Consider the following 55,805-nt stretch of genomic DNA (forward strand, 5'->3'; position numbering starts at 1 on the left):
CGCCGTTCTCACTTTCGCTTCAGCCTGCGCCGCATCGATTCCCGAACTGCCCATTTCCGTATGCATCTCGTCCTGACCTACCCATACATAAATCGGTTGGCCGATTTTATCTTCCCCGGTGATGACCGTATAAGATTTCTCTGCAACGAACCGTTCGACCTTCATCGCTTTGGTCAATATCGTCTTCTCGTAAGCGGCAAGGATGGCAGCGCGCTGCTCTGTCCATTCCTTATCCATAATCGAATTAAAAGCCATGATCATCCCGGTCACAATCACAACTGCCGCGGTCCCGGCAATGATCGTGATCTTCCATGCTTTACGCACCGGCGGCCTCCTTTCTGCCTGGTTGTGCTGGGACGGTTAGAGTGCCGTCAAACGCTCGAAGCTTTGCTGCGCCTCGAATTTGACCTTCTCTTCGTCTATGGTCAGGCATTCGCCTTTTCGGACAACCCAACGTCCGTCGATGCAGACGTCCGTCACATCCTTGGATACGGCGGAATACACGACATGCGAGATGAAATTCGTTCGCGGGTAAAAATGCGGCTGATCGATATCAAGCGCGATAAAGTCGGCCTTCATTCCTTGCTGAAGCGCTCCGACGTCGTTTAGCCAGATCGAACGGGCGCCGTCCAGCGTACCAAGCTTTAAAGCCTCCGAAGCGGATACCGCAACCGGATCGCCGGATACGCCTTTATGAATCAGAGCGGCCAGCCGTACCTCTTCGAGCATGTCCAGATTATTATTGCTGGCGGCTCCGTCCGTTCCCAAGGACACAAGTACGCCCGCTTTGAGCAGCTCCGGCACGCGTGCTACGCCGCTGGCCAGCTTCAGGTTGCTGCCGGGGTTGTGCGAAATACGCACGTCGTACCGCTTCAGCACTTCAATCTCTTCATCCGTCAGATGTACGCCATGCGCTACGAGAGTCGGACAGGTAAACACGCCGAGCTTCTCCAAATGCGCTACCGGACGCAATCCGTATTGATCGACATTTTCCTGCACTTCCCTGGCCGTCTCCGACATGTGGGTGTGGATCGGCAAATTCAAATCGTGAGCCGCCTGCACGATACGTTCAATATAATCCGGAGGGCAGGTGTAAGGAGAATGCGGCGACATCATGGTCGTGATGCGGCCTTCCGCTTGGCCGTGCCAATCTTTTGCAAAAGCAATCGCCTCGACCAGCTTCGCGTCCTGTACCTCCCGCGAGCACAGCCCGATCACGCCGCGCGTCAGGCAGGCGCGGATACCGCTCTCGACCGCTGCATTCGCGACTTCGTTCATATGATCGTACATATCGACGAAGGTCGTCGTTCCGCCTTTCAGCATTTCCAGCACGGACAAACGGGTGCCTGCACGTACATCCTGCGCCGTGAACTTGCCTTCCATCGGCCACATTTTCTCCTGCAGCCAGACTTGAAGCGCCATATCGTCGCCGTAACCGCGAAGCAGCGACATCGCGGCATGCCCGTGCGTATTGACGAGCCCCGGCATGAACAGCTTGCCCGAGCCGTCGATACGCTCGTCGTATGAGCTGGCAGGAAGCGGCGCCTGTTCTCCGATATATGTAATGCGATTTCCTTCAATGACCATGCACCCTTGGATAATTGGCGCCTCTTCATTCATCGTTAGAAACGTTCCGTTTTCGATTATTGTTTTCTTCACCGGACACAATCCCTCCCAAATACAAATACAATCTCGTTTTCAATGTACACCCTGCGGAGGACAAAAATCAAGCTGTCCATACCCACCGGGGTAATTCGCTCACATAGTAAAAGATTCATGAACATATTGTTAAATGGATAAACTAAGAATTGCATTCCGTTGTTTGATTATGTTATTTTTAATTTTGTGTGAATTGGCGCATTTTTTCTACATATTTCTCGCTATTTATTTTAATTTCTTGTAAATCTTCAATTACTTGGGAGGCCAAAACTGTATGTTGTTTACAAAAAAGAATGACACCGATTTTCTGCTGCTGCTCATTAAAGCGTCGGAAAATACACTTGACGCCGCGCAGATGTTTCGGAACGCCGTCATGGGTAACGAGCCGCCGGCTACGTTTTATCCGCAGCTGAAAGAGCTCGAAAACAAAGGAGACCAAATCACACACCAGATCTTCAAAGGATTGAACAAAGTGTTCATCACGCCGCTGGACCGGGAAGATATTCTGGAGCTGGCCTCCAAAGTGGATGACGTGCTCGACGGGATCGAAGCCACGATTGCCCGTTTCGATTACTTGAACATAACCGAATCGGATAAATATATGAAAGAATTTTCCGCCGTGCTCGTTGCAGGCTGTCAGCATATTTTGGACGCTTTCAAGCTGCTGTCCAAGAAAAAGTATATGCAAATCACCGAGCATACCGTGCAGATTAACAGCTTGGAAAATGAAGCGGACCGCCTGATGAGAGAAGGCATTCGCGAAATTTTCACCCACCCTAAAGATCCTTATCACGATTTTAAATTGAAAGAGCTTTACGAGCGCCTGGAGCAAACGACCGACGCATGCGAAGACGTAGCCAACATCTTGGATAGCGTAGTCCTGCGGTATTCTTAACAGGACCGTCTTACAATTCGGAACATGGGTAAGACTCAGCATGCTTAGGAGGAAACTATGTTAACCACTATCATTATCATCGTAGCACTGGCGCTCCTCTTCGATTTTATTAACGGTTTCCATGATACGGCCAACGCTATCGCTACGTCGATTTCAACTCGGGCGTTATCGCCCCGTTTTGCCGTATTTTACGCCGCGATACTGAATTTTATCGGTGCGGTTTTTTCCTCGGAGGTTGCCAAAACGGTCGGAGGCAAGGTCGCCAATCCCGCTACGATCGATAACGGCGTCTACATCGTTATTGCAGCGCTGTTGTCCGCCATTATCTGGAACCTGCTGACTTGGTACTATGGTATTCCTTCGTCTTCCTCCCATACGTTGATCGGTTCTCTCGCCGGAGCGGTCATTGCAGGTGCGGGAGTCGGAGCGCTTAATTGGTCCGGACTTAAAGAAATCGTGCTGATTCTTGTTCTTTCGCCGATTATCGCCTTCGCAACGGGGTTTGTCATTATGTGGATCATTCGCAAGCTTATCCTGGTTAGCGGCAACCAATCCCGCTCGAAGATGAATCGTACCTTCAAGGGCTTCCAAGTACTCTCTGCAGGCCTGTTGTCTTTCTCCCACGGAGGTAACGACGCGCAAAAAGCTATGGGGATCATCGTCTTCGGTCTCGTCACGTTAGGGTATCAAAATAATTTGGATGTGCCGATGTGGGTTAAGATATCGGCCGCGACGGCTATGGGACTTGGAACCTCGATCGGCGGCTGGAGAATTATCAAGACAATGAGCAAAAAGCTGCTAAAAATCGAACCGATTAACGGCTTTGCCTCGGACTTGAACTCGTCTATCGTGATTCAGACATCTACACATCTCGGCATGCCGTTATCGACAACGCATGTCATTTCGTCTTCCATCATCGGAACGGGCTCCGTGATGCGGTTTCACGATGTGAAATGGGGAACGGTCACCCGCATGGTCATGACGTGGGTCATTACCATTCCGATTAGTATGGTTCTTGCTTTTGTTATTTATAAAATTATGTTCGCGCTTGTTGCGTAATTGCGTAAGAATGGACAGGCCCAGGCAATACGGCAAATAAAAAAAGGATAGAGCTTCAGAACAACGTTCTGTCAAGCTCTATCCTTTTTCGTTAATCCAAGTAGTAAGCCAAGCTTTGCAGCTCCGTCGTAAAATCGGCATGATGCACACGCACTTCGGCCGGCACTTTAATAATCATCGGAGCAAAATTCAAAATCGCCTCGACACCGGCCTCCACAAACTGATTGGCCACATGCTGCGCCTCTGCCGCCGGAACGGTAATAATCCCGATGCGTACCTTTTGCTCTTGGATGATCGCCTTCATTTCGCCCGTTGGCTTAACTTTCAAATTGTTAATCGTATCCCCGATCTTCGAGCCGTGCGAATCGAATACGGCGACAATTTTCATATTATCCTTCAAATAGGCATTATAATTGCATAAGGCGCGGCCCAAATTTCCCGCCCCTACAAGTGCCACAGGAATAATTTTATCGAGCTTTAAAATTTGACGGATTTTCTCGATCAAATAGTCGACGTCGTAGCCGATCCCCTTTTTGCCGAATTCCCCAAAATAAGCGAGGTCTTTTCGGATTTGCGCTGGATTCAAGTCCAGCTTTTGCCCCAGATCCTGAGAGGATACCGTTTGTACGTTCTTTTTGCTGAGTTCGTTCAAAAACCGAAGGTACACCGGAAGCCGGCGCACGACGGCCTCGGAAATTTTCATCGTCTTCATGCTTGGTTCTCACCCATCCACTGCTTTATTCTTGGTACGAGCTGGTTCGAATTCATGTGCTCGATTTTTGGGCCGGGCAGCGAATACAAGAAATATTTGCCGTAATTCGTATCGATCACCCGGGTATCGTATATGATGACGATGCCTTTATCCGTAGCCGTGCGCACCAGCCTGCCGAAGCCCTGCTTGAACCGGATAACCGCCTGCGGTACCGACAGCTTCATGAACGGATTCTGGTTTCGCTGCTTGATCATCTCCGTCTTTGCTTCGATCAACGGATGGTTTGGCGGTTGAAACGGCAGTCTGACAATGGCCAGACAGCTAAGCGCATTCCCCGGAATGTCGACACCTTCCCAGAAACTGCTTGTACCCAGCAGAACGCAATTCGGACTGCTCTGAAACAGTCTGGTCAGCTTGCTCCGGTTGCTGCTGTCCACACCCTGGCCAAGCACGCCGATCCCAAAGGGGCTCAGCGTCTCCTTCAACGCGCTATGAACCAGCTTCAGCATCCGATTGGACGTAAACAAGACCAGCATCCGCCCTCGCGTTTCCAGCGCCACCTCGGCCAGCGACGGCACGAGCCGATCGACGAACTCCTTCTCGCCGCTGGCTCCGCGCAGCGTAGGAAAATCCCGGGGAATAGCGACAAGCGCCTGCTCACGGTAATTAAACGGCGAAGGAAGCTGAACGGTTTTCAGTTTGCCATCCGCCCCGTTTTCTCGCAAACCCAGCTGGTTGCACGTATAATCGAACGATTTGCCGACGGATAACGTAGCCGAAGTAAGGATGACACTATCCTTCGGCCCGAAGAAATGCTGCTTTAGCATCTCGCTAACGTCAATCGGCACGCAGAACAGCTGGAGCGATCGGTTTCTGCTGTAGGTCCCGGCTTCAAGCCAATAGACGTAGTTCGCATCCGGCATCGTCATAAAAAAATGAAGCGAATCTCTGTGCCTGTACAGCTCCTTGACGGTACCGGTGAGGTCCGTAATCAAGCTTTGGACATCGTATTCATCCTGCACTTCTTTGATCTCCGAGATCAGCTTGTCGAGCGGCTTCAGAGCTTCCCCGAAGTTAAGCTGCATGTTCTCATTGAGAACCTCCAGTTTATCCCATCCTGCAGGCAGCGAATCTTTTTTGACTCGGTACACAAGGCTGTTCCCTTCCGATTGGGACGGGTCGCTTCGCGAAGCAAGAAGCTGGTATAGCAGCTCCGTCAGCTGGTCCCATTCTTCCTTTAACTGCAGAAGCTTTTCGACAACGCGATCAATCGATATGCACCAACCTTGAGCCCGCTCGTCCTCGAACCGCTGCAGCCGAATCCGCAGATTGGACAATTGTCCTGAACGCGCATCTTTATAAAGCCAGAGAAGCGTATTGGACAAACCGTGATAGTGCAGCTCGATCCCGAGATGCTTACCTGCCACTTCCTCAAAGTGATGAGCTTCGTCGATAACCAAATGCTTGTATCCGGGCAGCAGCCGGTTTTCCGCTTTCATATCGGTGAACAGCAGCGAGTGGTTAGTAATGATAACATCTGCGGTGTTCGCCTCGTGACGGGCGCGGTGATAGAAGCATTTTTTAAACCACGGGCAAGCGCGGTTCAAACAAGAATCCGTATCGCTTTCCACCGATTGCCAAAACTGTTTTCCTTTATTGGCAAAATGAAGCTCCTCTTCATCCCCATGCTTCGTTTCTCCCAGCCAGACCAGCATCTGCCCGGCCGTGATCCGGTCTTCCTTGCCGTGCTCGAAGTCAAGCGTATTCATTTTGTGCTCGAATTTGCGCAGGCACAAGTAGTGGCTCCGCCCCTTCAGGACGGCCGCCCGGAAGCCTACCGGGAACAGCTCGTGCAGCAGCGGCACATCCCGTTCTCTGAGCTGCTCTTGCAGATTGATCGTATGCGTGCTGACCAGCACTTTCTTGTCCTGCTTGAGCCCGTAATACAGCGAAGGAATCAGATAACCTAGCGACTTCCCCGTCCCTGTGCCGGCTTCGATCATCAGGTGCTTGCCGTCTTCGAAGGCCGTCTCTACCTCACTGAGCATTTGCACCTGCGACTCTCTATCCTCGTAAGCGGCAAAACGCCGCTGAAGCTCCTGCTTAAGCTGATCGTAGAATAAAGGAAATTCGTCCGGCAGCCGCAGGATATCTTCCTCCCCTCGCACCGACTCTTCTTCTCCCCATTCTCCTACGTTCAAGGCAAATTGCCGGAAATAACGATCCATATTCGGATCAAGCGGTTGGTGCAGCTCTTTGTATTGCCGCATTTCACTCACAAACCAGCCGAAATCTCCCGCCGAATCGGCAAATACCAGCTCCAGCCTTTGCAGAGTAAGCAGCGGAAGCGATCGAAACCGTTCCATACAGCGGAGCCAGATCAACGCAGTGACTTCGGCATCGCTATCCGCCTGATGCGGCCGTTCGTGCTCGATACCGAAAGCGTGGCATACCATCGAAAGCTGAAGGCTTGACAAGCCGGGGAATAAGACGCGCAGCGCGTCCATCGTATCTAGTACACGTCCATCGAACGGGAAGTAACCGTTATCGTCCAGCGCCCGCTGCAGAAAAGCAAGGTCAAAAGCAATATTATGACCAATCAGGACTGCGTCTTGGAGGAGAGGAACCATCTCGGCAATAACCTCTTCCATCGCAGGAGCATCCTTTACCATCTCGTCGTCGATTCCGGTAAGCGTTGTAATTGAAGAAGGTATACTTATGCCCGGATTGACGAGAGAAGTATACCTGTCGGTCATTTCTTGGTCGTTTATAATAAAGAGCCCGACTTGGATAATGCGATCCGTCGCCGTGCTCCCCGTCGTTTCAAAATCCAATACTGCAAATTTCATCGGAGTCGTGTCAATCCCTTCATTCCCACTCTTCTCATAAGCATACCAATACTGAGGGAAAAAGGGAATAGCAAACTTACCCTTTTTACAAAAAAACAAGAACGAACATTCGCTTAATCCGAAGGCCGGGACATATCGAACACAAACTGGAGCCCGCCCTTTTTCTCGCAGCAAACACCCAAATCGAGCAAAGGCTGAACGCTGGACGGATCGGTCCGGTAAGCCATGTTGAACAATTCGCAAGCCTTGTCCATATTGCGCAGCTGCGCTTGGATACACCCCATGGCGTTAAAGGAAATCGCTTTGAGCTGCATGTTTTCGGTCAGTCTGGATAAAAATTGAAAATGAAGATAACTTTCTCCGGCTTCCCCTTTGCGCAAGTAAGACATGGCCAAATAAATCCGGGCCAAATTGAAATCGGGCTGGAGCCGGATCAGCTCGTCGAATTCGGCGATCGCCCGGTCGAACATATGGAGCTTGTAATACCCTTGTCCCCGGATAAACAAATCGGTTCGTTTGCCTGAAAATTCGGGATCGAGCGGATCGGCTCCCGTACCGTTCAATGAAATGCCGGCAAGGCTTAGCAGTTTGCTCCATTTCTCTTCGAACAACAGCCATTCTTCAATGCAGGAGTCGCTCATCGCCTTTAGAGCTCGCAGCTTTTCCTGCAGCTCCCTGCGTGCGGCGCCTTGGGAGGACGGGTATTGTGATATGACTTCATCCAGCATTTCGTTCATGGAAGCAAAAAGATGATTAAACATCAGCCATATCCCACCTTTGCTTCTTTTCCCACAGCAGCTTTAAACGTCTTCGCCGCGGCTGTGGCGCCCGCTGTGATCGTATCTACATTGTGCGTCTACCCGTCCCGTTTCATTCTCGTTTAAAGGACCGTGGAATGAATTTCTTCCTTCAACACGCCGACGACTTGGTTGTTCTCGCCCATAATGGCAATGCTCGGGGTATGCTTGCGGGCTTCTTCGTCCAATAACATGACATACGATAAAATAATGACAATATCTCCAGGGTGAACCATTCTGGCCGCAGCGCCATTCAAGCAAACGACACCCGAGCCCCGCGGCCCGGGAATAATATAGGTTTCGAATCTGGCGCCATTGTTGTTATTGACGATTTGGACTTTTTCGTTAGGCAGCATATCAACCAAATCCAACAAATCCTGATCGATCGTAATGCTCCCGACATAGTTTAAATTCGCTTCCGTTACGGTTGCACGGTGAATTTTCGATTTTAACATGGTACGAAACATGACTGACGCCTCCTACGTTTTTGCGCTCTCGGGACCTGCCCCTCAGCTGTCGGATTACGAATGGCTCAATGAAGCTACGGGAGCGTGAAGTATCCGATTATCGATCAAGCGCGTCGCCCCGAAACGAACGGCCACGGCGATAATAACCCGCCCGATATTGCTCCAGTCATCCATTGGAGCCAGTTCCGGATAAGACAGCAGCTCCACATATTCGATATCGGCCAACGGCACGGACTGAATATGCCGAACGACCGTTTGCCGCAGCTCCTCCGGGGAGATCGCTTCCTTACGAGCTTCGAGCAGCGATTCCGCCTCTTCCAGAGCTGCGGAGAGGACAAGCGCCTGCTTTCTCTCTACCTCGCTCAAATAGACGTTGCGTGAGCTCATCGCAAGTCCGTCTTCTTCCCGGACGATCGGACATGGGACGATGGTGACAGGGATGTTCAAATCGTACACCATCTGCTCGATAACCGCTACCTGCTGGGCGTCCTTCATCCCGAAATATGCTTTGTCCGGCTGAACGATATTCAGCAGCTTGGTAACGACCGTGGCAACGCCGTCAAAATGCCCTGGCCGGGAAGTGCCGCACAGACGATCGGTTACTCCGGAGACAGACACGATCGTTCGGGTCGGCTTCGGGTACATCTCACTCACTTGCGGGAAAAATACGATATCCGTCCCGGCTTCGCGCGCGATGGCCATATCCCGCTCCTCATCTCGCGGATACCGCTCCAAATCTTCGTTCGGCCCGAACTGCAGCGGATTGACGAAAATACTCAGGATAACTACGTCGCACTCTTTGCGCGCGGCTTCGAGCAGCGAGGCATGGCCTCGGTGCAGGAAGCCCATCGTCGGCACGAAGCCGATGCGTACGGCCGGATTGGCAGCCCGTTTTGCTTTAATCAACTGTCGTAATGATGCAATCTGATGAACAATTTCCATCGGTTATCGAAACTCCGTTTCTTATTCTCTATGTGCTGCTGCTACCGGTTTCCCGCCGCCATACAAGGACCCCGCCACTTCGTCATCCATACGGAACGAATGCTCCGGCCCCGGGAAGCTGCGCTGCTTCACGTCGTCCACATACTGACGAAGTCCACTGCGGATTAGATCGCCGACGTTCCCGTAAGTCTTCACAAAACGCTTCGGATGAATGCCCGATCCGTAGCCCAGCGCATCGTGAAATACGAGCACCTGACCATCGCAATCTTTGCCGGCGCCAATCCCGATGGTCGGAATGGATAGCTTGCTCGTCAGATGTGCGGCGACCTGATCGGTTACAAGCTCCAGCACGATGGAGAAAACTCCGGCCTGTTCCAAAGCTTTGGCATCGTCGAGCAATTTTTGCGCTTGAGCGGCCGTCTTGCCTTGGATTTTATAGCCGCCGATTTGGTGAATCGACTGAGGGGTCAGGCCGAGGTGGGCCATTACAGGAATGCCCGCTTGCACAAGCGCTTCGACCGTCGGCGCAATCTCCACTCCGCCCTCCATCTTCACCGCTTTGGCCAGCCCTTCCTGCATAATCCGTCCGGCATTCCGCAGCGACGCATCGATGCTGCCGTGATACGTATTGAACGGCAGATCCGTCACCACAAAACTGGTCCGGACCGCACGCGTCACCGCACGTGAATGGTAAATCATATCGTCCAGCGTGACGGGGACCGTTGAATCGTAGCCGAGCACAACATTCCCCAGCGAATCCCCTACAAGAATTACATCGATGCCGGCTTCCTCCGCCAGCATAGCCGTCGGGTAATCGTATGCCGTCATGACGCTGATCGGAATCCCGTCTTCTTTCATTTTTCTCAGTTTGGCCGTCGTGACCGGTTTACGCATGTCCATGATTAACACCTTGCCTTCCGGGTTGGAATGGTTCAGGGTTCCGTACGCTCGGGGAGTATCTCCCTCTGCCGTCCTTCCTCCTGATAGTATTGCGATAATCGGCCGGATTGTTGCAAAGAGCAAAAAAACCTTTCAGCCCATACAGAGGCTAAAAGGTTCACATGTCCTTCTCATATGATCCTTCTGTCTCGGTCCGGTTAGGCTCAGAGCAGAATCCGACATATTGCTTGGGTCAAGCTATTCGGTTGTTCAAGCAAGAAACATACGGCTGAAGTACAGCTCCCTACGGATACCGTCTTCGTACCGTACATTATACCAAAGTTTTCAACTTGTGTCACCCGAAACTGATATCGGCGGAATACAGCTTTTTTACCGATCCGTCTGCTGTGCGAAGCTGCAAAGCGCCATGCTCATCGATCCCCTCGGCAAATCCTTCGAAGTCCCCTTGAGGGGTCCGGCAGCGGATATTCCGGTGAAGCGATACGTTCAGCGCTTCCCACAGCAGCTTGATGGGGGCAAAGCCCTCCCGCCGGTACAACTCGTACAACTGCTCCCACTCCAGCAAAAACCGGCTGAGCACCTCGATCCGGTCCACCTGACGACCTGCTTCGATGGCAAGCGAGGTTGCTGTATCCCGCAGCTCCGGAGGAAAATCGTCCGATTGCAGATTCACGCTGATGCCGATTCCGGCGATAACGTGCTGCAGCCGCTCATCCTCGGCGCTTGATTCAAGCAAAATACCCGAGACCTTCTTACCGCCAACAAGCAGATCGTTAGGCCATTTGATCCCTGCCTCCACACCTGCCGCGCTGCGGATGGCCCGGCATAAAGCGACGGCAACGAGCAAAGTCAATTGAGGGGTGAATAACAAAGGAATCCAAACCGGCTTCAAAATCAGGCTCATCCAGATGCCTTTTCCGACCGGAGAATGCCATTTGCGCCCCATCCGGCCTTTCCCGGCAGTTTGTTCTTCCGTAAGAATAATCGTGCCTTCCTCGGCACCTTCCGCAACACAGCGAGCCGCGACGATTTGCGTCGACTCCACCTGGTTGTAATATTTCACGAACCGGCCGAATCGTTCCGTCTCCAGCTTCAATTGCAGGAGGCTTATATCCAGCCTGTCCGGCTTGGACAACAGCCGGTAGCCTTTGCGCGATACCGCTTCGAAGCGGTATCCTTGCTGCCGCAAACGCTCGATCTGCTTCCAAACGGCCGTCCGGCTGACGCCAAGCTCCTCGCTCAGCTGTTCGCCGGACAAAAATTTGCCGTCCGATTGCTCGAACAGTCCGATCAGTCGATCCGTCATCATTCATCGTTCTCCTGCATGTTTTCGTAATGCTCCCGGGCTGCCGCAAGCAGCGTTTCTTTGTCGTTGGGAAGTTCGCCGAACGCAGCGCTTTCAAGCAAGCGGTGCAGCAGCCGGCCGGTCCACGGACCGCCTTTGACGCCCAGACGGTCCATAAGCTCTTTCCCTCCGACGGCAAGCTCTGCAAGAGCTGAAACAGGCATCTGCTCCAGCCACACGGAGCCCATTCTTCTCCATACATCCACGGCCCCGCCAACCTTGACGTTGTCAGTCCGAATCGGGGCGTCCTCCAGCAAGTAAATCTCTCTTAATGTACGGAGCGCAGAAACGCCATACTTGAGTGCGGCCGCAATCCATACTTTTCTTAAGTAGGGTTCTCCGCCCCGTTCCGTCGATTCACTCCATCCGGATACAAGAGAAGTATGCGCGGCAACGATTCGTTTGACGGTCTCCATCTGCTGTCTGGAGAGGGTTAGCTTGATCATATCCTCTTCAACATCCGCGGGGTCGGCTCCCAGTCGAATGTAGATAAAAGCTAGCCGATGCTCCATTTCCGTTAACCGTGAGAGGGGCGGCCACTCCGTTTCCTTGTCCAGCCCGGACAGCAGCAGCTCCTGCTTCACGTGACGCAGCGCCCGGCTTCCCGCGAGCAAGTGCAAGGCCTGGTTCGGATCGCTGCCCCCAAGCATGCGCTCCAGCTCCGCCCGGGTCCGTTCCATGGCGATATGCCGCAGCAGCGAAATGCCGGAGTTCAGAGCGTCCCAGGTCGCCTGCTCCACTGTCAGGCCGTATTCCGACGCAAAACGAAGGCACCGCATCATTCGCAGCGCATCTTCCCCGAACCGTTCTTCCGCTTGACCGACGCAGCGAAGGATGCCGCGTTCCAAATCCTTCATGCCATCGAACGGATCGATCAGATGACCGTTTTGATCGATAGCCATCGCATTCATCGTGAAATCGCGCCGCTGCAAATCCTCCGTCAAGCTGTCGATATATTCCACCTCAGTTGGGCGACGGAACGCTTCGTATCCGCCTTCCCGGCGAAACGTCGTTACTTCGTAAGGCTTCTTATCCGCGATGACCGTAACCGTCCCATGCTGCAATCCGGTGGGCACGGTACGCTCGAAGAACTGCTGCACCTGGTCGGGATGAGCCGAAGTGGCAATATCGTAATCCTTCACGGGGCGTCCGAGCTGTTCGTCCCGAACGCATCCGCCGACCAAATAAGCCTCGAAGCCCGCCTCGCACAAGCGCTGGACAATATGCATGGCCCCCTGCTTTAAAGCATCGCTCATGTTATGTAATCCCGCTTCCCTTGTCAGCGGTTAAGCGGCGACTTTCCCGAATCGATTCCTGGATCGGCCGCCCAAGCACCCGGTAATACAACGCTTCATACTGCTGCGTAATTAAATCGTTGCAGAACGTATAATGCGCCCGGTACAAACAGGCGTCTACCGTCTTTTTGTACAAGCTTTCGTCCTTTAGCAGCGCTATCGCATATGCCGCCATTTGCTCTACATCGCCGATATCCGCCAAATAACCGGTTTCGCCATGAGTGATCAACTCGGGAATGCCGCCGGCGTTAGAGGCGATCGTCGGCACGCCGCAGGCCATCGCTTCCAGCGCAACCAAGCCGAAGCTTTCCTTCTCGGACGGAAGCAGCATGAGATCGGCTAACGACAGCAGCTGGGCGACGTCGTCCTGCTTGCCGCAGAACGTCACCCGATCCAACAGCCCGAGCTCCTTAACCTTGCAGAGCACCTTGGACAGCTCCGGGCCTTCGCCTACAAACAGCAGGCGGGAAGGCACTTCTTTGCGGACGCGGTCGAAAATATCCACAACATCCGTTACCCGTTTAACCGGACGGAAGTTGGAAATGTGAATCAAAATCTTCTCGTCGGGATGCGCAAACTCTTTGCGGAGCGTCGCCACTTCGCGCGGATAGTATACCCGTTTGTCCACGAAATTGTAAGCCAAATCGATCGTCTTCTCGATGCCAAGCAGTTGCCTCGTCTCCTGGATCAAATCCTGCGATACGGCGGTCACCGCATCGCTTTGGTTAATCGCATACCGGATCAGATCGCTTAGCGATTCGTCCTGTGCCAAAACCGTAATATCTGTGCCATGCAAAGTCGTTACCACTTTCAGCTCCGGTCCAACCATCTGCTTGGCAAGCAGGGCGCAGACGGCGTGCGGAATGGCGTAATGGACATGCAGCAGATCCAACTGTTCCAGCTTCACCACCTGTGCAAGCTTGCTGGCCAGAGACAAATCGTATGGCGGATATTTAAACACGTAATAGTCGTTGACTTCGACTTCGTGATAGAAGATGTTGCGGTCGAACTTTCCAAGTCGAAACGGCATGCTGTGCGTAATAAAATGAACCTCGTGCCCTTTTTCCGCAAGCAGCTTGCCGAGCTCGGTGGCGACGACGCCCGACCCCCCTAATGTGGGATAGCATGTAATTCCGATTTTTAGCCGGTTCATTGTTTTCGAGCCGCCTCCTATTGCTCCTGAATTTGATCACGCGTTTAGAACAGCTCTGTCAAGCAAGGCAGCTTGCTGATAAAGCCTTCCGCATAACGGACCGACCGTTTTTGCCCAAGGAGAGCGTCCCGGGCTTCCACCCGCTCCAGATAGCCTTGGTTCAACGGTGTACGTACGATGTCGTTCCCGGCAGCCGAGCCCGAAGTTTCGAATTGGCTCCGGTATGCCAGCAGCGATGAGCGCTTGCTCTCATACTGGCCGGTCACGTCAACCATCACGTCCGGTTCTATCACATCATTAATGAAATAAAAATAGCTTTCTTCTACCGTATGCGCCGGGTGATCGGGCAAGTACCGTCTCAGCTTGGCATTGAACAGCGCTTCCTGCACCAGCTTGCTGCAGGCGATATGGTCCGGATGCCGGTCCTCCCAATACGGAGCGAACACGATGCGCGGCTTCCATGTGCGGATTTCCAAGGCAATGCGCTCCACATACTCCGGCTGCAGATAAAGTCCGCGGTCCGGCAGCTGCAGATTGGTGCGAACAGCCAGACCGAGCGCCTCCGATGCCGCCTTTGCCTCCTGCTGACGTGTCTCGACCGTGCCGTTAGAAGACATTTCTGCCAAAGTCAAGTCGCAAATGCCGACCTTAAGCCCGGCTGCCGTATGCTTCGCAATCGTCCCGCCCATACCGATTTCCGCATCGTCCGGGTGAGCGCCGAAAACGAGCAAATCAAGCGACTCGTTCATTGGTCGATTCCCGGCTTGTATTTATGCACCAGCTCTCGCCAGGCGAAGTCTCCCCGGTCAAGCGCTTTGACCAAAATTTCCGCGGTCGCGATATTGGTAGCGCAAGGAATTCCTTGAACGTCGCACAGACGAAGCAAAGCAATGATATCCGGCTCGTGCGGCTGCGCCATTAGCGGGTCGCGCAAAAAGATAATCAAATCGATTTCATTGGTCGCCACCAAGGCTCCAATCTGTTGATCCCCTCCGAGCGGACCGGACATAAAGCGGTTCACCTGCAGGCTCGTATTTTCCATAATTCGCGTGCCTGTCGTTCCTGTCGCATACAATGTATGATCTTGAAATACATTCTCGTAGGCCATAACGAAATTGACCATTTCTTCCTTCTTGCGGTCGTGTGCGATAAGCGCGATTTTCATTGCCATAGGACGGCAGCTCCTCTCTAAACTCCTATAAAACGAGGACACTCGAGCGGTCCTCTTCGGTCCGGCCCCATGTCCTCATTCGTTTTTAATCGATAAAATGTTCGAAGCCGTAAACCATACCGGTATATTTCATGACTTTTTGAACGGCTACCTTAACGCCAGGCATATACCCGGCGCGATCATACGAGTCGTGACGGATTTTCAAGGATTGTCCGAAAGCGCCGAAGATGACCTCCTGCTGGGCGAAGACACCCGGCAACCGAACACTATGAATCCGGAATCCGTTATAATACCCTCCGCGCGAGCCTTCGATCGTCTCCACTTCGTTCGGATTGCCTTGACGCAGTTCCTGACGAGCTTCGGAGATCAGCTCCGCCGTCTTCACGGAAGTGCCCGAAGGCGCGTCCAGCTTTTGGTCGCCATGATACTCGATAATTTCCAGATGAGGAAAATGTTTAGCGGCCTGTGCAGCGAATTTCATCATCAGAATGGCGCCGATCGAGAAGTTCGGAGCGATCAATCCGCCGATCCCCGCTTCCTTGCACTGCTTGTCCAATTCGGCAATATCTTCCGGCGTAAAGCCGGTAGTCCCCATCACGGGGCGAACCTTATGTTTTATAGCCAACCGGGTGTGCGCTACCGCCGAATGCGGAGCCGTAAAATCAACCAGCACATCGGGTTTCGTTTCCGCGAGAGCAAGCTCCAAATCGTTCGTAACCGCAACTCCGCAAGCATCCAGGCCGACCAGTCTACCTGCATCCGTTCCTACAGCGGAACGGTTGACCGCAGCAGCCAGCTCCAGTTCCGGATCGCCTAATACCAGCTTGACGACCTCGCGCCCCATACGGCCTCCCGCTCCGGCAACCGCTACTTTGATGATTGGTTTCATATTGGATTCATTGTCCTTTCCGCCTAGGTGTCGATCAATGGCACTTATAGGGTAACACTCATGTATTCCTTCCACTTTCGCCGGTAGTCCGCGAGCAGCCGCAAGCCGATGGAATGCTGCGGATCAAGCTTGAGCAGCTCCTGTATGGCCTGCACAGCCGGAGCGAACTCCCGAAGCCGGGAATAAGCGATACCCAATAGTAAAAAAGCTTTCTGCGAAAGCGGATCAAGCTTCACCGCTTGCTGCAGCAGCGACACCGCCAGCCACAGCCGTTCGTCCGACTCCTCGAACAGTTTCTCTGCTTGGAGCGTCAATTGCCGTGCCTGAAGGTGCTGCAGATGGAATGTATAATGCTCATCCTCCGGTTCAAGCCGTACCGCTTGGCTTGCATGTGCCGCCGCTTTATCCAGCTTACCGCTGCGGGCGTACGTAATGGACAGCTTATAATGGTACGCCGCGCATTCGGGATTCGTCGCAATCGCACGCTCGAACCAGGCAATGGCCTGTTCGAAATCGTGATTAAGGATCGATTCGTACGCTTTCTTGATTGCCTCTTCGCCTTTCAACTGCATCATCTCCTTCCTCAGCCAAACCGGAAGCAAGCCCTCCAAGCCGACATGAGAAGTGCAAGGTGATGATACAGTATATGAAAAGGCTCAAGCGTCGGTGTTTACTTTCGTCCAACGGTCCGCGTCCCGCGTCCGGAATTTGTGCATGACCTTATCATGCGCTTCCGTCAAATCGATGCCTAGCGAATTCGCGAAGCAGATCGTAATGAACAAAATGTCGCCAAGCTCAAGCTCGATGGAGTTTTCCTCCTCGGTCGCCTTTTTCGGCTTCTCGCCGTAACGATGGTTTACTTCCCGCGCCAGTTCCCCTACCTCTTCCGACATCCGGGCCAGCATCGTCAGCGGTTTGAAGTATCCTTCCTTAAACTGCGATATGTATTCGTGCACCTCGCCTTGGAGGTCCTTTAACGTTTTCTCGGACATACCGGGAGATGTTCACCCACCTTATATTCATATGACGAACGGTCGTGAGGGACAACCGTATCAGTACCATGTTAACGCAAAGTGAGGGGGAATGACAAATTTTTTTTGCTTCTTAAAACTTTTTTATTTTACTTTATCATGAAAAAAAGGGCAACGAGATAACCTAAGAGAATCTTACTATAAGCATCTTTTCGAATCGAGGTGGATTTATGCCGGAACCCCTGAAAGCACATCTGAAAAATATCGTTCCAATCTTGATTGGAACGGCGATTTATGCGTTCGGCATTCATTATTTTGTGATCTCCAACGAATTGATGGAAGGCGGAGTGACCGGGGTTGCCCTGCTGCTCTCTTATATTTTCGGGCTGCCGCCGTCCTTGACGACTTTAGGACTGAACATCCCGCTATTTTACTTGGGATGGCGTATTTTGGGCAAAGCATCGATGGGGTATACGGTGCTCGGCACCTTGTCCGTATCGTTCTTTCTATGGGTCATGGAGCGGCTCATTCAGGCGGGATGGTTAGTTCCGTTCCGGACGGAGCACGATTTCTTCCTGGCCACAGCTTATGCCGGGTTTACGCTCGGTCTCGGTCTCGGTATCGTTTTCCGGTACGGCGGAACGACCGGCGGTTCGGACATCCTGGCAAGGGTCGCCCACAAACTGAAGGGCTGGAGCATTGGGCAAGTGATCTTGATCATGGACGTCGTCGTCATCGGGGCCTCACTCTTCTTTCTCCCGAAGGAGAAAATCTTATATACCTTTGTCGCCGTGTTCATCGCTTCGAAGTTGATTGATATTCTTATCGAAGGGGCATACGCCGCCAAATCGTTCATGATCATCACCGATCACGCGGATGAGGTTTCTGCGGCGATTGCGAAGGAATTGGACCGGGGAGCCACCCTGTTCCCCGCGGTCGGAGCCTACTCCAAGCAACCCAAAAACGTCGTCTACTGCGTCGTAGCCCGGAGCGAAATGAAAAGGCTTAAAGACCTCGTCCGCTCTATCGATCCCCTCGCATTTCTCATTATTACGGAGGTTCACGACGTTGTCGGAGAAGGCTTTAAGCCCAATTAAACCATATTTAGCTTCCCGGCTTTTCCGGGTCAGGACGGCGGACCGGAACAAGGCCGCCGTTTTTCTTGGATAACCGCCACGCGGCAAAGCCGAGCGATGCCAAGATGACGGAACCGAGCGTTATAATCCAAAGAATCGGGTTCTGCTGTTCGGGGTAAGGCAAATAGGCAGTCGTTTCCCGCTTCAGAAACAGTTTATCCAGCAGGCCGCGAAGCGGAGGAACCGCATTGAGCACGTTGCGGTACAGCTCGCCTTCCCCTTGTGCCTGAAGCTTAATGAAAGTTGCAAGCGAATCAAGCTTCTCGACGTCGGTAGGACTGCGGCTGATAAGCAAGCTCGGGCGGATCATGCCGATATGCTGCTCCAGCAAGGCCGCTCCCTTTCGAACCTCGGCTCGATTTTTATCGGTAGCGGCCTTTTCTAGCAGGTTCACGTCGTCGGAGAGCAGCTTGTCATACTGCAGCCATAATGGCCTATGAGGATGCGTCAGCGCATCCGCTGCGAGGCGAATTTTTGCGGCTGCTAACAGTCCTTCCTCCGGTTTGAAGGTTGTCGCGTTGAACAACCGTTTCGCATCCGTAACGGCCCTCGTCAGTGCGTTCATTCCTTCAATTGACGTGAGACCTTCAAAGCGTATCTTCGGTATTTGATCGCTTAGCTGCTGAAGCGTCATTAGACTTCCCGGAACGTCTCCTTGCTTTGCTTTTTGGTACAACTCTTCCGCCGTCCGGCCCAGCAGCTCTGTCTTCTGCACCTGCTCCGCCGTGGGCTTGGCCGCCGACGTTACTTTTGCGCTCTTCTCCTCCCCGCACCCTGTTGCAATCAGCAATAAGCTGACGGACAGGGCCAGCCAAATCCCGAACCTATGCCCTCTTCGATCCTTTCCGGCCATTGGGACATCCCCTCCTAAGTACATCCTATGGAGAGAAAGTGCCGATTAGACCGACTATTTGGACGAGGTTCTTGCCGGCCGAAGCTCTCTTACGAGCCACAATACAAGAGCTAAAGCGACGCTAAATACGCTCAAAGCCATAGTAAACTTAGCAATTTCAGATAAGTTGTCCTCCAGCACTTTTGGCAGCCACGGATAAACTCCTTGACTGTAATCCATCGTATCGTTCAACAATACCCAGCATGCGACAAGAACGACGGATAGCCAGCGGTATCGGTACAAGCGAAAGTACAGCACCGCTTCGGCCGCCATGCCAAGATGGGAGAACACCAGCATCCAATCCTGCCACACAAGAATATCTCCCTTATAAGCTCCTGCAAAAATGATCGCAACGGCCCAAATCCCATATTTAAACGAAGTCACGACAGCGAACGCTTCAACAAAGCATCTCCAGCCGCTTTTCTTCGCTGGATTCAAAGTGCTAGCCGGGGAACGATAATGGTCGAGAAGCCAATAGGCTACCGCCCAAGTAAAAAACAAACTGGCGGTCGGACTATCCGGCACAAATGGCAAATAAAGCGGCGACATTTCAACTGCCGTATAGACCAACTGATTGCCATACCATATATAGCCATATATCGTCCCGAGCAGGTTAATCCAGAACAAACTCCACAGCATGAACCGGCTGCTCAAAAATTCGCGCGAAAACCAGTACGACAAGCTCCTTCCCAACAAAATGGCTCCCTCCAGCTCTTTATGTGTTTAACCGCCAGCCGTTAGCTTCCACGATCTTAAAAAAACCTGACCGCGCTTAACGGTCAGGTTCGGTTGGATTATTTGCTTGCTTTTTGCTTGGCGAGCCAATCGGCCAGTTTGTCGATGTCAGCTTCCGTCAAGCCTTTTGAGATGTTCGCATCATATTGGGCTGGCATGCTGCCTTGGCCTTTCTTGATGATGCCGAGAATCTCATCCTTCGAATGCTTGTCGCCAACTCCGCGAAGCGCCGGAATTTTGGCGGAAGGCATTCCTTTCAGCTCGCCACCGTGACAAGAAAGACACGTGGATTTTTGGTAAATCGCTGCCGCAGGATCGTCCGGAGCGACGATTGCCGCAGCTTGTGCAGCCGGTTTCTTGGCTCCGCCACTGCCTTCTCCGCCGGCTTTCCCCTTGTTGGCGTGCATTTCCTCTTCCCGTTTGATATGCTCGGGAATCACGTTTTTCTCTTTCAGTTCCAGCTGATAGTGATGCCAGGACGTATATGTCAGATATGTAACCGCAGTCAAGCTCAAGAACATCAGAGCGGAAGCGATTGGACGTTTATAAAAACGTCTTTCTTTTCCCGTATCCAGGAACGGCGCCAGCATCAACGCGCCGAATAGGATTCCCGGAACGCCGACCGTACCGAGCACCACAAATTGGTTCGAAGTGTACGGGTATTTCAGCAGCTGATACATAAACAGGAAGTACCAGTCCGGCATCGGGATGATTTGCGTGTTCGTCGGATCAGCCGGATAACCGAGCGGTGCTGCTTCGGACATAACCAAAGCCAAAAACCCGACCAGAACAACAACGCCGACCATCCATTCTTTTAATAGAAAGTTCGGAATAAAAACTTCCGATTTTCCGGGATAAGCGGAAAAATCTTGGGGAATCATCCGTGACGACTTGGAACGTACGCGCGAATCCCCGACGTAAACGATTTTTTCATCAGTTTTATGACCGTGAGCCACGATTCACCCTCCTTCTCATTTTCTCATGAATACCGGCTCAGCAGGCCTCACCGGTTCTTACAGCGGACCGGAAATCCCTTGCTTGCGGATCATGATGAAGTGTCCGGCGAGCAGGGCAAGCAAAGCTCCCGGCAGGAAGAATACGTGCAGAGCAAAGAATCTGGTCAGCGTCTGTGCGCCTACGATCTCGCCGCCCTGCAGGAACGTCTTGGCATACGGACCGATCAACGGTGCCGACTCGACGATCTTCAGTGTAACGCTTGTTGCGAAATAGGCTTTGTTATCCCAAGGCAGCAGGTAACCCGTCAAACCGAGTCCCAACATGACGAAAAAGATGAGCATACCTACAACCCAGTTCATCTCGCGGGGCGCCTTGTAAGAACCCGTAAAGAAAACGCGGAGCGTATGTAAGAACATCATCACGATAACTAAGCTGGCTCCCCAGTGATGCATGCCGCGGACAATAACGCCGAAAGCAACTTTATGCTGCAGGTAATCGACGCTCGCATAGGCATTGATAATATCCGGCACGTAATACATGGTAAGGAACATACCAGACAAGATTTGTATAACTGTGATAAAGAATGTTAACCCGCCAAAGCAATAGACGAATGCGGAGAAGTGGTGCGCCGGGTTTACGTGCTCCGGTACCTCATGGTCCGCTACGTCTCTCCACATCGGCGTGATATCCAGACGTTCATCAATCCAGTTATAAACACTTTTAAACATCTGATGTTACGCCTCCTTATTACACCCGTTTGTTCGGACCGAGCTGACCCAGGTACACAAAGCCCTGTTCGATCTTCACTTCGTATTCGTCGAGCGGCAGCGGTGCGACGGCCAAGTTTTTGCCGTCCGCCGTATAGTGGGCGCCGTGGCAAGGACAGTAATATTCATCCTTAAATTCCGGACTGCCGTTCCAGTTGACCGTACAACCAAGGTGTTTACAGGTCGGATTGAGCGCGAAGACTTTACCGTCCTTCCCTTTGGAAATCCACGCCTCAAGCTCTGGTTCGCTTTCGTACCAGCCGTCCACTTGATGTACTTTAAATTTAAAGGATTTCGGCTCGTTCGCTACCTTCGATTCTTCTACAACCTTAACCCATTGCGCCTGAGCTTTAGGCTGAAGAACCGGATCCACTGCAAACCGAATCATCGGAACCAACATCCCGGCACCCATGAAAGCTCCAGCTCCGCCAAGGGTGTAGTTAAGAAACTGGCGTCTGGACATTTCACGACGCGCCACCGGCTTCTCACCGCGATGCTGCGACTCTTGATTCGAGTGATCGTTCATTCTCGTTCTACCCCCTTTTGCAACATATATCAGTCGTTCGACGTAACTTTACACCATATACTAGGACATAACTAATAATAGCTTACGTCTCTGGGTGCGTCAAGAATGCAGTCAGGCCATTCCGGCGTGTAATTCTGGCGGCTGATAACACTGTTAACGAAATTGTCACAACTGCCGGAACACCCTGAAAACGAGGGCTCTTGCTTAGAATTTGCATAGTTGCCACAGATCATACATGCTTCACAATGTTTGCCTTCCGCTCCATAAAGCCATTACCACTTCGGCAGCCCGTCTCTTCGCGTCCGAAGCGGATTGGCGCAGCTCGTCCGGTGTAAATCGAAGCAAAAGATCCGCTTTTCCTCCCAGTTCATCCGGGTTTAAAACAAGCTCTTCCTCCGATTTGGCCGTCACAATCACCACATACCGGAACCCGGCTTCCTTTAGCTTGACACAGGTTTCTCCAAGGAACGTTTCTCCCGAGCCCGACGGAACGAAGTGAATGGCCGGGTAAGTAACGGTCCGGCCTTTAAACGGGATCTCCAATAAATCGAGAGCGTCGCGAAGCCGCTCAAGCTCGCTTGCCGCCTGCCACGGCGTTTCCGTTCCCCGCAGTCCGGTTACCGGCAGCAGGCACGTGTCCAAGTAAGGACGAAGCTCCTCCCACTGCGTTTCTTGAATGTCGCTGAATTTCATATGTATCACCTTCTTTCCCGCTCTTTACTTTAACATAGAAAAAAGACATATGAACGGGCTTCATATGTCTTTTCGCAAAAATGACAAGTTTGTGTTCCGGACTGCCTTGAAATCCTCATTTCCCGAGAGAGCGCAGCGCATTGAGTTCGGTCGTTAGGGCAATGAAGGATTGTTCGTCTCCCTTGGCCAGAGCTTGATCGATCTCTTTATATAGAACCTGCTCTTTGTAGTTACGCAGTGCTTCATCAAGCAACATTTCAGCAAACAAACTCAGCATTATTTCGTTCGTCACATTCATTTTGCCCATGAGAACCTACCTCCAAACCGGGTCATGATTATTTCGGTTCATTCCAGCATTCCTTTACGTACGTTCCTTCCGATATTCCTCGCCCTTTAAGCAGTAGCTTTCCATTGTCCGTTTCATTCGTGCAAGGTCCGATTCCTTCAGCTCGCGCACCACTTTAGCCGGAGATCCGAGCGACAGGGTAAACGGGGGAATCGTTTTGTTTTCGGTTACGAGAGAACCCGCTCCTATTAAAGCATATTCACCGATCACGGCGCCGTTAAGTACAATCGCCCCCATGCCGATTAATGTGCCTTTGCCTACATGGCACCCGTGAATAATCGCGCCATGTCCGACAGAAACCTCGTCCTCGATGATCAGCGGCTGGTCCGTATTGACGTGACCGATGCACCCGTCTTGGATATTGCTTCTTTTTCCGATTCGGATCGGGGCCAGGTCGCCGCGCAGCACCGTATTGTACCAGATCGTTGCGCCCTCGCCGATTTCCACGTCGCCAATGATCCGCACGCCCGGTGCGAGAAAAGCGGTAGGATGAACCGTAGGGGTAATCCCGTTATAGCTGTGAAGCATTATTATCGCCACTCCTTTGGAGGCCCGAGCATCGCTCTTGAATAGATGCATCAGGCGGATTAAATGGAGTGATTGTAGCAAGGGGATTACCGGTTGTCAAATGGCAGCACAATCTTCTCTTCATCCGGCACATAGGTGCCTTCAATAATACTGCTGCCGAGTTTCGTCACCTGAATGACACGGCCGCATCGATCCTCTTCCCCGATCCGCAGCAGGCCCAGATGCATCATCATTTGGACGATGCGCTGCTCCAGGATAGAATCAGGCGTATCGTAATAAAAGGGACGGATCAGCGGTACGAGCGCCCGCTTCGCGGAATCGAACGTCACCCAGCCTTTGCATAGACGGTTCAACCATTGAACGATCGATTGCAGATGAGGGACGGGGCCTTTATAAAGCCTTAACCAGAAACGGTACACCTGAACCGGGTCTTCCTTCCCCCCTTCGTTGACCCGGGCCAGCCCTTGCTCCGTCAGAGCTAGCACCTGATGATGCTCGGTGACGAGGTCGTTATAGTAGCAATAGTCGTAGATGAAGGAGAAGCGGTTCGGATAGTCGCGGAACATCCGACCGTAGCCGAATCGCCACGCCGTCTTCCCTACCGGCTCCTCCCGCACGGCCAGCCGATCCAGCACCTGCTGAAGACTCCTTTTGTACATCGCGTTCTCGCTCGTCAGCATCACTTCCTGATCGCGGAGAAAGAGCAGAAAGTTCGCGATATCGTCCAGGATCAGCTTTTGCTCGTCCCGGTAGACGGGAGGCTCATCGGCAGCATCCAACTGCTGCTCGAAACGTTTGGTCAGGGCGGTGACAAAACGTCGCTTCAGATCCGCAGGCACTTGAAACAAATATTTCGTCTGCTGCGAATGGCCGTTAAACAGCCAGCCTAGCTGTTTGAAGCGGGTAATCGTATCGCGCGGATTCCAAGCCGCATCCGTTTCGTCTTTCTCAAACCGGCTTTGCTGCACCCGGGCGACCAGCTCCTCCAGACTGAACGTTCCCCGCTGATCGAAAAGCAGCGAGTTAAGAAACCGGATATCCTGGGTGGACAACGCGCCGATCTGATGGTCGAAAATGTCCCTTCGTCCTACGGTTGACAAAATCGATTGAATCAGCTCGTTCTTCGAATGCCCGTTGCACTCGCAGTTGTATGTACCTGCGATGCGGCTCAACTGGTGAATGTCGGCATAGCTTAACATGTCGGCTAAATTCATCCATTCGTCCCTCCAGAACTTCCCTCCAAGGCTTTCTTAGTACCCAGTATGGGAAAATGTTCTAGATTTAAACGCGGTCGGTTAAAAGTTTATTTCAGTTCCATACAAAAAAGCGGCTTTGCACACACTTCTAAATAGAAATGCGTGCAAAGCCGCTTCATTTCGGCTAAGTATGATATTCTCTCTCAAGCCCTCTGCTCAAGCTCCGCAAGATGGACGGTACAGTTCAGCAGTTGGCACTGCCAGCCGTCCGGCGTCCGCTCCATAATCGTAAGCGACGTATTGCTCAGATGCTCTTCAAGCTTTCTTCCGATAAACTGTGCCAGCACCGGTGCGATGTATCCGCCATGGCTGACGAGCAAGATCCGTTTGCCCTGATGCTCGCGGTCCACGTCGAAGAGAAAGGACGCCCAGCGCGCCAGCAGCTTCTCATCGCTCTCCACGCCGAGATCCAAGTCTCTCCACCCCTCGCCCCAGCGGTCAATGCGCTCTTGCAGCGTGGTCCCTTCTAACTCGCCGAACGCCCGCTCCCTCAGCCTGACATCCAATCCAAGAAGCGGAGCCCCGGTAAGGCGGGATATCGTAAGAGCCGTTTCTTTAGCCCGAAGCAGGTCGCTGGCGATGATGCCGTCCCATGCCTCTCCCGCAAGCCGCTTTGCCAGCAATTCGGCCTGAACCCGTCCTACTTCAGCCAAGGGCGTGTCCATCTGCCCCTGCATGCGTCCCGCCAAATTCCATTCTGTCGTCCCGTGACGTATAAACCCAAGCGCTACCATTCGTTTGCCGACTCCCCTTTTCTGCCTGATGCAAAAGACAAAAGCCCCGGAAACGGGGCCTTCTCGTTACTGGCGTGTGCGCGAAAACCAATTCATGATCAGGAGCGTGCCGGTCAATCCGAATAACGACACGAAAAGCATATAATCGTTGATCGTACGAATCGGTCCGACCTGATACATGAACGGATCACTGAACCCGCGCAGACTTGCTACGGCCGTAGGCATCGCATGCACGTTCATCGAATCCGATTTCCCGGCGACGGCAACGACGGGATCGTTCATTCGCCCGAACACCGCGGATTCATGCGGAGAGCCGGCTTCGTACCGACCGTCGTTCGTAAACGAAAAGTAAAAGGTGACCATAAACAAAGCGACAAAGCAAACGATCACCGCAGTCAGGTTCCGCCGCAGCTTATTAGAAAACTGATACAGACGGTCGCCGACGGGAATGCGCCACGACTCATCCGCATAGATTCGATCCATGACGCTGGAAGATACGGAAACCTCGCCGCTATCGAACGTCTTTTCCACCCCAGTCGTTCGGATTAATTCCGTGCTCTCTTGCCATATTTGAAATTCTTCAGCGCATGAAGGGCAATTTTTAATATGCTCATCCACTGCCAGCCGGTTTGGATCGTCTTCCGGCAGGTCCCAGTATACGCCGAAAAAATCGTAAACGTCATTGCATTTCATCGTCGATTCATCTCCTCATACTCCTCAAAGATCGGTTCAAGAAAGTATGGTTCCAGTTGAAGCTTTACACTGGCCCTTGCTCTGAACAACAAAGACTTGACCGAACTCACCGTTTGTCCGAGGATATTTGCTATCTCTTGATAATCAAGTTGGTCATACTCTCGCAATATAAGCGCGGAACGCTGCTTCTCGGGCAAATTGTTGATCGCATCGCGAACCATATTCACCTTTTCGTTGCGAAGCACCGTTTGTTCCGGTAATGTTTCCACTGCGGTTTGAGGCGTGTATCCGCTTTGCTCCAGTGAAACCTGAGTGTTCTTATGTTTACGCAGCTCGCTAAGAACCGTATTGCGCGCAATGGTGTAGAGCCAAGTGGAAAAGGTTGCCTCTACCTCGCGGAATGAATGCAGACTGCGGTAAGCCTTGTAGAATGTCTCGTTGCACAAGTCCTCCGCCATCGATTCCATTTGTGCGCTTTTCAGCATATGAAAGATAAATGCCAATATTTTACGTTCGTAGCGGCGCATTAATTCGTCGTAAAGTTGGACGTTGCCGTCCTTGATTTCTCTGATCAACTGGGAATCGGTCATGCGAGTGCGACCCTCCTTGTGATTCCTGCTTACTCCCAGCGATACTACTTTGTTGTACTGTTGGGGGAGTAAAAAGTTGCGGTCGATTTTAAAATTTTTTTAGAATTGGGGGCGATCATACTAAGATTCGAGGTAACTAGCCAAAAATCCTGCTTTTCCGACAAGATACATAACTTTTTCCAAAAACAGGCGTGCGCTTTTACTTTTTTGTGAACCCATTTTCTGTATATGCATTCCGACAAAAAAAAGACCGCCTGAAATTCAGGCGGTTGCACAGTGTGCAATTATTCGGATAGGAGTGGAGAGAAACCATACTGTACTTTTATTATATGTATACGTTTACAAAATGTCAATGGTTTTTTTGAAAACGTTTCCGATTTTTTTTAAAAAAAGACTACACGTGAACCGCGTAGTCTTTTTTAAGCAATTCCAGCGCTTTGTCCATTTGTCCTTCCTCCCGGAACGACAAGCGCAAAACACCGGGGACATCTTCCCGGCTTTCGATGATCTGAATGTTGCTAAGGTTGATCCGGTGGCTGCCGAGCAGCGTCGTAATCTGCGCGATGATCCCCGGATGGTCGGGCACGTCCACATAAATATCATAGAACGAATGGATGATGCCCTTGCGCCGCTCCGGCAATCCGGAGCGGAATTGGTTGGCTTTCTGAAACTCACGTTCGATGCCAACACCGTCCTCCGCTTCCAACCGGCCGATAAACCCGGCAATTTCGTCATTCCAGTCCCGAAGCAGCTTCAGGATCACTTCCCGGTTGTTGATCAGAATATCCCGCCAGATGACCGGATCGCTGGAAGCAATGCGCGTGATGTCGCGGAAGCCGCCCGCCGCCAAATTCTGATACAGCTCGTTCGATTCGTTATAACGAGCAATTTGGTTCACGAGCGCCACAGCAATAATATGCGGAAGGTGACTGATTGCGCCCACGATCTCGTCATGCAGCACCGGGTCTACCTTCACCAGATGCGCCCGGGTGTGCTGTAGCAGCTCCGTAAGCCGGTCGTAAGCGTCCTTCGGCGTTCCGGCGTCCGGCGTCAGCACATAAAAGGCGTTCTCGAACAATCTGTAGCTCGCCGCCTCTACGCCCGACTTTTCCTTGCCCGCCATCGGATGGCCTCCGATAAAATGGACGCCCGGTAGTTTCAGGCGCGAAGCGCAGGCCGTTACGCTCGCTTTCGTGCTGCCTACATCGGTGATGATGCAGCCTGGCTTGAGCGGCAGAGCGGACAGTCTATGCAAATACTCCTCAAGGTTGCCGACTGGGACGCACAAAAAAATAAAATCCGCTTCCGCTGCCGCTTCCTCAATCGAAGTAGTCGCATGATCCACGACTTCGCGCTTCAAATATTTCTCTACGGACTTCGGGTTATTGGAATGGCCGACAACCGTCAGTCCCGGCTTCCCCTTGAAGCAGAGGGCCAACGAGCCGCCGATCAATCCGACTCCGAATATGGCAACCTTTGTCATGAGGCGGCCACTTCACTCAGCACTTGCTCCAGCGCTCCAAGGAATTTGTTGTTTTGTTCTTCGCTGCCTACCGTTACCCGGATCATGGTCGGGTAACCCCAGCTCGGATCGTGACGGACGATGATTCCTTTGCGCAGCAGCCCTTGGAACACCGCGCCTCCGTCCCGCTTCACATCAACCATAATGAAGTTGCCGTGAGCATCGAAATACGGAAGTCCCAGCTCGGCGAATTTCGCTGTCAGCTTACGGATTCCATTCGCGTTCGCCTCGCGGCAGGACTCGATAAATGCATCGTCGTTTACCGCCGCCAGTGCCGCTTTTTGGGCAAAGCTCGTCGTATTGAACGGCTCGCGCACTTGATTGATCGAGCGAACGACATCGGGATGGCCAACGCCGTAGCCGATGCGCAAAGAAGCCAAGCCGTAGATTTTGGAAAACGTGCGCAGCACAACGACATTATTATACTTCTCCAGCAGCTTGATGCTGTCGGGATATTGTCCGCTGACGTTGTACTCCGCGTAAGCTTCATCCAGCACGACCATGACGTTCTTCGGCACGGCCTCCAGGAACGACGTAATTTCCGCTTCGCTCAGCATCGTCCCGGTCGGGTTGTTCGGGTTGCAGATCCAGACAATTTTCGTCCGGGAATTTACTTTGCCCAGCATCGCTTGCAGATCGTGTTTTCCGTTCGCGTCCACAGGCACCTCGATTACCTTGGCCCCTTCGACCTCGGCGTTGTGCCTGTACTGTGGAAACGTCGGATAAGCGGTAATCGTCTCGTCTTCCGGAGTCAGAAACGCACGGGCGATCATCAAGATCACTTCATCCGATCCTAATCCGAATATAATTTGATTCGGCTGTACTCCCAGCTTACCGGCAACGGCGTTCGTCAGTTCAACAGCGCCGCCGTCGGGATAGATGCTGACTTGGTCGAGCATCGCGGCAATCGCTTCTTTCGCTTTAGGCGAGCACCCGAAAGGATTTTCGTTGGAAGCAAGCTTGATCACTTCCGTCAGACCAAGCTCACGCTTGACTTCGTCAATCGGTTTTCCCGGCTGGTAGACCGGGAGATGAACGATATTTTGTTTAGGCTGCACGACAAAGGTCACCTCATCACATGAATTAGTAGCTCCAAGACCGGAATCATTTCCCCATTAATTTTCGCACAAATTCATGAATTTGCAAGAGCCCTTGCGATTTTGTCGACTCATTCGTGAGGAGCGGCAGCGTTTCTTCCACCGTGCGCACCAAAGCGCTGCCTACAACGATCCCGTCGCACGTCCCCGCGAATCGCGCAAACTGCTCCGGCGTAGAGATGCCGAAGCCGATAGCGATCGGAAGATCGGTCGACGATTTAACGGTGGTCAAAAATTCGTCGATGCCGCTGTGGAACTCAGTCCGCGTCCCCGTAACGCCGAGCGACGATACGCAGTATACGAAACCGCTGGCGCGCGAAGCGATTCGCTGCACGCGTTCTTTGGATGTCGGGGCGACAAGCGGAATGAGATGAAGGCCGTGCTGCTGCGCCAACACCCGTACCTCTTCATCCTCTTCCATCGGCAGATCGGGAATAATAAGTCCGTCGATTCCATTTTCTTGAAGAAGCTTAAAAATACGGTCAAGCCCCGTTTGCAGCACCAGATTATAATAAGTAAATAAAATAAACGGGATTTCGCAGCCTTCGCTGCGCGCCTCGCGGGCTGCCTGGATGCAATCGAGAATCGAGATGCGGTTCGCTTTGAGCGCACGCATGGACGAGCGCTGAATAACCGGGCCGTCCGCCAGCGGGTCCGAATAAGGAACGCCCAGCTCGATCATCGCCGCTCCGGCTTTCTCAAGCTCTTTCATGATGTCGACCGAGGTCCGCACGTCCGGGTCTCCGATCGTCAAAAAAGGAATGAAAGCCGGCTGTTTTTGTTCACGAAGCTCGGCAAATTTCCGGTCAATGCGATTCATCGGCAGTTCCTCCCAAATAATTCATGATCGCTTCCACGTCCTTATCGCCGCGTCCGGAGAGGCTCACAACAATGATTTCGTCTTTGCTCATTGCAGGCGCCCGCTTGATCGTCTCGGCGATGGCGTGCGCGCTTTCGAGCGCCGGGATAATCCCTTCCTTGCGGCTTAGCAGCTGCAGCGCGTCCAGCGCTTCTTTATCCGTAATCGGGACGTATTCCGCCCGGCCGGTATCTTTCAAATGAGCATGCTCCGGCCCAACGCCCGGATAGTCAAGACCTGCGGATATGGAGTGCGCTTCCTGCACTTGGCCGAATTCGTCTTGCAGCAAGTAGCTGTACGAGCCCTGGAACACCCCTTGGCTGCCTTTCGTCATCGTTGCGGCATGCTTATCCGTATCGACGCCTCGTCCGGCGGCCTCTACACCGATCAAACGCACGTTCTCGTCCTGCACGAACGGATAAAACATCCCGATCGCATTGCTGCCCCCGCCTACGGCCGCAATAACCGCATTCGGCAGCCGCCCTTCCAGCTCGAGAATTTGCTTGCGGGATTCGTCGCCGATAATGCGCTGGAAGTCCCGCACCATCATCGGGTACGGATGCGGTCCTGTAGCCGAACCGAGGATGTAGAACGTATCGTCCACGTGGCTTACCCAATAACGCAGCGTCTCGTTGCAGGCGTCCTTCAGCGTCCGTGTGCCGGAAAGCACCGGAACCACTTCCGCGCCGAGCAGGTTCATCCGGAACACGTTGAGCTGCTGCCGCTTCATATCTTCTTCGCCCATGAACACTTTGCACTCAAAGCCGAGCAGCGCGGCGACCGTGGCTGTAGCAACGCCATGCTGGCCCGCGCCGGTTTCGGCGATAATTTTCGTTTTGCCCATCCACTTGGCGAGCAGCCCTTGGCCGAGCGCGTTGTTGATTTTGTGGGCGCCCGTATGGTTTAAATCCTCGCGTTTCAAGTAGATTTTGGCGCCGCCCAAATGCTCGGTCAATCTTCCTGCGTAGTACAAGGAAGTCGGACGTCCTGAATAACGGTGCAGCCAGTAGTTCAGCTCCTCCTGAAACCGAGCGTCTTTGGCGTATTTTTTAAACGATTCTTCCAGCTCGATCAAAGCGTTCATCAGCGTTTCCGGCACGTAACGCCCGCCGAACTTGCCGAATCGGCCATGAATATCCGGTCCGTTATACAATGGTCTGCACCCTCTCGACAAATTTTTTAATTTTCACGATATCTTTGACGCCTTCCGTTTCAACGCCGCTGGACACATCTACGCCATCGGGCATATACGTATCGAGCAGGTCCCGCACATTATCCGGCTGCAGCCCTCCGGCCACGAGCAGCGGAATGCCGGCTTCCCGGCACCAGGCGAGATAAGGCGGAATCGTATCCCAAGCAAACGTTTTGCCCGAGCCCCCGCCGTAAACCGGATCGTACGTATCCAGCAGCATGCCGTCTACGGCATGGCGATACGGCTCCAACCTGCGTATTCCCTGGGACTCATTCCCGGCTTTCGTTTCACCTGCATTGACGGTAAACACCTTAAATACGCGCGTCTCCGGAAAAGCATTCTTCACTGTGCGACAAAACTCGGCGCTCTCTTCCCCATGAAGCTGTACGACGTCCAACGCTGCCTCCTGCAGAACCGCCTTCAGCTCTTCCATCGTCGGATTAACGAAGACGCCGACGGCTGCGGGCGTCTTCGCCCCGGCAGCCAGCTTCATGCTGCGGATCATCTCGCCGGCCTGCTGCGGCGTCACCTGCCGCTTGCTCGGCGCAAAGACGAAGCCGACGTAGTCCACCGAAAGACCAGCAACCTGCTCCGCCATTTCAGCCGTCCGCAGACCGCATATTTTTACGCTCACCCTTGCTGTCATCCTCTGCTCACTCCTTACCAGCACCCGCTTCAGAATAAGAACCCATCAAGGTATGGACGGCTTCGGAAACGTCCGGCTGGCGCATGAAATGCTCGCCGACGAGCACCGCACGAGCACCGACCGAATGAAGCCATTCGATCTCCTCCGGCTTCGAGATGCCGCTTTCGCTGACGACGGTCGTCCCTTTCGGAATGGAGCCAACAAGCTGTTCCGTCGTGCGAAGATCGGTCACAAACGTTTGGAGATTGCGGTTATTGATGCCGATCATCGTTGGGCTAAGCTCCAGCACACGGGCGAGCTCCTCCTGGTCATGCACTTCAATCAGCACATCCAAACCAATACTATGGGCGATCGTTTGGAACTGACGCATCTGCTCGGTCGTCAGGATAGCGGCGATCAGTAGAATCGCGTCGGCTCCGATGCAGCGCGCCTCATAGATTTGATGTGGATCGATCGTAAAATCTTTGCGCAGAAGCGGCACGCCGACAACCTGCCTCACCCGGCTCAAATAATCGTTCGAGCCTTGAAAATACGGAGCGTCGGTCAGCACCGAAAGACAATCCGCTCCCGCCTCTTCATAAGCCTTAGCCAACCGGACAGGCTCGAAATCTTCCCGAATCAAGCCCTTGGAAGGCGAGGCCTTCTTCACCTCCGCGATCAGTCCCATCGGACGCTTCCGTCCCGCGCTGAGCGCGCGCTCGAACCCAAGGCACGGCGCCAGTCCGGCGATCGTTTTTTCCATTTCGGCGATGGTAATCTGCTCTTTAAGCGACGCTACTTCCTGCCGTTTGGTGGCAACAATGCGATCAAGAAACATAGCTCTCTTCTCCCGTAAATTGGACTAATTGCTCCAGCTTCGCTTGGGCCCGCCCCGAATCGATAACCGATGCGGCCAGCTTCACGCCTTCCTGCAGCGTTCCGGCCATGCCGGTGACGTAGAAGCACGCTCCGGCATTGGCCAGCACGATATCGCGGCAAGCGCCGGTCTCGCCCGCGAAGATACGATGAATAATGCCCGCGTTCACATGGGCGTCTCCTCCGATGACATCCTTAATGCTGTAAGCGCGAAGCCCCAGCTCATCCGGCGTGATTTCAAACGTACGAATGTTCCCATCCTTCAGCTCGGTCACCTGCGTGCCCGCAGAGATGCTGATTTCGTCCAGCCCGTCGAGACTGGCGACAACAAGCGCACGCTTTACACCGAGCGCCTGCATCACATGGGCGATCGTTTCCGTTTTGCCGCGGTCGAAGATGCCGAGCACCTGACGATCGGCTCCGGCCGGGTTCGTGAGCGGGCCCAGCAGGTTAAATACGGTGCGGACGCCGAGCTCTCTGCGTGGGGCGGCAACATGCCGCATCGACTGATGATACAGCTGCGCAAACATGAAGCAGATGCCGACCTGCTCCAGACAGCGCGCCGCCTGCTGCTGATTCAATTGAATATTGACGCCAAGCGCTTCGAGCACATCGGCGCTACCGCTTTTGCTGGACATGGCCCGATTCCCATGCTTCGCCACGCGAATACCGCCCGCCGCCGCGACGATGGCCGCCGTCGTCGAAATGTTGAACGTATCTGCGCCATCGCCGCCGGTGCCGCACGTATCGAGCAGATTCGCCTGTCTGGTGCTGACCCGGCTTGCTTTCAATCGCATCGTCTCGGCAAAGCCGGCGATTTCCTCGATCGTTTCCCCTTTTATGCGGAGTCCCGTAAGCAAAGCTCCGATCTGCGAAGGCGTCGCCCCGCCTTCCATAATGTTGGACATCACATCGCGCGCCTCGGACCGCGTCAAATGCTGCAGCCCGATAATTTTCCCAATCGCCTGTTGAACCGTCAACGTCGTTTGCTCCATTGTCCGTGCCTCCCCTTTATCCCGATTGTTTTACTGATAATAATCGTGATTGATCAATGCAACCTCCGGCGTTTTCGTTGCAAAAACGGCTTCCGCCATGCGGATCGATTTCAGCATGCCCTTGGCTTTGTTGATCGTCTCCTGGTACTCGTTCTCCGGAACGGAATCCCAGACAATCCCGGCGCCTGCCTGGACATAAGCTTTGCCATTCTTGAATACGATGGTGCGGATCGTAATGCACGTATCGAGGTTGCCCGAGAAGCCGAAGTAACCGATGGCTCCGGCGTAAGGACCGCGCGCTTCGTTCTCCAGCTCGGCAATGATTTCCATCGCTCTGAGCTTCGGAGCGCCCGAAACGGTACCGGCGGGCAGGCACGAAATAAAAGCGTCGAAGAAATCTTTGTCCTTCGCCAGCTTGCCGGAAACGTTGGACACGATATGCATGACATGGGAATAGCGCTCGATTTGCATGAACGTGTCGCATTGGACCGTACCGAATTCGGAGACGCGCCCGAGGTCGTTGCGGCCTAGATCAACGAGCATCAAGTGCTCGGCACGCTCTTTCTCGTCCGCCAGCAGCTCTTGTTCGAGCGCGAGGTCTTCTTCGGTCGTCCGCCCGCGGGGACGGGTACCGGCAATCGGCCGGGTCTCCACCTTCTCGTCTTCAACGCGGACGAGCAGCTCGGGGGATGTGCCGACGATGACTTCCTCGTCCATTTTGAGGCAGTACATATAAGGCGACGGATTCATCGTTCTTAAGATGCGGTACACGTGAAGCGGCGAAATGTCCGTTTCGATCTCGAAGCGTTGGGACAGGACCACTTGAAAAATATCGCCCGCCCGGATATATTCCTTAGCTTGATCGACGTTCGCCAAAAACTGCTCCTTCGTCACGTTCGAGCGGATTTCCCCCAAATCGACGTCGTCGGGGATGGACTGGTGATTCATCTTCAGCGCCGGAAGCGGGCGCTTCAGTCGTTCGATGGTCGCATCGATTTTGGCGCATGTTTTTTCGTAGCCGGCGATGATGTCCGCTTCCGTTCCTTGGGGAGGCACATGCACATTGGCGATGACTTTCAACTGCTGTTTAAAATGGTCGAACACGATCACTTGATCGCAAAACATAAAGTCCAAATCGTTCATCTGCAGATCGTCCTGCCGATGCGCCGGCAGCTTCTCGTAATATTGCAGCAGATCATAACCGAAAAATCCGACGGCTCCGCCCGTAAAGCGCGGCAAATCCGGCAGCGAAGGGCTCGTAAACGCGCTTAAATGCGCTTTAAGCACATCCACCGGCTTTTCCTTCGAAGTCGTCGTTCCTTCCGGCCCTTCGATGCGAGTCACACCGTTTTTGGCCTGAATAAACATAAACGGGTCGGTTCCGATAAAAGAATAACGCGCCCATTTGATCCCGCCTTCGACGCTTTCCAGCAAGAAGGCACGCTTCTCTTCGTAAAAATGTTGAAATACGCGGATCGGCGTCTCCGTATCGGCTATCAAATGGCGGACGACGGGGATCAGGTTATACTGGCTGGCAAGCCGAACAACTTCCTTTGCTTCTGGTGTGTGCATCGTCTTCTCTCCTCTTCTCAACTCAAAAATAACTGGGCTCTGCAAACGTAAAAAAGCCTCTACGCATCGTAGAGGCGGTATTCAGCGGATGAAGGATTCGTCCAGACGGAAAGTATGCTCAAAGTACGCCAAAGAGCCCTTGGATAGGTTAAAATAAACCTGCCGATAGTGCCCCGCACGCATCTTGGCGGTTCTTTCCACGAACGGGTAATCTTCTCATCTCATCTCAAACTGAACTAGGCTAACTCTCTACTCTGCTCTGTTACTGCAACTCACTCTTATCTGCTTAACTCGTTGTAATCAACTATACTACCTCAATTATGCTTTTGTCAATTTGGACAAATCGGGACGAAGCCGCATCGCTTCTCTTTGATAAACATGGAAGATTTCATTTTGCTGTTTGTCCGTATTGACCATCACCATTAAACGAACACAGCGGGGCAATCCGCCCTCCACCGGAATTTCGAGCGAGCACATCAGCGGGACCAAGTCCCAGCCTGCCATCTGACGGATAGCCCGCGCAGGGAACGTAGCCGTCAAATCCGGCGTCACCGTAACGAATACGCTGGCGATCTCCTCCGGAATAATTCCGTTTTCCGTGATAATTTGATTGAGCAGCGCTGTTGTTGCCGATAAAATATCATTCTCTTCGTTGCGTTCCACGGTCGTTGCTCCGCGGATTCCTCTTACGAACATCCGTCAGTCCTCCCGTTTTAACCGCTCCACGATCTCTCTGACCCATTCTGCGGATACGTTTTTGTTAATTTCGACCTTGCCGATGGCCGTCGGAATGATGTAAACCATGCGGCCTTCGCTGAATTTTTTGTCATGCATCATTGCACGCATGATCGCCTCGGTATCAAAGTGCGCCGGTATGCGCGTAGGAAGACCGAACTTCTTGAAAATGCGTTCGGTTACCGTTAGGATCTCTTCCGGATTGCCCATACGCACCGACAGCATCGCTGTGCCGACCATGCCGATGGAAATCGCTTCGCCGTGTTGCAGCTCGTTGTAGCCGGCCACCGCCTCCAGCGCGTGACCGATCGTATGCCCAAGGTTCAGGATGGCGCGTAGATCGTTCTCCCGTTCGTCCTGCGACACGACCGCCGCTTTGACGGCGCAGCCATTGTACAGCCCGTACTGGAGCGCTTCCGGGTCCAGCCCGATAAGCTTCTCCGCATTCGCTTCGCACCACGCGGTAAATTCCGCATCCCAGATTAGCCCGTGCTTGATCATTTCCGACAATCCCGCGCGCACGTCCCGGTCCGGCAAAGTGAGCAGCGTAGACGTGTCATACAAAACCATCTCCGGCTGATGGAAGGCGCCGATAATGTTTTTCGCCAGCGGATGGTTGACGGCGACCTTGCCGCCCACGCTGCTGTCGTGAGCCAGAATCGTCGTCGGAATCTGCACAAACCGGATGCCGCGCATGTAACTGGCCGCCACAAACCCGGCCAAATCGCCGACAACACCTCCGCCAAGCGCGACGACCGTCGATTTGCGGTCCAGACCTGCCTGTAAGCAGGCGCCGACCACGTCTTCCAGCACCGCGAGCGATTTGGACTTCTCGCCTGCCGCAACGGTGTAGGACACCGCCGTATAGCCGCCTTCCGTCAATCGGTCTATGACCGGCTTCAGGTGATGCTTCGCCACATGATCGTCGGTTACGACAAGCAGCGGCGACGCTTTGCTAATCCCGTGTTTCTCGAAGTACGCGGCGATATCTGCGAGCAGGCCCTCCCCGATATAAATCGGGTAGGACCTCGTACCAAGGTCTACCGTTAGCTCTCTGACCATAAATCCGGCTCTCCCGCTTAGTAAGTTTTGATTTGCTCCAAGTAGCTCTCGTAATTTCTGCGGATTTCCTCCAGCGAGTCGCCGCCGAATTTTTCCACAAACGCTCTCGCCACTTCCCAAGCAATGGCGTTTTCCATAATGACGCCAGCCGCGGGCACCGCGCACGTATCGGAGCGCTCCACCTGTGCCGTGAACGCTTCCTTCGTATCGATATCTACGCTTTGCAGCGCTTTATAGAGGGTCGAGATCGGCTTCATGACGCCACGTACGACGATCGGCTCGCCGGTCGTCATGCCGCCCTCGAATCCGCCTGCACGGTTGGTTGCGCGATAAAAGCCGCGCTCCTCGTCGTGCATGATTTCGTCGTGCACGGACGAGCCTCTGCGCTTGGCCGCTTCGAACCCGATCCCGAATTCTACGCCCTTGAACGCTTGAATCGACAGCACCGCCTGCGCAATGCGTCCGTCAAGCTTGCGGTCCCACTGCACATGGCTGCCAAGACCCGTAGGCACGCCTTCGATAATGCACTCGACGACACCGCCAAGCGTATCGCCGTCGTCCTTGGCCGCGTCGATCGCCGCGATCATTTTCGCTTCCGCGTCTTTATCCGTCACCCGCACAGGCGATTCCTCCGTGATGCGGATCAGCTCGTCGATCGGCAGCTCCTGCCGCTGCACTTCCACTTCCCCGATGCGAATCACCTGACCGGCGACTTTGATGCCGAATTCCTTCAGCAGCTCGCGAGCCATGCCGCCGACAGCTACGCGCATCGTCGTTTCCCGCGCGCTGGAGCGCTCAAGAATGTTGCGCAAATCGCGCTGATTGTATTTCAAACCGCCGTTCAAATCGGCATGGCCCGGACGCGGGCGGTTCACCCGGCGCTTCGACTCGTCATTACCTTCGATCGGCTCGATGTTCATGATGGAAGTCCAATGTTTCCAATCGTTGTTCTCCACCACAAGCGCAATCGGGGCGCCGGTCGTTTTGCCATGGCGCACGCCACCGACAATGTTGACGGTATCCTTTTCAATCTGCATGCGGCGTCCCCGTCCGTAGCCTTTCTGCCGTCTGGCGAGCTGTTCGTTCACCGCTTCGAAATCGATCGTTACGTTGCTTGGAAATCCCTCGATAATCGTTGTCAATTGTGGTCCGTGCGTTTCCCCTGCGGTTAAATATCTCACCTGATTTTTCTCCTTTCATCCTATCCCATGAAAAGCGTAAGCTTTCTTTCTTTCAAAACGCTTTAGCGCTTTTATGTGCTGAGTCATGTGCTAATTATAGTATAGGCCTGCGGCTTTGACAAGAATATGCAAGAACAAAAAGAAGCGCCGGCCAAAGGCATGTAGCCGATGGCTGCGCTTCTTCCCGTTTCGGACGAAGGGATGTCAGCCTCCGGCCGGTTGTTTTTTTAACACTTGAGGGCGTTCCTGAGTCTGCGGATCATGAACCAGCCCCATAATTTGCAGCGAATCGATCCCGATAATTTGAGCGCATTCCTGTATCGAGATGAAGCCCCGACGGTAAGCGTTAATGACTTTACGTTTGTCCATGCGATTCCTCCTGCTGCTTTTCGGGCATAAAGAATCTGTCTATATTTTATTCATAGTATGGGATCGTGTGGAAACGTTTATTCATTACACTTCCGTTTTGCGGTAAAAAAACGTCTCGGCGGATTCCAGTCCATACTGGGCCGGACTGAAAATCTGCTCGGTGCTGCCGACGAACAAGATCCCCCCCGGCTTCAACGCACTGGCAAATTTTTGATACAATAAGTGCTTGGCTTCCTCGGTAAAATAGATCATAACATTGCGGCAAACGATTAAATCGAATCCCGTATCGAACGTATCGACCAGCAGGTTTTGCTTTTGAAAGCGGATCGATTTTTTAAGTGAATCCGCAATAAGATAAGTCAAATTTTCCTGACGGTAATATTTTTGCAAATATTTGACCGGCACATCCCGCACCGAACGATCCGAATAAACCGCCTTCTTCGCTTTTTCCAAAGCGCCTTCATCAATATCGGTCGCCAGCACCACGCTATCCTGCGCGTTCAGTTCCGCCAGGATCATTGCCAGCGTATAAGGCTCTTCCCCCGTGGAACATGCGGCGCTCCAGCACTTAACCTTGCGCGATTTGCGGAGCATGTCCGGCAAAAACTTCTGTTCCAGCACTTCCCAACGGTTCGGATTGCGCCAAAACTCAGAGACGTTGATCGTCATCCGATCCAAAAACTCGTAAAACAGCTCTTTGTCCTTCGTCATCGCCTCGAAAAACGAAGCGAACGTCGTATACCCCTTCTTCATCCGCAGCGTAGTCAGACGGCGTTTCATCTGCGCTTCCTTATACTGGGACAAGTCGATGGACGTGTAGTCCTTGACTTTCTTGATGAATAACAGGAAATCTTTATCCTCCATGCCGCCATCCCTGCCTTATCAGATCCAAGTTTGTACCGCTTTGCTGTAATCGAGCAATTCTTCCGGACGGAAAAAGTTTGCAATTTCCCGCTCGGCGCTTTCCGGAGAATCGGCCCCGTGAATCAAGTTCAAATTCGTATGGACTGCATAGTCGCCGCGGATCGTACCGGGCAGCGCTTCCAAAGAATTCGTCTTGCCGATCATCGCCCGGGACAACGCAACGACCTGATCCCCCTGCCAAACCATCGCAAACACGGGCCCAGAAGTAATAAACTTGATCAGGTTATCGAAAAACGGCTTGCCCACATGCTCTGCATAATGCCTTTCCGCTTGCTCACGGCTGACCTGCACCAGCTTGGCCGCAACCAATTGCAGCCCTTTTTGCTCGAAGCGGCGCACGATCTCCCCGATGAGCCCTCTCTGCACTCCGTCAGGCTTGACCATCAAAAACGTTTTTTCCATGCTTTTCTCCTCCTACCACTATAATAAAGTTTATTAGGAGTTTGGTTTTTGGAGTTAGTTTTAGGCATTCATCATCTGCATAGGGTAAAGATTGTCACGGAAAGTTTACGGCCGCCTTTGAAATCAAGTTGTTACCGCAAGGTAAATTGATGACAACTTGAATTTCAAGAGCGGTGAAGTGACAATGTTTACCCGACTAGCTTACAGATGAATGCAGTTGTTCACGGTGTCAAACCAAGCTCCTAATAAGAACGGTTCCCCACAAAATGAGCAATACTGATCAAATCTTTTTTCGCCTGGATATTGGGCAAGCCCTCCAGGGAACGAATCGCTTTATCTATGTATGCCGACGCCATCGCTTCGGCGCGGGAGATTCCCTCACTGCGCCGGATCATATTCAAAAACGCGGTGATGTCGGTTTGCCCGTCGCAGGCCTCGATACGTGAGATTTCCTCCAGAAGAGCCGGACGATGCTGCGGATTCTGAAGCGCAAAGATGATGGGAATCGTAATATTTCCTTGCTTGATGTCGCTGCCCGGCGGCTTGCCGATCTCTTTCTCCGTCCCGCACAAGTCGAGAAGATCGTCCCGGATTTGGAACGCCATGCCGGTATAATATCCGAAATCGTACAACCGCTTGGCTATCTGCTCAGAAGCGCCTGCCGCAATCGCTCCCAATTGGCAGCTGACCGCCAGCAGCAGCGCCGTCTTGCGCTTGATGCGCAGCATGTAGTCGCGAACGGTCTGCCCCGTATGGAAAAAGAAGCGGATTTGCTCCATTTCTCCGATCGACATCTCGACCAACGCATTGGACATGATCCGATGAATGGACGGGTCAGGCAACTGGGTAACAATGCTGAGCGCTTTGGCGAAAATATAATCCCCGGCGTACATGGCAACCCGGTTGTCCCATTTGGAGCGGACCGTCAATTGGCCGCGCCGCGTGTTTGCATCGTCGATGACGTCGTCGTGCACAAGCGAAGCCATGTGAATCAGCTCCAAAGGAACAGCTACGAACTTGACCCGCTCCAGATTGTACTGCCCGAACTTAGCGCCAAGCAGCACGAATACCGGACGAATCCGCTTGCCGCCTGCTTTCAGCAAGTGCAGGGAAGCTTCGCGAAGCACCGGATGATCGACATTGATGCTTCGCTCCAGCTCTTTTTCAATCAAATTGATATCTTTTTTTAATTTAGCATATAAATCCAAAAGTTTCATTCCGTCACCCGTACTACAGAATTGTCTTTCCATATTTGTAGAGGAACGTTCCGCTCCAGAAATCCGAGCTCTGCGGCATACTGATAATATAACGAGAGCCCGGCCCATTGCTTCGGACCGAATTCATAGCACAGTTCGGAGAAATATTGCTGCCAATAGGCCTCCGTCCCGCCAATCAGCTTTTGCGCGTCACGGACCAACGCCGCCGGATCGGCAAGCGACTTTCGCTTGCTCTCGAGAAAGGCCTCATAGATACGACTGACAAGCCCCGGGTACTGCTCCACGGTTTGCTTCCGGATGGTGCAGACGGCAAACGTCATCCACTGGCCGGTTAAACGTGTCCATTCCGTCGCGAGATCGGTAACGAGATACCCGTTCTTTTCCCAGCTTGCCCGAATCGCATGATCGCCAATCAACAGCGCGGCGTCTGCGCTCTTCATCATCGGTTCAAGCTCCGGTGCCGCGTACTCGTACTCGGGCTGAAGCCCGTAAAACTTGGTTAAAATAATTTTTAGCAAATTGATGGAAGTCGCGGAAGTCGTCGGCAGCGCAATCTTGGCGTCCCCCAGCTCCTCCAGCGGTTTTCGGTGAAACAGAAGAATGGAATTGACCTGTCCGAAAGCGCTGACCGACATGTCGGGAAATACTAAATACTCGTCAAAATTTTCTCCATACGCAAATGACGAAATGGCTCCGATATCGATTCGTCCTTCGGCCATGGCGCGGTTCAACCCCGACGGCACCTGTTGAGTAACCTCCAGATCGCTGCCGAAGGAAGAGAAAGGAAAGTAATAGAAGAGCGGCCACACGTTGGTGAAATCGATACGGCCGATGCGCACGGACGCCTGGCTGTTATTCATTTGGCATACCCCATCTTTTATACAAATGATGTTCGATCTCCATGCAGTCCAATATTTTCCCGACTACAAAATCGATCATATCGTCTAATGTCTGCGGCCCTTGATAAAATGCCGGCATCGCCGGCAGGATACGTACGCCAAGCCTTGCCAGCTTCAGCATGTTTTCCAGATGAATCGCATGCAGCGGCGTTTCCCGCGGCACGACAATCAGCTTGCGCCCTTCCTTCAGCATCACGTCCGCGGTTCGCTCAAGCAGGTTGTCCGATGCGCCGTTCGCGATGCCCGATAGGGTGCCCATCGAGCACGGTACGACCACCATGCCCTGCGTCCGGAACGAGCCGCTGGCCGTCTTCGCTCCGATATCCTGCACAGGCACGTATTCGAGCTTCCCCGGCCCGTTGCCCGATTCGAAGTGCAGACGAATGCTTTCCTGTCGCTTCGAGGCGTCCCAGCCGAGCTCTTCCTTTAGCACGCGCCAGCCTGCATCCGTTACGATCAGATGAACGTCTTCCCCCGCCGACAGCAAAAAACGGCAAAGCCGCACGCCGTACGCCGCGCCGCTCGCCCCGGTAATGCCGACTACCCACGGTCTTTTCATCCGGTAAACACCACCAAATCGATCAGGGTGAACACAAACAGCGAGATGCTAAGCGTACTGTTCATCGTAAAGAAGGCCGTATTTAATTTGGTAAGGTCTGTCGGCTTTACAATCAGATGTTCATACATCAGCAGAGCGTAAGAGACCAGCACCCCGATCAAGTAGACCCAGCTCAAATCCGTTAAAAAAAACAGGCTGATCAAACCTGCCGCAGTGACGATATGAAACCAGCGAGCGATGAGCAGCGCCTTAGGAATGCCGAACCGGGCCGGAATCGAATGCAGCCCTTCTTTCTTATCAAATTCGACGTCCTGCGTCGCATAGATGGTATCGAAGCCGGCCAGCCAGAAGACGATGGCTACGTAAAACACAAGCGCCGCCAGCGAAAACTCCCCTGTCACGGCGATCCAGCCCCCCAGCGGCGCGAGCGCGACCGTCATCCCCAGAATCAAGTGGCATGTCCACGTGAAACGTTTCGTGTAAGAGTAAAACACCAGAAAAAATACGGCAACCGGCAGCAGCTTCATCGCCAGCGGGCTTAAATGATAGGCCGCCCAGAACAGGCATACGAATGAAATGATAATAAACATGATAGCTTCTTTCGAAGAGATCAAGCCGGCCGGTATTGCCCGCATCGCCGTCCGAGGATTTTTAGCATCGAACACTTTGTCGATGACCCGATTCAACCCCATGGCTGCGCTCCGCGCCCCGATCATCGCCAGCAAAATCCAGCCGATCTGCCCCCATGACGGAAGATGGTTAAAGCTTACCACCGAACCGAGGAGCGCTCCCATGAAAGCAAACGGAAGCGCGAAGAGCGTATGCTCGATTTTGATCATTTCCAAAAAGATTTTAGTCTTTCTCCATGCCATGTTGTCAGACATCTCCCTTAGATCCATTTGCCGCTTGCGGCTTAATGCCGATGTGAAGCGCCGCGATCCCGCCGGTCAGTGGGTAAGCCTCGACGCGGGTCAAACCGGTCTTTCGGAAAATGTCGGCGAGCTCCTTATGGTCCGGGAAGCTCTTAAGCGATTCCGGCAGCCATTTGTATTGCTCGTACCGTTTGACGATCAGTTTGCCGAGCAGCGGCAGAACCTTTTGAAAATAAAAATAATAAATCGATTTGAACGGCTGCCAGGTCGGCTTGGACAGCTCAAGCGAGATAACCATTCCCCCGGGCTTTACCACTCGCTGCATTTCCTCGATGACCTTGACCACATCGGGCACATTGCGGAGCGCAAAGCCGATCGTCGCATAATCGAACGAATGATCCTCGAACGGAAGCGCCATGGCATTGCCTTGCACGAGCTTGATTTGCTTGTCCATACCGAGCCGCTTGACCTTTTCGTCGCCTACATCCAGCATGTTCTGGCTAAAATCAAGGCCTACGATATTGCCGGTGCCGCTCGCTTTAGCGAGGCTGATCGTCCAATCGGCGGTGCCGCAGCACAGATCAATCGCCGTTGCTCCCGGCTTGACGTTTATTTTCTTCATCGTAAAGCTTCTCCAGGCTTTATGCCGGCGGAAGCTCAAAATGTCGTTCATCAAGTCGTACTTCGGCGCGATGCTTTCAAAGACGGAATGAACGAACTGTTCCTTGGTCGATTTCATTTCCATAAGTATCACCTCAAACTTCTTGAGTCGCCCGCGGGGCCGATAAGTACCGGCGGAACGGTTCGCCGATCGACTGCAGCTCTTTGCCTAATTTCTCCGGCTCAAGCGCTTGCAGCTTTTCCTGAAGCTCCTTCATGCAGGCATCGAGCATTTGGTGCAGCTGCGGCGTTACCTTGTACTTCAGCCATAGCGAGCGCCATTTTGCCGGGTCCGGTTCCTCACTTTGCAGCAGCTTCTTTTCTTCCCGTGTCGCCTGCTGCAGAACATGCCAAAAGCCCCAGCTATCCCGATACGGCTGAGACGATTCGGACCGGACGATTTCCTGAAGCAGCACCTCGCAGCGGGTAAACATGCAAAGCACCTCGGGCCAAACGGTGTAAAACCGCTCCTCAAGCAGATTGGCGAAGGAAAGAAACAATTGCGCCTTCACTTCTACCGACTGCCGAATGTATTCATCGGCCGTAAGCTTCAGCTGCTTCATCTTGAGGTACAGGTTCATTTTGAGGCGGTTGGCTTCGCATATCGCTGCGGATAATATCCCGACTAAATCGATCTGTCCGGAATGAGACAGCAGGTAATAAAAACGGCTGCTGAAGTAGTCTCCCGCAAGCACCTTGAGCTGCCGGGAGCGGGCGGATTTCTGCTCCTTGGCGTCATTGGTTACGCTGACCATATCATGCGTATCCAGACCAAGCTGTACAAGGGACGTCACAAGCGTGTAGAGCTCGCTGTGTCCGGCTAATGTGCTGTGTTTATTTAAAAAAGCATACAGAAGCCGGGTGCGGAATTCGGGAAAGAGCGGCAGATCCGTATGCTTTTGAATCATGTCATACTCCGTGTATTTCTTGGCCATCTCCGGAATCCGATAAGTGTTCATATGTAAGCCTCCGAACCGATAAGAAAAATCTCTTCACTCGCAATCTAAACTATTATAGCATAATCAAATTATTTTCGCATATCCCGGATCAGCTTTTTGGAGTAAAACGCTCCTGCCATTTCGAGGTATACGTCATCCGAAAACGAGTATCCAAATACTGCTGCAGCTCTTCCGCGTTTCTGGAGCGGAATCCCGCTTCGTTCGGCAGCCATTTCTCCCGTCTGGCGTCCACCGCTGCGAGTGGCTGGGGATTCCCTTCCCGGTCCCCGGAAGCATCCAGCACGCGGACCAACACCTGATTGATATTCGTAGACGAAGCGAACATCATCGTCGGCACCTCGTACATATCGCTGAGCATGTCGGATTTTTCGCTCGTTTTTACGGCCAGCAAATCGATCGACACAACGGCATGATTAACCTCCACCCGGCGAATTCTTAAATGGAGCTGCATCCTTGATACGACGTCAACAATATTGTTTTCGGATACGGGATGCGCCTTAACGCTTCGAAACACGCTAAAGCCCTCATCCAGCTGTGACAAATAAGACAAAGCCGACGCTACCGCTACCGATAAAGCTGTTATGATCAACAAACGGGGAGCCCATTTCATCCCGAACCGCTTCCTCCTTTTGACGGGGTCCGAATGCTTGGCTTATGCCCTGTCTGTTACATTGTACAACGAAAAAAAGCAGGCTATGCCTGCCGCTATCCGAAAAATTATTCCTCCGTGTCGATCATGCCGAATTTCGTGACCACAACGGCTTTCCCGCGGATTTTGATAGCTGATGTATGTTCTGTAAATTGAGCGATCATGACCTCGCCTTTATCCAACTTTTCCGTATGATGAAACCGGGTGTCCTGTCCTCTCGTCAACCCAATGACCTGCACTCCGTTTTCCTTGGCTTTTACCACAAAATATTCATTTTGATTCGTGTCCATCCTGATTCCCCCCCAGGGCTAATCTGTCCAATTACCTTTATCATGCAGAAAAATACTCGTGCTGTCAACTCAAGAGAAAAGCCGCCCTCTTAGGCGGCTATCGTTTTCTCTGTCGCGTAAGCTTGATCTTTTTTGTTGTAGAACTCTTTGAAACGGCTCGGTATGAGCTTGGAAACCAGATGGATGATCAAATCGGCAAGCTTGACGACACCGTAAGCGAACAGCATGCCCGCAATAACGTCGAGCACCCAGTGAATCTGCAAATACATCGTCGAGAAAATGATCGCGGAGCAATAAGTAACCATCATGTATTTGAATATCCGGTCTTTTTCCCGAAGCGCCAACAACAGCATGGCAAACGAAATCGACGTATGCATGCTCGGGAAGCAGTTCATGACAGTGACCAGCATCTCGTTTTCCGAGGCGAAATTCCGCCCGAGCAAGTCAGGCTGCCCTTTGACCCACCATACCTCGCGAAGCAAAATCAAGTTGTAAAACGGCAGGATGAGCGGGAACTGCATCAAGTGTCCGGATAAGGCGTAGGACATCATCTTTTTAACGCTCTTGGTCCAATAGCTTCGGACAATGCAAATCCAGAGTGAGAGCACGAAGCCGTAGTTGTAAATCCATACCAAGATTCGATCGAGCAGCGGGTGGTTGATCGCCCGGGCCCATGACGCATCGTTGAGGGGAATGCTGTTCATCATGCTATCCCAAGTCCATGGGTGACGATTATTTTCAAACATCCAGTTGGCAATATCAAACCATATTCCTTTGCCGGAGCCATAGAAGTAAAAGAAGATGCCAAGAAGTGGGATTCCTACCACAAAAAAACGTTTCCAATCGACATCAATCTGATCTTTCCGGACGCCCATCAGACATATAAAAAGCAAGACCCAGCATTCAAAACTCCAATTGCCGACCACGCCGATCCGCCAAATCAAAAAGATCGATGCCAAAATGCCGTACATCTTCCAATCGTTTGCGTTCGACCATCGTCTAAGTTTTTCTGACATTATCGGTAACTCCCCCTAAATACTGTACCTAACCTGCTTGCTGCATAACCATTTCTTGAAATAGGTCAACTAAGTATATCAAAAAGACGAAGATTATGCTTCATAATTTTTTTACATTTAAGAAAACCTTCAGAATTAAAAAAACACGGGGCAAATGTCCCGTGTCGCTTGTGCTTCGCCAAGAAGCGCCGCTTTTTCACTCCTCTTGCAGACGCTTCATAAAATCCTCTGCCGCGCTGTAGCCTTGCTGTCGGAGATACCAGTTGTTGGCTGCCGCTTCGACCAAGCCAGCCACGTCCCGGCCCGGTTGAAGCTGGATCTCGATGTGCGGAATCTTGATGTCCATATAATCCGAGAACTTCGGGGCCAGCTCCAAATCGTTATTGAGCGCATTGTCCTGCCACTTTGTCAGCTCGATGTCGAGAACGATCCTCGTCTCGTCCTGAAACGCTTTGCGGCCGTACAGACGGGAAACATTGATAAGTCCGATGCTGCGGAGAGCGAGAAACTCTTTTGTCTTCCCGTTATGCGTGCCGAGAAGCGTCTCCGGGCTGATCTTTTTAAGCACCACGATATCATCGGCCACCAGCCGGTGTCCCCGCCGTATGAGCGTATGCGCCGTCTCGCTTTTACCTACCCCGGATTTGCCCCGGAGCAGAATGCCGATCCCGGATACGTTAACGCAAACCCCGTGTACGGCAATCTCCGGCGCCATCGATTTCGTCAAGAAAGCGTCCACCAGCTCGATGAATTTGGTCGTCGGCTGAGGCGTCCGCAATAAGGGGATATCCTCTTCCTCGCAATATTTCATCAAATATTTTAGCCCTTCCTGATTGCGGGTTACGACAAAGCACGGCGGATGATACTTCACGATGTTTCCGATACGCTCATTGCGTTCCTCTTCCGTAAGCGTATGTAAGTAAGTAATTTCTTTAAGGCCCAGCACCTGCAGGTGGGACTGCGAGAAAAAATCGAAATACCCGACAAATTCCAATCCCGGACGGTGCACGCTCGTCTTGGAAATCGTTCGATGAAGCTGCGTGGCCCCGGCCAGTACTTCCATCGAAAATCGTTTTACCAAATCTTCTACGGTTACAGCTTTCACCCGTTCATCCCCCTTCGCCTTCTACGACTATGCCAAACGGAATATGCTAACTAATTCTACATAAGAGAGCATTTCCCTCTTCGGCTTCCCAACCTGTGAATAGAAAACAAAAATCGCTTCCTCCGACGGGATTCATCCGCGAAGAAAGCGATTCGATCACAACATACTATCGGAGTAGCGGGATTCGAACCCACGGCCTCACCCACCCCAAGGGTGCGCGCTACCAGACTGCGCCATACCCCGAAAATGATCCCGGTAAAAAAATCCGGCAAAGAATATTATATCTTATACCCTATCAATTGTAAAGGATTTTTCCAAAGAAAAGAAAACGCCCGAATCGCATTCGAGCGCCTTTTCGAGCCGGTGGACCGGCTCCATTATGTAGAAAGCCTAAAAGCCGCAAGAGCTTACTGGATTCCGTCTCTCAGTGCTTTGCCAGGTCTGAAGGCCGGGATTTTACTGGAAGGAATTTCGATTTCTTCGCCGGTTTGTGGGTTGCGGCCTTTACGGGCGGAACGCTCACGAACTTCGAAGTTTCCAAATCCGACCAATTGCACCTTATCTCCGCTTTGAAGCGCCTCGGAAATGGCTTCGAAGACGGCTTCAACCGCTTTAGTTGCGTCCTTTTTGGAAAGCTCAGTGGACTCCGCTACCTTATTGATCAAATCGGATTTATTCATGCGATTCACCTCCCCCCGAAACAAACGAATCCTGTTACTTTCTTTGTTAACCGTTTCGCTGAAAAATATACATTCGGAACGATGCAAAGGTGAAGAAACAAGATTATAGTAATACAGGCGTTAACCATTTTCAAGTGCAAACACAAAAAATGCACCCTTCGGAGTGCATTTTTCACGAAAAAGGAGAATCCTCTCACAAAATAATCGCAATGAGGCCGCCGGAGCCTTCGTTTATAATCCGTCCAAGCGTTTCCTGAAGCTTGTAGCGCGCGTTATCCGGCATCATGGCCAGCTTGCCTTGAATGCCTTCACGTACGATCGAGTGCAGCGACCGTCCGAAAATATCGGATTCCCAGATTTTGAGCGGGTTGTCCTCGAAATCCTGCATCAAGTAACGAACGAGCTCCTCGCTTTGTTTCTCTGTCCCGATAATCGGCGAGAATTCCGACTCCACGTCAACGCGGATCATATGAATCGACGGCGCCGTCGCCTTGAGCCGGACGCCGAAGCGGGAGCCTTGCCGGATGAGCTCCGGTTCGTCGAGCGCCATCTCCTCGAGCGTCGGTGGGGCGATCCCGTAGCCAGTCGTTTTGACCATTTCGAGCGCTTCGGCGAAGTGATCATACTCGCGCTTGGCATGCGTAAAATCCTGCATGAGCTGCAGCAGGTGATCCTTGCCGCGGATTTCCACGCCGACGACCTCCATAAGAATGCGGTCATACAGCTCGTCGGGCGCGTACAAATCGATTTCCGCGACCCCTTGCCCCATATTCATTCCGGCCAGCGCCGCTTTATCGATAAATTCGTATTCCTCGAAATGACTGACGACCCGATCCACGTCGCGGAGCCTGCGAATGTCCTGAACCGTCTCACGGACGGAGTTCTCAAAGCTGGAACGGAGCCAATGGTTCTCCTCCAACACCATGACCCAGCTGGGCAGATTCACATTGACCTCGTGAACCGGGAATTCGTACAGCACTTCGCGAAGCACAGACATCATGTCGTCCTCACTCATATTGGCAACGCTCATCGCCACGACCGGCACGTCGTGCTTCGCCTGCAGCTCGTTGCGCAGTTCAATCACGGCATCGCTCTGCGGGCGGGTGGAGTTCACGATGACGATGAACGGCTTTCCGACTTCCTTCAGTTCGTTAATGATGCGTTCTTCCGCATCCACGTAGGAGGTGCGCGGAATTTCGGCGATCGAGCCGTCCGTCGTAATGACGACGCCAAGCGTCGCATGCTCCTGAATCACCTTGCGCGTGCCGATTTCCGCGGCTTCCTGAAACGGAATCGCTTCATCGAACCACGGCGTATTGATCATCCTGGGGCCATTCTCATCCTCATATCCTTTGGCGCCTTCGACTACATACCCGACGCAGTCGACCAGTCGAACGTTGACATTCAGTCCTTCAGCAACATGCAGCTGCACGGCATTGTTCGGTACGAATTTCGGCTCCGTCGTCATAATCGTCCGTCCGGCGGCGCTTTGCGGCAATTCGTCGGTTGCCCGGATCCGGTCGGCTTCATTCTGGATGTTCGGCAGCACGATCGACTCCATAAAGCGCTTGATGAACGTTGATTTTCCCGTACGGACCGCTCCAACGACCCCCAGGTAAATATCCCCGCCAGTACGCTCTGCAATGTCCTTAAAGATATCCACTTTTTCCAATGAGAATCCCTCCTACAGGTTGTTTAAGACGAAACTCGTACACGCTTTGGACTAGTACAAATATATGTACGGCGGTTCAAAATATGATGACAGGCGCAGAAATAATTTTCGCCGGAAATCCGGCTTTACCGTGTTCGCCGCTTGCGTCCTTAACTTCATCCCTGACAAATATATGTAGGAGATTCTACGATTATTCTAGCTATGACAAGAAAAAAAACCTCTATCACCTTGGCTGGAAGGTTGATAGAGGTTAGGTTTAGAATGATTCCGGGACGGGAACCGGTTTATTGTCTTTCCACATATAAGCAAACGAGCGCGCGGGGACGAAATACGATTCCTGAACGAGCAGCGCGCGCAAATCCTGCTTTGCGTCAAGACGGCTTTGAAGCTGCTTCTTATCGATAAGCCGCATCATTTCAGGCGCGTAATCGATGGCGACCTGACCCGCTTCGCTCATCAAAAAAGGAAGCTTTACCGAGCGCGTATACATGCTGGTCACTTCCAGAGGCTTCCGGTTCAGCTTGGCGTAATCGATGGCGAAAAAGCCGGGAGCGATCGCTTCCCCTGTCGGCAGCGTGCCCGTCTTCGACTTGTAACGGTCCACCTCCTGCTGCAGTTCAACCGTCTGCTGGAACGAAGGCAGGTCCATCATCTTGACCGTCGGCTTCGTCTCCGCATCGATCAGGACGTAGGTCGCCGTCCCGCCATTCTCGAACGCGTTGAGCGGCACTTCGCTGATATAACGCCCCTTCAGCTTTTTAAAATCGATCAGATATTGTTCATATAGCGGCGTGGTCGCCTCGAAGTTTTTGATCGGCAGCACACCGGTTTTCGCCTTAAATTGATCGACCGCGTTCTGAACGACGATCACATATTCACCGCTCGCGATCTGGCTTTCCTTGCGCATCTCCTTCGGATACATGCAGCCGCCGAGCAACGCGCAGACCAGCAGCAAAGACGCTGCCTGCAGCCAACGCTTCATCACCATTCCTCCTCCTGCTTCTCCAACTGCTTGCGTATAGCGCTCTTTAACGGGTCCTCCGGCACGAGCACCGTAACAGGCCCGGTGATTTTCGCCTGGCAGGCGAGACGATAGCCTTCCTGTTGCAAGCCACCGAGCTTCAGCGCCTCATTGCGGTTCGGCTCGGCCAGCCCCGTGCCGGCGTTCTCCGTCACGCGAACCTTGCACATCAGACAAGCCGCCTTGCCCCCGCACCGGGTACGGATATGCACGCGGGCGCGCCGTGCCGCGTCCAGAAGCGTCGTGCCCGGCCTTGCTTCCAACGTTTTGTTGTCAGGTAAAAAAGTAACTTTCGCGGCCATACGCGCTCTCCTTCCGTTAACTCGCCGCTATCGGGTCGAGCAGTGTACGCAGCCTGTCGGCGAGCTCCCCGCTAAAGCGGTTGCGGGCAATCAAATCATCGAGAACCAGCCTGTGACGCTCCGGCTCCCGGACTCGGCACACCCTTGCAATCGCTTCATAACGGTCCGGGCGATCCCTCAGCACGTTAAACACCAGTTCGTGAGCCAGCGGCATTAACCGGACGGCCTCTCCCTCGCCATACGAAACAGCAGACGCATGCGTTCGCGACAAATACTCGGCTTCCACGCGATATTCGCTGTCCATCGCCCGTACCTCAAAAGCCCCGACCAGTTCCACCTTTACGCCGTTCATCTCATAATGGCTGAGGATCGATCGGTAAATGGGCGTTTCACTCTCCGTCTGTTCGTCAGTCGCGAACTGTCGGAGCGCCATATGCAAAGCCTCCGCATCGCGCCGGTCAGCGTAGATATCCAAGTCCCGGGGAAGCGCGTTAAGCTCCACGCCTTGCAGCAGCAGTCCGGTGCTGCCGCCGACCAACCAAATGGAGTCAGATTCCCGTGTATGTACGGCAAGCTCGGAAAATATCGCCTTGAGCGGTTCCGATATCGTGCCAAGTTGTTGAGTATTCATTTTATCATCCTATGCTAAGCAAAATGGTCAAAAATAAGGCTTATGCGCAACGGCAATCAGGCCCTCGTTTTTTACTTTCGCCTGACAACCTAACCGAAAGCCTTGTTCCAGCTCTTCCGGCTCCAAATTGTCCAGCTCCTCGTCCGTCGGAGCGTTCAAATGCTCCATCCCCTCGTTTACTTGACAGCGGCAGCGCGAGCAGGTGCCCCTCATGCAGGAGAACCCCCAGTCCACTTCCGCCTTCAGCGCCAAATCCAAGATCGTGAACCCGGTCACCGGTTCGACCGATTTCGTTACTCTGCGTCCTTTTAAAGTTATCATAGACAGCCAAACTCCTTAAAATAGGGATACGACCATATAAATAAAGATCGGGATAAACATCAGGAACGCGACCAGCGACAGCACGAACCGGATGATGCCCGTCGTTTTATTTCTCGCAAACGTGATCAACAGCGAAGCGAGAACCATGAGACCGATTGCAATAAAAGATGCCCACATTTTGTCCAACGGCGACATAATATATTTTCCAACCCCTAGCATGGTAACGTAATTGAAACCATCATAACACAAAAAAAGCATAAGCGCGCTTGACCGGCGGCTCATGCCATAAAACTGTTAAAAATGTCACTTTACTTCTTCATGATCATCTTCATGAGCTGTTCCAAATTGTCCGTACTCACTTTGCTGCTTTTAATGGCTTGGATCAGCTCTTTCGTCGTTTGATCCGAAACGGGAACATTCACAAGGCCCGCCACTTGCTTAATCAGCTGCCGCAGCTGCGTATCGCTCTGCAGCGTGGACGGCTTTACCCCGTTCGCAAGCTTGTATATATCTTTCTCGGAGACACTTTTGCCGGTTTTTTTCTTAACCACATTGAGCACGTCTTTCGGCATGTTATTATCTGCCATCATCGTCCCTCCTCAGACTGGTTATGCAATAAAGCCTGAGGTAGTATATGTGGAAAAGTTGCCTTCGGTATAGGCGCTTGCCTTAACGAAGCCAACCGTTTTGAGAATCGTCGGCGATTTCTTCGGTTTCGTGCCGGGGCCCGCGTCCCATCAAATGCTCTACGGCCGTTTTCGGGTTTTTCCCGTTAAACAGGACGTGGTACAGCTGTTCCGTAATCGGCATGGAAATCTCATAGTGCCGGGACAGCTGATAGGCGGCCTGCGTCGTTTTGACGCCTTCTACGACCATTCCCATCCGCTGAAGCACTTCTTCCAGCGAATATTCCTGTGCCAGCATCGATCCGGCCCGCCAGTTGCGGCTGTGCCTGCTCGTGCACGTAACCACCAAATCTCCGATTCCGGCCAATCCCGCGAACGTTAACGGACTCGCCCCCATCGCCGTCCCAAGTCTGGCGATTTCGGCCAGTCCCCGGGTAAGCAGAGCCGCTTTGGCGTTATCTCCGAAGTCCAACCCGTCGCTGAGACCCGCTCCGAGCGCAATAATATTTTTGAGCGCGCCGCCAACCTCGACACCGATGACGTCCGGGTTCGTATATACGCGAAAATACGAGTTGATCAACAAATCCTGCGCTTGCTCGGCTGCTTCTTTGTCCAGCGAAGCAACGACGACCGTAGTCGGGCATTGCCGGATGACCTCTTCCGCATGGCTTGGCCCGGACAGCGCGACCAGCCGGTTAGAATCGTAGGATGTCAGCTCTTCCGCCAGCACTTCGCTCATGCGCTTTAAGCTTCCGGCCTCGAACCCTTTGGTCGCGTGGACCAGAAGCGAATCGGGGCTCAAATGCGGTTCAAGCTGACCAGCGATATCCCGCATGGCCGAGGACGGCGCTACAACCACGACGGCTTCCGCATCTTTCACGGCTTCTTCCATCGAATCGGTCGCCCGAATCCGCGAAGACAACAAAACCTCGGGCAAAAACCGGCTGTTGCGGTGCTCCTCGTTAATTTCCCGTACCTGGTCGCGGTTGCGAGACCATAGCAGCACGTCGCGGCCGTTATCCGCCAGTACCGAGGCAATGGCCGTTCCCCAACTTCCCGCTACCAGTACGGCGGTTTTACCGGAAACCGGCATAAACGAACACCTCCGTTTATTTCGTCAAGCTTGCTTTTTGGCGCCAAGCTTGTTCTCTTGTCCTTTTAACAGCTTCACAATATTGCTCCGGTGCTTGAACCAAGCGAATACGAATAGAAGCAGGCTGAGCGCGAAAACTTCCCAGGAACCGGCGATAAACCAGATCAAGATCGGCAAAAGTGCGGTAAACAATAGAGATCCCAGAGAAACGTAACGTGTAATAGCAATAGAAACAATAGCAACAATCCCGGCGATAAGCGCAGGCAAAAAGACAAGCGTCACCATCACTCCGATCGTCGTGGCAATGCCCTTGCCTCCCCGAAACCCGAAAAACACCGGCCAGTTGTGCCCGACGATGACGCTGATCCCCGCAAGCACTTCGAACAGCGGATCGCTCCCGCTTAGCCATGTGCCGATCCAGACGGCCGCCACGCCCTTCAATACATCCAAGAGAAGCACTGCGATGCCCGGCCCTTTGCCGAGCACCCGCAGCGTATTCGTCGCCCCCGCGTTCCCGCTTCCGTGTTCGCGTATATCGATGCCTTTGAGCAGTTTGCCTGCCAAAAAACTGAAGCTGATCGAGCCGATCAAATAACCGATCAAAAGTGAGAGCAAGCTAATCAACACGGTTCTCTCCTATTCGTCGTCCGATTTGCGACGCGTGAACATACGCAGAGGCGTTCCCTCGAAACCGAACGCGCCGCGAATCTTATTTTCCAAATATCTCTGATAGGAGAAATGCATCAGTTCCGGATCGTTGACGAAGAAAACGATGGTCGGAGGCTTGACCGCCACCTGCGTCGCATAATTGATACGCAGTCGTTTCCCTTTATCCGTCGGCGGCGGGTTGATGGCCACGGCATCG

66 protein-coding genes and 1 tRNA gene (2 of these 67 cut by a window edge) are annotated in these 55,805 nt (G+C 52.8%); 3 read left to right on the forward strand and 64 right to left on the reverse strand.

Annotation, left to right across the window (positions count from 1 at the left end; all coding sequences use genetic code 11):
• A protein-coding gene (locus tag NLX71_RS03615; RefSeq protein WP_254362127.1) for a cell wall elongation regulator TseB-like domain-containing protein crosses the window boundary here: on the reverse strand, positions 1–324 show its 5' portion. It extends 171 nt beyond the left edge of the window; the window shows 324 of its 495 coding nt (coding positions 1–324); it begins with the start codon at positions 322–324; its stop codon lies beyond the left edge, outside the window.
• Positions 325–360: 36 nt separating this feature from the next.
• Positions 361–1,659 (reverse strand): amidohydrolase, encoded by a 1,299-nt coding sequence (locus NLX71_RS03620; protein WP_254362128.1) that lies wholly within the window; start codon positions 1,657–1,659, stop codon positions 361–363.
• A 274-nt stretch (positions 1,660–1,933) separates the two neighbouring features.
• On the opposite strand from NLX71_RS03620, the gene NLX71_RS03625 reads away from it, so the two are divergent.
• Together NLX71_RS03625 and NLX71_RS03630 are read left to right on the forward strand one after the other, a co-directional pair.
• On the forward strand, positions 1,934–2,554 hold the full coding sequence (locus tag NLX71_RS03625) for a DUF47 domain-containing protein (protein ID WP_254362129.1): 621 nt from the start codon (positions 1,934–1,936) through the stop codon (positions 2,552–2,554).
• Positions 2,555–2,611: 57 nt separating this feature from the next.
• Positions 2,612–3,613, forward strand: coding sequence for an inorganic phosphate transporter (locus NLX71_RS03630; protein ID WP_254362130.1), 1,002 nt, complete (start codon positions 2,612–2,614; stop codon positions 3,611–3,613).
• Between the two features lie 91 nt (positions 3,614–3,704).
• Here NLX71_RS03630 and NLX71_RS03635 read toward each other — a convergent pair whose 3' ends face one another.
• From NLX71_RS03635 to NLX71_RS03700, 14 genes are all read right to left on the reverse strand, one after another.
• Positions 3,705–4,325: a redox-sensing transcriptional repressor Rex gene (locus NLX71_RS03635; protein WP_254362131.1), complete on the reverse strand. Its 621-nt coding sequence runs from the start codon at positions 4,323–4,325 to the stop codon at positions 3,705–3,707.
• Positions 4,322–7,174 (reverse strand): ATP-dependent DNA helicase DinG, encoded by a 2,853-nt coding sequence (gene dinG / locus NLX71_RS03640; protein WP_254362132.1) that lies wholly within the window; start codon positions 7,172–7,174, stop codon positions 4,322–4,324. The genes NLX71_RS03635 and dinG overlap by 4 nt, the downstream gene beginning before the upstream one ends.
• A gap of 113 nt (positions 7,175–7,287) precedes the next feature.
• A complete protein-coding gene (locus tag NLX71_RS03645; RefSeq protein ID WP_254362133.1) occupies positions 7,288–7,935 on the reverse strand; it encodes a tetratricopeptide repeat protein in 648 nt (215 codons plus the stop codon).
• A gap of 119 nt (positions 7,936–8,054) precedes the next feature.
• Positions 8,055–8,438: an aspartate 1-decarboxylase gene (gene panD / locus NLX71_RS03650; protein ID WP_254362134.1), complete on the reverse strand. Its 384-nt coding sequence runs from the start codon at positions 8,436–8,438 to the stop codon at positions 8,055–8,057.
• 54 nt (positions 8,439–8,492) lie between these two features.
• Positions 8,493–9,380 carry a pantoate--beta-alanine ligase gene (gene panC, locus NLX71_RS03655; RefSeq protein ID WP_254362135.1) on the reverse strand — a complete coding sequence of 296 codons (888 nt, stop codon included), beginning with the start codon at positions 9,378–9,380 and terminating at the stop codon, positions 8,493–8,495.
• A gap of 21 nt (positions 9,381–9,401) precedes the next feature.
• Positions 9,402–10,280, reverse strand: a complete 879-nt coding sequence (gene panB, locus NLX71_RS03660; RefSeq protein ID WP_254362136.1) for a 3-methyl-2-oxobutanoate hydroxymethyltransferase — start codon at positions 10,278–10,280, stop codon at positions 9,402–9,404.
• Between the two features lie 334 nt (positions 10,281–10,614).
• On the reverse strand, positions 10,615–11,589 hold the full coding sequence (locus tag NLX71_RS03665) for a biotin--[acetyl-CoA-carboxylase] ligase (protein WP_254362137.1): 975 nt from the start codon (positions 11,587–11,589) through the stop codon (positions 10,615–10,617).
• A complete protein-coding gene (locus NLX71_RS03670) occupies positions 11,586–12,881 on the reverse strand; it encodes a CCA tRNA nucleotidyltransferase (protein WP_254362138.1) in 1,296 nt (431 codons plus the stop codon). The genes NLX71_RS03665 and NLX71_RS03670 overlap by 4 nt, the downstream gene beginning before the upstream one ends.
• Before the next feature lies 1 nt (position 12,882).
• Positions 12,883–14,073: an N-acetyl-alpha-D-glucosaminyl L-malate synthase BshA gene (bshA, locus tag NLX71_RS03675; protein ID WP_254362139.1), complete on the reverse strand. Its 1,191-nt coding sequence runs from the start codon at positions 14,071–14,073 to the stop codon at positions 12,883–12,885.
• Between the two features lie 44 nt (positions 14,074–14,117).
• Complete coding sequence (bshB1, locus tag NLX71_RS03680; RefSeq protein WP_254362140.1) at positions 14,118–14,822, reverse strand: bacillithiol biosynthesis deacetylase BshB1; 705 nt, start codon at positions 14,820–14,822, stop codon at positions 14,118–14,120.
• Positions 14,819–15,238: a methylglyoxal synthase gene (mgsA, locus tag NLX71_RS03685; protein ID WP_174551178.1), complete on the reverse strand. Its 420-nt coding sequence runs from the start codon at positions 15,236–15,238 to the stop codon at positions 14,819–14,821. Before mgsA ends, bshB1 begins: the two co-directional genes overlap by 4 nt.
• A gap of 91 nt (positions 15,239–15,329) precedes the next feature.
• A complete protein-coding gene (gene dapB / locus NLX71_RS03690; RefSeq protein WP_254362141.1) occupies positions 15,330–16,133 on the reverse strand; it encodes a 4-hydroxy-tetrahydrodipicolinate reductase in 804 nt (267 codons plus the stop codon).
• A 44-nt stretch (positions 16,134–16,177) separates the two neighbouring features.
• Positions 16,178–16,699: a tetratricopeptide repeat protein gene (locus tag NLX71_RS03695; protein ID WP_254362142.1), complete on the reverse strand. Its 522-nt coding sequence runs from the start codon at positions 16,697–16,699 to the stop codon at positions 16,178–16,180.
• A gap of 90 nt (positions 16,700–16,789) precedes the next feature.
• Positions 16,790–17,125 carry a nucleotide pyrophosphohydrolase gene (locus NLX71_RS03700; RefSeq protein WP_254362143.1) on the reverse strand — a complete coding sequence of 112 codons (336 nt, stop codon included), beginning with the start codon at positions 17,123–17,125 and terminating at the stop codon, positions 16,790–16,792.
• Positions 17,126–17,334: 209 nt separating this feature from the next.
• Here NLX71_RS03700 and NLX71_RS03705 point away from each other — a divergent pair, with 209 nt between their 5' ends.
• A complete protein-coding gene (locus NLX71_RS03705) occupies positions 17,335–18,201 on the forward strand; it encodes a YitT family protein (RefSeq protein WP_254362144.1) in 867 nt (288 codons plus the stop codon).
• Between the two features lie 7 nt (positions 18,202–18,208).
• Here NLX71_RS03705 and NLX71_RS03710 read toward each other — a convergent pair whose 3' ends face one another.
• The 48 genes from NLX71_RS03710 to der form a co-directional block, all read right to left on the reverse strand.
• Positions 18,209–19,093, reverse strand: coding sequence for a sporulation protein YpjB (locus NLX71_RS03710; protein WP_254362145.1), 885 nt, complete (start codon positions 19,091–19,093; stop codon positions 18,209–18,211).
• A gap of 54 nt (positions 19,094–19,147) precedes the next feature.
• Entirely contained in the window at positions 19,148–19,771 is a 624-nt protein-coding gene (locus NLX71_RS03715; RefSeq protein WP_254362292.1) for a DUF1405 domain-containing protein, read from the reverse strand.
• Positions 19,772–19,926: 155 nt separating this feature from the next.
• A complete protein-coding gene (locus tag NLX71_RS03720) occupies positions 19,927–20,823 on the reverse strand; it encodes a c-type cytochrome (protein WP_254362146.1) in 897 nt (298 codons plus the stop codon).
• A gap of 57 nt (positions 20,824–20,880) precedes the next feature.
• Positions 20,881–21,552: a menaquinol-cytochrome c reductase cytochrome b subunit gene (qcrB, locus tag NLX71_RS03725; protein ID WP_254362147.1), complete on the reverse strand. Its 672-nt coding sequence runs from the start codon at positions 21,550–21,552 to the stop codon at positions 20,881–20,883.
• Between the two features lie 19 nt (positions 21,553–21,571).
• Positions 21,572–22,117: a Rieske (2Fe-2S) protein gene (locus NLX71_RS03730; protein ID WP_302058059.1), complete on the reverse strand. Its 546-nt coding sequence runs from the start codon at positions 22,115–22,117 to the stop codon at positions 21,572–21,574.
• Between the two features lie 240 nt (positions 22,118–22,357).
• Positions 22,358–22,810, reverse strand: a complete 453-nt coding sequence (locus NLX71_RS03735) for a DUF2487 family protein (protein ID WP_254362148.1) — start codon at positions 22,808–22,810, stop codon at positions 22,358–22,360.
• A gap of 115 nt (positions 22,811–22,925) precedes the next feature.
• The gene (locus NLX71_RS03740) at positions 22,926–23,117 is read right to left on the reverse strand and encodes an IDEAL domain-containing protein (protein WP_254362149.1); all 192 of its coding nucleotides are present in this window, start codon (positions 23,115–23,117) and stop codon (positions 22,926–22,928) included.
• Positions 23,118–23,171: 54 nt separating this feature from the next.
• Positions 23,172–23,684, reverse strand: coding sequence for a gamma carbonic anhydrase family protein (locus tag NLX71_RS03745; protein WP_254362150.1), 513 nt, complete (start codon positions 23,682–23,684; stop codon positions 23,172–23,174).
• Positions 23,685–23,770: 86 nt separating this feature from the next.
• Positions 23,771–24,898, reverse strand: a complete 1,128-nt coding sequence (locus tag NLX71_RS03750) for a hypothetical protein (protein ID WP_254362151.1) — start codon at positions 24,896–24,898, stop codon at positions 23,771–23,773.
• A gap of 185 nt (positions 24,899–25,083) precedes the next feature.
• Positions 25,084–25,674 (reverse strand): histidine phosphatase family protein, encoded by a 591-nt coding sequence (locus NLX71_RS03755; RefSeq protein ID WP_254362152.1) that lies wholly within the window; start codon positions 25,672–25,674, stop codon positions 25,084–25,086.
• Positions 25,675–25,740: 66 nt separating this feature from the next.
• Positions 25,741–26,367, reverse strand: coding sequence for an anti-sigma factor family protein (locus tag NLX71_RS03760; protein ID WP_254362153.1), 627 nt, complete (start codon positions 26,365–26,367; stop codon positions 25,741–25,743).
• Positions 26,364–26,957 carry an RNA polymerase sigma factor gene (locus NLX71_RS03765; RefSeq protein ID WP_254362154.1) on the reverse strand — a complete coding sequence of 198 codons (594 nt, stop codon included), beginning with the start codon at positions 26,955–26,957 and terminating at the stop codon, positions 26,364–26,366. The genes NLX71_RS03760 and NLX71_RS03765 overlap by 4 nt, the downstream gene beginning before the upstream one ends.
• Before the next feature lie 394 nt (positions 26,958–27,351).
• Positions 27,352–28,440 carry a prephenate dehydrogenase gene (locus NLX71_RS03770; protein ID WP_254362155.1) on the reverse strand — a complete coding sequence of 363 codons (1,089 nt, stop codon included), beginning with the start codon at positions 28,438–28,440 and terminating at the stop codon, positions 27,352–27,354.
• Positions 28,437–29,537 carry a histidinol-phosphate transaminase gene (hisC, locus tag NLX71_RS03775; RefSeq protein ID WP_254362156.1) on the reverse strand — a complete coding sequence of 367 codons (1,101 nt, stop codon included), beginning with the start codon at positions 29,535–29,537 and terminating at the stop codon, positions 28,437–28,439. Before hisC ends, NLX71_RS03770 begins: the two co-directional genes overlap by 4 nt.
• A 46-nt stretch (positions 29,538–29,583) precedes the next feature.
• A complete protein-coding gene (gene trpA / locus NLX71_RS03780) occupies positions 29,584–30,396 on the reverse strand; it encodes a tryptophan synthase subunit alpha (RefSeq protein ID WP_254362157.1) in 813 nt (270 codons plus the stop codon).
• On the reverse strand, positions 30,383–31,588 hold the full coding sequence (gene trpB / locus NLX71_RS03785) for a tryptophan synthase subunit beta (RefSeq protein WP_254362159.1): 1,206 nt from the start codon (positions 31,586–31,588) through the stop codon (positions 30,383–30,385). Before trpB ends, trpA begins: the two co-directional genes overlap by 14 nt.
• Positions 31,581–32,273, reverse strand: a complete 693-nt coding sequence (locus NLX71_RS03790) for a phosphoribosylanthranilate isomerase (RefSeq protein WP_254362160.1) — start codon at positions 32,271–32,273, stop codon at positions 31,581–31,583. Before NLX71_RS03790 ends, trpB begins: the two co-directional genes overlap by 8 nt.
• A gap of 7 nt (positions 32,274–32,280) precedes the next feature.
• Positions 32,281–33,090, reverse strand: coding sequence for an indole-3-glycerol phosphate synthase TrpC (gene trpC / locus NLX71_RS03795; RefSeq protein ID WP_254362161.1), 810 nt, complete (start codon positions 33,088–33,090; stop codon positions 32,281–32,283).
• A complete protein-coding gene (gene trpD / locus NLX71_RS03800) occupies positions 33,080–34,123 on the reverse strand; it encodes an anthranilate phosphoribosyltransferase (RefSeq protein WP_254362162.1) in 1,044 nt (347 codons plus the stop codon). The genes trpC and trpD overlap by 11 nt, the downstream gene beginning before the upstream one ends.
• Positions 34,124–34,153: 30 nt before the next feature.
• Complete coding sequence (trpE, locus tag NLX71_RS03805) at positions 34,154–35,695, reverse strand: anthranilate synthase component I (protein ID WP_254362163.1); 1,542 nt, start codon at positions 35,693–35,695, stop codon at positions 34,154–34,156.
• A gap of 318 nt (positions 35,696–36,013) precedes the next feature.
• Positions 36,014–36,391 carry a chorismate mutase gene (gene aroH, locus NLX71_RS03810; protein WP_254362164.1) on the reverse strand — a complete coding sequence of 126 codons (378 nt, stop codon included), beginning with the start codon at positions 36,389–36,391 and terminating at the stop codon, positions 36,014–36,016.
• 3 nt (positions 36,392–36,394) lie between these two features.
• Positions 36,395–37,492, reverse strand: a complete 1,098-nt coding sequence (gene aroB, locus NLX71_RS03815) for a 3-dehydroquinate synthase (protein WP_254362165.1) — start codon at positions 37,490–37,492, stop codon at positions 36,395–36,397.
• Between the two features lie 17 nt (positions 37,493–37,509).
• Positions 37,510–38,673: a chorismate synthase gene (aroC, locus tag NLX71_RS03820; protein WP_254362166.1), complete on the reverse strand. Its 1,164-nt coding sequence runs from the start codon at positions 38,671–38,673 to the stop codon at positions 37,510–37,512.
• A gap of 204 nt (positions 38,674–38,877) precedes the next feature.
• Positions 38,878–39,042 carry a hypothetical protein gene (locus NLX71_RS03825; RefSeq protein ID WP_254362167.1) on the reverse strand — a complete coding sequence of 55 codons (165 nt, stop codon included), beginning with the start codon at positions 39,040–39,042 and terminating at the stop codon, positions 38,878–38,880.
• 84 nt (positions 39,043–39,126) lie between these two features.
• Complete coding sequence (locus NLX71_RS03830; RefSeq protein ID WP_254362168.1) at positions 39,127–39,906, reverse strand: CheR family methyltransferase; 780 nt, start codon at positions 39,904–39,906, stop codon at positions 39,127–39,129.
• An 18-nt stretch (positions 39,907–39,924) separates the two neighbouring features.
• On the reverse strand, positions 39,925–40,368 hold the full coding sequence (ndk, locus tag NLX71_RS03835; protein ID WP_254362169.1) for a nucleoside-diphosphate kinase: 444 nt from the start codon (positions 40,366–40,368) through the stop codon (positions 39,925–39,927).
• A gap of 242 nt (positions 40,369–40,610) precedes the next feature.
• Complete coding sequence (locus NLX71_RS03840; protein WP_254362170.1) at positions 40,611–41,585, reverse strand: polyprenyl synthetase family protein; 975 nt, start codon at positions 41,583–41,585, stop codon at positions 40,611–40,613.
• Entirely contained in the window at positions 41,582–42,445 is an 864-nt protein-coding gene (locus tag NLX71_RS03845; protein WP_254362171.1) for a menaquinone biosynthetic enzyme MqnA/MqnD family protein, read from the reverse strand. Before NLX71_RS03845 ends, NLX71_RS03840 begins: the two co-directional genes overlap by 4 nt.
• On the reverse strand, positions 42,438–43,043 hold the full coding sequence (locus NLX71_RS03850) for a UbiX family flavin prenyltransferase (protein WP_254362172.1): 606 nt from the start codon (positions 43,041–43,043) through the stop codon (positions 42,438–42,440). Before NLX71_RS03850 ends, NLX71_RS03845 begins: the two co-directional genes overlap by 8 nt.
• The gene (locus tag NLX71_RS03855; RefSeq protein WP_254362173.1) at positions 43,040–43,915 is read right to left on the reverse strand and encodes a UbiA-like polyprenyltransferase; all 876 of its coding nucleotides are present in this window, start codon (positions 43,913–43,915) and stop codon (positions 43,040–43,042) included. Before NLX71_RS03855 ends, NLX71_RS03850 begins: the two co-directional genes overlap by 4 nt.
• A gap of 4 nt (positions 43,916–43,919) precedes the next feature.
• On the reverse strand, positions 43,920–44,660 hold the full coding sequence (locus NLX71_RS03860; protein WP_302058060.1) for a demethylmenaquinone methyltransferase: 741 nt from the start codon (positions 44,658–44,660) through the stop codon (positions 43,920–43,922).
• Between the two features lie 10 nt (positions 44,661–44,670).
• Positions 44,671–45,534 (reverse strand): heptaprenyl diphosphate synthase component 1, encoded by an 864-nt coding sequence (locus NLX71_RS03865; RefSeq protein ID WP_254362174.1) that lies wholly within the window; start codon positions 45,532–45,534, stop codon positions 44,671–44,673.
• An 88-nt stretch (positions 45,535–45,622) separates the two neighbouring features.
• The gene (locus tag NLX71_RS03870; RefSeq protein ID WP_254362175.1) at positions 45,623–46,144 is read right to left on the reverse strand and encodes a hypothetical protein; all 522 of its coding nucleotides are present in this window, start codon (positions 46,142–46,144) and stop codon (positions 45,623–45,625) included.
• 107 nt (positions 46,145–46,251) lie between these two features.
• Positions 46,252–46,473 (reverse strand): trp RNA-binding attenuation protein MtrB, encoded by a 222-nt coding sequence (mtrB, locus tag NLX71_RS03875; protein ID WP_254362176.1) that lies wholly within the window; start codon positions 46,471–46,473, stop codon positions 46,252–46,254.
• A gap of 89 nt (positions 46,474–46,562) precedes the next feature.
• Positions 46,563–47,489, reverse strand: coding sequence for a phosphatase PAP2 family protein (locus NLX71_RS03880; RefSeq protein WP_254362177.1), 927 nt, complete (start codon positions 47,487–47,489; stop codon positions 46,563–46,565).
• A 196-nt stretch (positions 47,490–47,685) separates the two neighbouring features.
• Positions 47,686–48,594, reverse strand: coding sequence for an HPr(Ser) kinase/phosphatase (hprK, locus tag NLX71_RS03885; RefSeq protein ID WP_254362178.1), 909 nt, complete (start codon positions 48,592–48,594; stop codon positions 47,686–47,688).
• A 169-nt stretch (positions 48,595–48,763) separates the two neighbouring features.
• A tRNA-Pro gene (locus NLX71_RS03890) sits at positions 48,764–48,837 on the reverse strand.
• 164 nt (positions 48,838–49,001) lie between these two features.
• Positions 49,002–49,274, reverse strand: coding sequence for an HU family DNA-binding protein (locus NLX71_RS03895; RefSeq protein ID WP_010494971.1), 273 nt, complete (start codon positions 49,272–49,274; stop codon positions 49,002–49,004).
• Between the two features lie 193 nt (positions 49,275–49,467).
• Positions 49,468–50,946, reverse strand: a complete 1,479-nt coding sequence (gene spoIVA, locus NLX71_RS03900) for a stage IV sporulation protein A (RefSeq protein WP_254362179.1) — start codon at positions 50,944–50,946, stop codon at positions 49,468–49,470.
• A 256-nt stretch (positions 50,947–51,202) separates the two neighbouring features.
• Positions 51,203–51,928, reverse strand: a complete 726-nt coding sequence (locus tag NLX71_RS03905; protein ID WP_254362180.1) for a hypothetical protein — start codon at positions 51,926–51,928, stop codon at positions 51,203–51,205.
• A complete protein-coding gene (locus NLX71_RS03910) occupies positions 51,928–52,269 on the reverse strand; it encodes a 2Fe-2S iron-sulfur cluster-binding protein (protein WP_254362181.1) in 342 nt (113 codons plus the stop codon). Before NLX71_RS03910 ends, NLX71_RS03905 begins: the two co-directional genes overlap by 1 nt.
• 16 nt (positions 52,270–52,285) lie before the next feature.
• Complete coding sequence (locus tag NLX71_RS03915) at positions 52,286–52,900, reverse strand: nucleotidyltransferase domain-containing protein (protein WP_254362182.1); 615 nt, start codon at positions 52,898–52,900, stop codon at positions 52,286–52,288.
• Positions 52,901–52,927: 27 nt separating this feature from the next.
• Complete coding sequence (locus NLX71_RS03920; protein WP_254362183.1) at positions 52,928–53,221, reverse strand: 2Fe-2S iron-sulfur cluster-binding protein; 294 nt, start codon at positions 53,219–53,221, stop codon at positions 52,928–52,930.
• A gap of 15 nt (positions 53,222–53,236) precedes the next feature.
• Positions 53,237–53,416, reverse strand: coding sequence for a DUF2768 family protein (locus tag NLX71_RS03925; RefSeq protein ID WP_254362184.1), 180 nt, complete (start codon positions 53,414–53,416; stop codon positions 53,237–53,239).
• A 113-nt stretch (positions 53,417–53,529) separates the two neighbouring features.
• A complete protein-coding gene (locus NLX71_RS03930; RefSeq protein WP_254362185.1) occupies positions 53,530–53,808 on the reverse strand; it encodes a stage VI sporulation protein F in 279 nt (92 codons plus the stop codon).
• An 82-nt stretch (positions 53,809–53,890) separates the two neighbouring features.
• Entirely contained in the window at positions 53,891–54,940 is a 1,050-nt protein-coding gene (locus NLX71_RS03935; protein WP_254362186.1) for an NAD(P)H-dependent glycerol-3-phosphate dehydrogenase, read from the reverse strand.
• A 24-nt stretch (positions 54,941–54,964) separates the two neighbouring features.
• Positions 54,965–55,564, reverse strand: coding sequence for a glycerol-3-phosphate 1-O-acyltransferase PlsY (plsY, locus tag NLX71_RS03940; protein ID WP_302058061.1), 600 nt, complete (start codon positions 55,562–55,564; stop codon positions 54,965–54,967).
• A 12-nt stretch (positions 55,565–55,576) separates the two neighbouring features.
• A protein-coding gene (gene der / locus NLX71_RS03945; RefSeq protein ID WP_254362188.1) for a ribosome biogenesis GTPase Der crosses the window boundary here: on the reverse strand, positions 55,577–55,805 show its 3' portion. 1,094 nt of this gene lie beyond the right edge of the window; the window shows 229 of its 1,323 coding nt (coding positions 1,095–1,323); its start codon lies beyond the right edge, outside the window; it ends in the stop codon at positions 55,577–55,579.

Source organism: Paenibacillus sp. MZ04-78.2 (assembly GCF_024213375.1).
GTDB lineage: Bacteria > Bacillota > Bacilli > Paenibacillales > NBRC-103111 > Paenibacillus_G.

Excerpts from the sequence above, each read along its gene's own strand:
- NLX71_RS03625 (WP_254362129.1), top strand. The coding sequence starts at position 1,934 with ATGTTGTTTACAAAAAAGAATGACACCGATTTTCTGCTGCTGCTCATT.
- NLX71_RS03630 (WP_254362130.1), top strand. The coding sequence starts at position 2,612 with ATGTTAACCACTATCATTATCATCGTAGCACTGGCGCTCCTCTTCGAT.
- NLX71_RS03635 (WP_254362131.1), bottom strand. The coding sequence starts at position 4,325 with ATGAAGACGATGAAAATTTCCGAGGCCGTCGTGCGCCGGCTTCCGGTG.
- dinG (WP_254362132.1), bottom strand. The coding sequence starts at position 7,174 with ATGAAATTTGCAGTATTGGATTTTGAAACGACGGGGAGCACGGCGACG.
- NLX71_RS03645 (WP_254362133.1), bottom strand. The coding sequence starts at position 7,935 with ATGTTTAATCATCTTTTTGCTTCCATGAACGAAATGCTGGATGAAGTC.
- panD (WP_254362134.1), bottom strand. The coding sequence starts at position 8,438 with ATGTTTCGTACCATGTTAAAATCGAAAATTCACCGTGCAACCGTAACG.
- panC (WP_254362135.1), bottom strand. The coding sequence starts at position 9,380 with ATGGAAATTGTTCATCAGATTGCATCATTACGACAGTTGATTAAAGCA.
- panB (WP_254362136.1), bottom strand. The coding sequence starts at position 10,280 with ATGGACATGCGTAAACCGGTCACGACGGCCAAACTGAGAAAAATGAAA.
- NLX71_RS03665 (WP_254362137.1), bottom strand. The coding sequence starts at position 11,589 with ATGATGACGGATCGACTGATCGGACTGTTCGAGCAATCGGACGGCAAA.
- NLX71_RS03670 (WP_254362138.1), bottom strand. The coding sequence starts at position 12,881 with ATGAGCGATGCTTTAAAGCAGGGGGCCATGCATATTGTCCAGCGCTTG.
- bshA (WP_254362139.1), bottom strand. The coding sequence starts at position 14,073 with ATGAACCGGCTAAAAATCGGAATTACATGCTATCCCACATTAGGGGGG.
- bshB1 (WP_254362140.1), bottom strand. The coding sequence starts at position 14,822 with ATGAACGAGTCGCTTGATTTGCTCGTTTTCGGCGCTCACCCGGACGAT.
- mgsA (WP_174551178.1), bottom strand. The coding sequence starts at position 15,238 with ATGAAAATCGCGCTTATCGCACACGACCGCAAGAAGGAAGAAATGGTC.
- dapB (WP_254362141.1), bottom strand. The coding sequence starts at position 16,133 with ATGAAACCAATCATCAAAGTAGCGGTTGCCGGAGCGGGAGGCCGTATG.
- NLX71_RS03700 (WP_254362143.1), bottom strand. The coding sequence starts at position 17,125 with ATGTCCGAGAAAACGTTAAAGGACCTCCAAGGCGAGGTGCACGAATAC.
- NLX71_RS03705 (WP_254362144.1), top strand. The coding sequence starts at position 17,335 with ATGCCGGAACCCCTGAAAGCACATCTGAAAAATATCGTTCCAATCTTG.
- NLX71_RS03710 (WP_254362145.1), bottom strand. The coding sequence starts at position 19,093 with ATGGCCGGAAAGGATCGAAGAGGGCATAGGTTCGGGATTTGGCTGGCC.
- NLX71_RS03715 (WP_254362292.1), bottom strand. The coding sequence starts at position 19,771 with ATGCTGTGGAGTTTGTTCTGGATTAACCTGCTCGGGACGATATATGGC.
- qcrB (WP_254362147.1), bottom strand. The coding sequence starts at position 21,552 with ATGTTTAAAAGTGTTTATAACTGGATTGATGAACGTCTGGATATCACG.
- NLX71_RS03730 (WP_302058059.1), bottom strand. The coding sequence starts at position 22,117 with ATGAACGATCACTCGAATCAAGAGTCGCAGCATCGCGGTGAGAAGCCG.
- NLX71_RS03735 (WP_254362148.1), bottom strand. The coding sequence starts at position 22,810 with ATGAAATTCAGCGACATTCAAGAAACGCAGTGGGAGGAGCTTCGTCCT.
- NLX71_RS03740 (WP_254362149.1), bottom strand. The coding sequence starts at position 23,117 with ATGGGCAAAATGAATGTGACGAACGAAATAATGCTGAGTTTGTTTGCT.
- NLX71_RS03745 (WP_254362150.1), bottom strand. The coding sequence starts at position 23,684 with ATGCTTCACAGCTATAACGGGATTACCCCTACGGTTCATCCTACCGCT.
- NLX71_RS03750 (WP_254362151.1), bottom strand. The coding sequence starts at position 24,898 with ATGAATTTAGCCGACATGTTAAGCTATGCCGACATTCACCAGTTGAGC.
- NLX71_RS03755 (WP_254362152.1), bottom strand. The coding sequence starts at position 25,674 with ATGGTAGCGCTTGGGTTTATACGTCACGGGACGACAGAATGGAATTTG.
- NLX71_RS03760 (WP_254362153.1), bottom strand. The coding sequence starts at position 26,367 with ATGAAATGCAATGACGTTTACGATTTTTTCGGCGTATACTGGGACCTG.
- NLX71_RS03765 (WP_254362154.1), bottom strand. The coding sequence starts at position 26,957 with ATGACCGATTCCCAGTTGATCAGAGAAATCAAGGACGGCAACGTCCAA.
- NLX71_RS03770 (WP_254362155.1), bottom strand. The coding sequence starts at position 28,440 with ATGACAAAGGTTGCCATATTCGGAGTCGGATTGATCGGCGGCTCGTTG.
- trpA (WP_254362157.1), bottom strand. The coding sequence starts at position 30,396 with ATGAATCGCATTGACCGGAAATTTGCCGAGCTTCGTGAACAAAAACAG.
- NLX71_RS03790 (WP_254362160.1), bottom strand. The coding sequence starts at position 32,273 with ATGACAGCAAGGGTGAGCGTAAAAATATGCGGTCTGCGGACGGCTGAA.
- trpC (WP_254362161.1), bottom strand. The coding sequence starts at position 33,090 with ATGTTTCTTGATCGCATTGTTGCCACCAAACGGCAGGAAGTAGCGTCG.
- trpD (WP_254362162.1), bottom strand. The coding sequence starts at position 34,123 with ATGGAGCAAACGACGTTGACGGTTCAACAGGCGATTGGGAAAATTATC.
- trpE (WP_254362163.1), bottom strand. The coding sequence starts at position 35,695 with ATGCACACACCAGAAGCAAAGGAAGTTGTTCGGCTTGCCAGCCAGTAT.
- aroH (WP_254362164.1), bottom strand. The coding sequence starts at position 36,391 with ATGTTCGTAAGAGGAATCCGCGGAGCAACGACCGTGGAACGCAACGAA.
- aroB (WP_254362165.1), bottom strand. The coding sequence starts at position 37,492 with ATGGTCAGAGAGCTAACGGTAGACCTTGGTACGAGGTCCTACCCGATT.
- NLX71_RS03825 (WP_254362167.1), bottom strand. The coding sequence starts at position 39,042 with ATGGACAAACGTAAAGTCATTAACGCTTACCGTCGGGGCTTCATCTCG.
- NLX71_RS03830 (WP_254362168.1), bottom strand. The coding sequence starts at position 39,906 with ATGGAGGATAAAGATTTCCTGTTATTCATCAAGAAAGTCAAGGACTAC.
- ndk (WP_254362169.1), bottom strand. The coding sequence starts at position 40,368 with ATGGAAAAAACGTTTTTGATGGTCAAGCCTGACGGAGTGCAGAGAGGG.
- NLX71_RS03840 (WP_254362170.1), bottom strand. The coding sequence starts at position 41,585 with ATGAAACTTTTGGATTTATATGCTAAATTAAAAAAAGATATCAATTTG.
- NLX71_RS03845 (WP_254362171.1), bottom strand. The coding sequence starts at position 42,445 with ATGAATAACAGCCAGGCGTCCGTGCGCATCGGCCGTATCGATTTCACC.
- NLX71_RS03850 (WP_254362172.1), bottom strand. The coding sequence starts at position 43,043 with ATGAAAAGACCGTGGGTAGTCGGCATTACCGGGGCGAGCGGCGCGGCG.
- NLX71_RS03855 (WP_254362173.1), bottom strand. The coding sequence starts at position 43,915 with ATGGCATGGAGAAAGACTAAAATCTTTTTGGAAATGATCAAAATCGAG.
- NLX71_RS03860 (WP_302058060.1), bottom strand. The coding sequence starts at position 44,660 with ATGGAAATGAAATCGACCAAGGAACAGTTCGTTCATTCCGTCTTTGAA.
- NLX71_RS03865 (WP_254362174.1), bottom strand. The coding sequence starts at position 45,534 with ATGAACACTTATCGGATTCCGGAGATGGCCAAGAAATACACGGAGTAT.
- NLX71_RS03870 (WP_254362175.1), bottom strand. The coding sequence starts at position 46,144 with ATGAAATGGGCTCCCCGTTTGTTGATCATAACAGCTTTATCGGTAGCG.
- mtrB (WP_254362176.1), bottom strand. The coding sequence starts at position 46,473 with ATGGACACGAATCAAAATGAATATTTTGTGGTAAAAGCCAAGGAAAAC.
- NLX71_RS03880 (WP_254362177.1), bottom strand. The coding sequence starts at position 47,489 with ATGTCAGAAAAACTTAGACGATGGTCGAACGCAAACGATTGGAAGATG.
- NLX71_RS03895 (WP_010494971.1), bottom strand. The coding sequence starts at position 49,274 with ATGAATAAATCCGATTTGATCAATAAGGTAGCGGAGTCCACTGAGCTT.
- NLX71_RS03905 (WP_254362180.1), bottom strand. The coding sequence starts at position 51,928 with ATGAAGCGTTGGCTGCAGGCAGCGTCTTTGCTGCTGGTCTGCGCGTTG.
- NLX71_RS03910 (WP_254362181.1), bottom strand. The coding sequence starts at position 52,269 with ATGGCCGCGAAAGTTACTTTTTTACCTGACAACAAAACGTTGGAAGCA.
- NLX71_RS03915 (WP_254362182.1), bottom strand. The coding sequence starts at position 52,900 with ATGAATACTCAACAACTTGGCACGATATCGGAACCGCTCAAGGCGATA.
- NLX71_RS03920 (WP_254362183.1), bottom strand. The coding sequence starts at position 53,221 with ATGATAACTTTAAAAGGACGCAGAGTAACGAAATCGGTCGAACCGGTG.
- NLX71_RS03925 (WP_254362184.1), bottom strand. The coding sequence starts at position 53,416 with ATGTCGCCGTTGGACAAAATGTGGGCATCTTTTATTGCAATCGGTCTC.
- NLX71_RS03930 (WP_254362185.1), bottom strand. The coding sequence starts at position 53,808 with ATGGCAGATAATAACATGCCGAAAGACGTGCTCAATGTGGTTAAGAAA.
- NLX71_RS03935 (WP_254362186.1), bottom strand. The coding sequence starts at position 54,940 with ATGCCGGTTTCCGGTAAAACCGCCGTACTGGTAGCGGGAAGTTGGGGA.